A 57671-nucleotide genomic window follows, 5' to 3' on the forward strand; every position below is an offset into this window, starting at 1 on the left:
GCGCGGACGTACCGGCCGCCAGATGGAACTGCTGGAACACGAACCCGATCCGCCGCGCACGCAGCGCCGACAGCCGGGCGTCGGTCAGCGTCCCGGTGTCGTGGCCGTCGACGCGCACGGTGCCGGAGGTGGGCCGGTCCAGGGTGCCCAGCATGTGCAGCATGGTCGACTTGCCCGAGCCCGACGGGCCGACCACGGCGACCAGTTCACCGCGGGCCACGGTCAGCGACACCCCGGCCAGCGCGTGCACCGTGCCCGCGTACGTCTTCACCACGTTCCTCAGTTCGATCATGGAATCCTCGGCGGCCCCGCCCGTCATGACCATCACGGCATCCCCACCGTCATGCCCTCGGTGACCCCGTCCCCGCTGATCTCCACCCGGCCGTCGGCGAACAGCCCGGTCTCCACCGGGACGTACGAGGCCGACGACCCCTTGACCGCCTCGACGGCGAAGCCGCCCTCGGGCAGCGCCACCAGCGCGGCCACCGGCACGGTCAGCACGTTCTCCCGCCGGCCGGCGGTGAAGGTGACGTCCACCGACGCCAGCACATAGGGCGCGGCGGCCTTACGGGCCTGGTCCCCGTCGAGCGCCACCGCCACCTTGCCTACGGTGGTGGTGTCGTCCTCCTCGCCCTCCCCGGCGGAGATCTCCGTGGCGACCTCGGTGATCCGGCCGCCGACCTCCGTCCCGTCCGGCAGTACGACGCTCACCTTCGCGCCCTTCTCCGCCAGCCGCAGATCGGCCGTGTCCAGTTCGACGCTGACGGACTGCGCGGTGGAGGTGTACGTCAGGACCTTCTGGCCGGGGCCGGTCGAGCCGCCCTCCTCGGCCTGCAGGGCGTCCACCCGGACCGCGCCCGGCGCGAAGCGGACCTGGCCGTTGTCCACGACACCGGTCTCCTCCAGGCCGGCGTCCCGCTGCCACGCGCTCACCGCGTCGGCGGTCGCGTCGGTGTACTCGTCGTCGACGGAGAAACCGGTGTAGCCGAGCGCGTCGAGGTTGCGTTCCAACTGCCGCACGTCGTCGCCCTCCAGGCCGGCGCGCAGCGCCCGGTAGGCGGGCGCCGAGCCGTACATGAGGACCACGGGCCGCTCGTCCACGCGGTACAGGGCCTCGCCCCGGGTGACGCGGTCGCCGGTGGTGGGCAGGTCGGTGACGGTGCCGGGGGAGTGCCCGGTCACCGTCGAGGAACTGCCGTAGCCCAGCTCCCCGTCCTCGGTCACCCCGTCGGTCAGGGTCTGCCGGGTCACATCGGCGGTGGCCGGCGGCAGCCGCCGCTGAGCCGAACCGTCGGACCCGCCGTCCCCGAGCCCCACTCCGGCCGCGCCGGCCGCCGCCGCGCCGCCCACCGCCGCCAGCACCCCGAGCGCGGCCACCAGCCACCGGGTGCGGCGGCGCCGGGGCGGTGGCGCCTCCGGCCCGGCGCCGGACGCGGCCGGCGGCCCGGCCTCCAAGACGGCCGCGTCACTCATCGCCGCCTCCCCGCGGGGCGTCGGGGGTGTACTCCTCGCAGGCACCCTCGGCCTTTTCGAAGTCGGGGTCGTCCAGCACCTCCTTGTTGATCCGCAGGCCCTTGCCGGGATCGGGGTCGGGGAAGTCCTCGACGCCGTTCTTCCGCATGCACGCGGCCTGCTCCCGCATCCGCTCCTCGGCCTCGGCGTTGGCGGTCTCGTTGCCCTCCATCGGGTTGAGGTCGCGGCAGGCCTCCATGGCCTTGTCCATGACGTCCTTCTTGACCCGGCCGGTGATCCGCACGCCGCCGCCCTCCCCCGGGTCCTCGACGTCCAGCCCGTGCTCGCGCAGGCACTCGGCGTACTTCACGGCCTTCTCGTCCTCGGCGTTCCGGCTGGCCGCGGCCTCCTCGACGGCCGTGTCGCCGTCGCCCGGGCCGCCGCAGCCGGTCAGGGCCAGCGTCACCACCAGGGGCACCGCCGACCACAGCGCAAACCAGGCGCGTTGCTTCCGTGTCCGCATGACGTCCTCTCCTCACCTCGCGACGACGTACGGCGCCGCGACCTGAGGAAGCGAACCGGACGGGCCGTTTCCGCGGCGTTTCCGCGCCCGGCACAGCCGGAGCTAACGGGGAGGAAACACCGGGTGCGGCACCCTGACCGCAGTGCCGACAGGGGAGGGCGTGGGGGATGCGGGTCCTGGTGGTCGAGGACGAACCGATGCTGGCCGACGCGATCGCCGAGTGGCTGCGCGGGCAGACGCACGCCGTGGACCTCGCCCACGACGGCGCCGCCGCCCTGGAACGCGTCGGTGTCGTCGACTACGACGTGGTCGTCCTGGACCGCGACCTGCCCGTCGTGCACGGCGACGACGTGTGCCGCGAACTGGTCGCCGACGACCGGCCCACCCGGGTGCTGCTGCTCACCGCCGCCGCCGAGGTCACCGACCGGGTGCACGGCCTCGGCCTGGGCGCCGACGACTACCTCACCAAACCCTTCGCGTTCACCGAACTCGCCGCCCGGGTCCTGGCGCTGGGCCGACGCTCCCGGCCCGCCGCCCCGCCGGTGCTGCGCCGGGCCGGCCTGACCCTGGACCCGGCGCGCGGCGAGGTGTTCCGGGACGGCCGCTACGTCCCGCTGTCCAAGAAGGAGTTCGCGGTACTGGCCGAGCTGCTGCGGGCCGACGGCGCGGCCGTCTCCGCCGAACAGCTCCTGGAGAAGGCGTGGGACGAGAACGCCGACCCGTTCACCGGCGCGGTGCGGCTGGCCGTACTGAAACTCCGCCGCAAGCTGGGCGATCCGCCGGTGGTGGAGACGGTGACGGGAGTGGGGTACCGCATCCCGTGACCCCCGACCGCACCCGGCCCCGGCGGCCACCGCTTCGCCGGTCGGGCCGGCCGCCCGTACGGCTGACCCTGCGCGCCCGCCTCACCCTCACCTACGGCGGGCTGTTCCTGCTCGGCGGCATCCTGCTGCTCGGCGTCACCTACGCGCTGCTCGGCCAGCGTCTGGGCGGCACCACCACGAAGCTGCTGTCGCTGACCCCGACCGCCACCCGGTCCTGGACGGCCGCCGCCGCGCCCACCGCCGGTGCCGCACCGGCCCCGGAGAGCTCCGGCGGACCCACCGCCGGTGACCGCGTCCTCGCCGGGGGAGAGAGCACCGGCCCCCCGCCCCGCGGCGTCGACCTGGACATGCTGCTGGCGGACGAGCGCGACCGCTGGCGCGACGAGGCCACCACGTCCCTGCTCACCCAGGGCGGCATCGCGCTCGGCGTGGTCGGCTGCGCGGCGGCCGGCCTCGGCTGGGTGGTGGCCGGCCGGGTGCTGGCCCCGCTGCACCGGGTCACCGACACCGCGCGCCGCATCGCGAGCGCCCCGGCCGCCGACCGCGGCCTGCACGAACGCATCGCGCTCAGCGGCCCCCGGGACGAGGTGAAGGACCTCGCGGACACCTTCGACACGATGGTCGAGCGCCTGGACCGCTCCTTCGACGGGCAGCGCCGCTTCGTCGCCAACGCCTCGCACGAACTGCGCACCCCGCTCACCCTGAACCGGGCCCTGGTGGAGATGGCCATGCACCGGCCGGCCGCCTCCGCGGACGTACGGCGGCTCGGCGCGGACCTGCTGGAGATCAACGCCCGGCACGAGCGGCTGATCAGCGGCCTCCTGCTGCTGGCCGGCTCCGAGAACGAGATCGCCGAACGCCGGCCGGTGGACCTCGCCGACCTGACCGCCCACGTGCTGGCGCAGACCGGGCCCGAGGCCGGCCGGGCGCGGATCACGGTGACCGCCCGGGCCGAGGAGGCGGTCGCCCTCGGCGACGCGCTGCTGCTGGAGCGGCTGGTGCACAACCTGGTCGAGAACGGCATCCGGCACAACACCGGCGCGGACGGCTGGGTGCGGGTGGTCAGCCGGACGCCCGGCGCGGACCGGGTGGAACTGGTGGTCAGCAACACCGGCCCCCGGATCCCGGCGTTCGAGGTGCCGGTGCTCTTCGAACCGTTCCGCCGGCTCGGCACCGACCGGGTGGTCACCGGCCGCGGCGCGGGGCTCGGCCTGTCCATCGTCCGGGCCGTCGCGCACGCCCACGGCGGCGAGGTGACGGCCCGGCCGCGCGAGTGCGGCGGTCTGACGGTACGGGTCACCCTGCCCCGTGCGCCGGACTGGCCGGCGGGCCCCGGCCCCGCCGGGGCGCCGCGCGCGGTTACCGCCCGAACAGGGCCGGATCCGACGCCAGCGCCGCGAGGCGGGCCCGCGGGTCCGGGACCAGCCGGCGCGCCTTGAGGTCCATCAGCCCGCCGACCGCGTCGATCTCCGCGGCCACCGTGCCGTCGGCCTTGCGCACGGTCTGCCGGATTCTGAACGTCTTGCCCTCGCCCCACTCGAACGCGCAGGTCACCTCCACCTCGTCGCCGGCCAGCAGTTCCCGCCGGTAGCGGATGGTGGTCTCCAGGGCGACCGGGCCGACGCCCTGGCCCACCAGGGCGGCCTGGCCGATCCCGGCGGCCCGCAGCAGCGACCAGCGGGCGTGCTCCGCGTAGTTGAGGTAGACGGCCTGATTGAGGTGCCCCTGCACGTCCGTCTCGTACCCGCGGACGGTCACCGGAACGGAGAACGGTTGGTTCACGGCTGCTGCCTCTCGTCGTGGACGGCCTGACCCACCGATCCTGGCACGCTCGTCACACCCGGCGCGGTGACGCCAGCAGGTAACGGGCCCTGGTCCGCGGCTCGGTGTACTCGCCGGCCTGCCAGCCGGCCCGCTCCAGGGTGTCCGCCGCCGCCCGCAGCGCCCCGGCGTCCGGCGCGTGCACCGCGACCGCGTCGGGCTGCGGGGTGGCCCGCACCCGGTAGCCGTCGGTCTCCGGGTCCGCCGGCCGGTGGCCGGCCGCCTCCAGGGCGAGCGCGGCGGCCCGCACCAGATGGGTCCGCTCCCACCCGCAGGGCCGGTCCGCGGCGCCGTCCGGGTTGGTCATCCGGCGCAGCTCCAGCAGGCCCTGCCAGGCACCGCGCACCTCCCGCAGCCGCCCCGGCCCGGCGGGCCCCGCTTCCTCGCCGCCGACCCGCGCGGCGAACACCCCGTCGTCGGCGGCGGGCGCCGCCCGGGCGGCGGCCGGTACCGGACCGGTCCGCTCCGGCGCGGCCTCCCGCAGCCGGTGACCGGCCGGGGTCAGGAAGTGGTCGTGCGGCGGGCGCGGATGCCGGAAGGCGATCCCCTGCCGCACCAGCGCCGCGAGCTGGGCCGGGGTCCCCGTCAGCCGTCCGGTGACCGGGTCGGCGGTGTCCACGAGGCGCCGCTGCGCGGCGGTGGGCGGTCGGGTCACGGCACGCACCTTCCCTTCGGCTCCGGCGAGTTCTTCGGCCGCTCGGGCCCTGCCCCGCAGCGTAATCCGGTTCCGGCCCGGCTTCCGCGCGAGTGCCGGGGGGCCGGGGGTGCCGGGCGGGCGGTCCGGCGGCGGATTCGCGCCAGATTGGCCGGTGACGGTTTCCGGCCGCCACCCGGCCGGGTCCGGCCGGCCGTCCCCGGCCGGCCGCCCGGCGGCGTACGGCCGTCGCGAGCCCCGTACCCGGGTCGTGGCCAGGGAGTCGTCCGCCGGCGCCGGGCGGCCGTCCGCCGCTCCCGCCGCCCGGCCGACGGCTGTCACCGTACCGAACGCGCCCGCGTGCGCGCCGTCGTACTGTCTCCTTCCGAGCGCCGGAGCGGCGTAATGATTCCGGTGCCGCCTTCACGCCCTTCCGTGCTGTGTTCCCTCGGAACGAATGGGGGCACATGGCCCCTGTTGCGGGAGAAGTCGGGTCGGCTGCCCTGCCGGACAGCCGCTGACAAGGGGTGGGGGAGATGATCCGCGTACTGGTGGTGCACGACGAGGAACTGCTGCGGTCGGCATTGGTGCAACTGCTCAGATCCGACGGCACGCTGGAGGTCTCGTCCCTGTCCCCGCGCGCCGGCATACCGGAACCCGACGTGCTGCCGACGGACGTCTGCGTCGTGGACGGCGAGTGTCTGCACGGGCCGCGGGAGGCCGAGGGCGCGTCGCTCCGGGCGCGTTGCGGGGAGCGGCTCGTCGTCCTGGCGACGCCCAGCCGGCCGGGCGTGCTGCGCCGGGCGTTCGACGGCGGCGCGTTCGGGCTGGTCGACAAGAACGCCCCCGCCCAGCGGCTGATCACCGCGGTGCACACGGTGGCCGCGGGGGAGCGCTTCCTCGACACCACGCTCACCGTGGCCCTGCTGGAAGGCGCGGAGATGCCGCTGACCAGCCGGGAGCTGAGTGTGCTGTCGCTGGCCGCGCAGGGCGCGCCGATGGCCGAGATCGCGGCCTGTCTGCACCTGTCCCGGGGGACCATCCGCAACTACATGGCCACGGCCATCCGGAAGGTGGGCGCCCGCAACCGGGTCGACGCCATACGCATTCTCCAGAACGCCGGCTGGGCGTGACGGGCCGGCGTCAGCTCCCGTGCCGCGGGACCGAGTTCCAGTGACCCGTCAGGTCACGGTAGAGCGACGACCGGGACAGCACGTCCGGGTGGCTGCCGCACACCGCGCGCACGCCGTCCAGCACCAGCACCCGGTCGGCCCGGACGGCCGACGACAGCCGGTGCGCCACGACCAGCAGCGCGCCCGGGCGCCGGGCGAGCGCCTCCTCGGCCCGCGCCTCGGCCGCCGGATCGAGATGACAGGTGGCCTCGTCGAGCAGCAGCAGCGGCGCGGGTGACAGGTAGGCCCGCGCCAGCGCGATCGACTGCCGCTCCCCGGCGGACAGTTCGGCCGGACGCACCGGCCCGTCGAGCCCGCCCAGCCGCGCCACCAGGGAGCCCAGGCCGAGGATTCGGACGGCCGCGTCGAGGTCCTCGCGGTTGCGGTTCGCCGCCGGACGCAGATACGCGAGGTTGTCGCCGACGGTGCCGGAGAAGACGTACGCCTCCTGCGGGACCACGGCCCGCAGCGCGGCCAGTTCGGTGGCCGCCCGGCCGGTCACCGTCCGCCCGGCCACCCGTACCTCGCCGCGGTCCGGCGCGAGGGTCCCGGCGATCAGCCGGACCAGTGTCGACTTGCCGATGCCGCTCGGTCCGACGACGGCCAGGTGCTCGCCCGGGGCGACGCGCAGGTCCAGCGAGTCGAGCACCGGTTCGGCCCGGACGCCGTAGGAGAGGGTGACGGACCGCAGTTCGACCGCGGGCGGGCGGGCCCGCCGGACGGCGGCGGGTGCCGCCGGGCCGGTCCGCGCCCTGGCGGGCGGCGGTTCGCGGCTCCCGGTCCGGTCCGGCTCCCCGGGCCCGGTGATGCGGTCCAGGACGACCAGCAGCCGCGCGCCCGCCGCGCCGAGCGCGGTCATCAGGGTGTGCAGGGCGGGCAGCAGGGACTGGACGAGGTAGGTGAACGCGCCCAGCAGCGCGCCCGCCGTCACACCCCGGCCGCGCAGCCACGGTACGGCGACCAGCAGCGTCAGTACCGGCAGGTGGCCCGCCACGCCCAGCGCCGCCGTCCGCACCGCCGCCCAGCCGGCCAGCGCGCGGGCCGCCGCGGCGGCGTCGGCGACCAGGCGGGCACCGTGCCGGGCGGTCACCGGGCCGGTCCCGCAGGCCGTGAGGTCGCGCAGCGCCGTCCGGGTCCGCGCCGCGTGGTCGCCCAGCGCCTCGTCGGCCATGAGGGCGCGCCGCTGCGCCGCCGCCATCGGCCGCAGCGTCGCCAGGAACAGGGCGAGGCCGGCCAGCAGCGGAGGGAGGACCACCACCAGCAGGGCCGGGTGCAGGGACAGCAGGCCGAGCAGCGCCCCGGCGGCGGTGAAAACGAACGAGCGCAGGGTGAGGACCAGGCCGGCGAAACTGTCCCGGGCGATCTCGACCTGATTGGTCAGCCGGGAGACGGCCGCCCGGTCCGTCCCGCCCGGCCCGGCCAGGGCGCCGGTCAGCGACCGGTCGACGGCCCGCCGGACCAGACCGTCGCGCAGCGGCTCGGTCAGCCCGGCCAACTCGGCGAACACGCCCCGGACCACCGGCGCGCCGAACAGTACGGCGACCAGGGCGGCCGCGAGCCACAGCAGCCCCCGGCGGGTGTCCCCGGCGAGAAACCCCTGGTCGACGGAGTGCGCGACCCCGTACCCGACCAGGAACGCCTGCGCCGCCTCCACCAGCGACCACGCCATGAGCCGGACCAGCACGCCCTTGCGGCGCCCGAGGAAACGCCGGGCGGCCGGGCCGATCCGGCGCAGCGAGCCACGTCCGTCGGGTGCGTGGCCCGCCGGGCCGGGGGCGGCCCCTTCCCCGGTCGGCACGCCACTTCCACCCTCCCCGACCCGGGCACTCACGGCCGTACCTCCTCGGGGGCGGTCCGCGGCGCCGGGGTTCCGGCGGCCGCCCCGGCGCCGAAGACCGCCCGGTAGTCGGCCGTGTGCCACAGCTCGCGGTGCGGTGCCACGGCCCGTACCCGGCCGTCCTCCAGCCAGATCACCAGGTCCGCCCGGTCGGCGACCGACGGCCGGTGGGCCACCACCAGCCGGGTGCCCGGCCGCGGGGAGCGGCGCAGCGCCCGGTCCACCTCGTGCTCCGTCGCGGTGTCCAGACTGGACGTCGCGTCGTCCATGATCAGCAGCCGGCCGGCGTGCGCGAACGCCCGGGCCAGCCCGAGCCGCTGGTGCTCGCCGCCGGACAGCGGAGCCGCCGGCAACGGCGTACCGGACCCGCCCGGCAGCCGGCGTACGAAGCCGTCGGCGCCCGCGGCGGCCAGGGCGGCCCGCACCCCCTCGGCCGGGACCCGCCGCGCCCCCGCGGCGACCGCCTCCGCGACCGTGCCCTCGCCCAGCACCGGGCGCTCGAAAGCGAACGCGACCTCGGTGCGCAACGCCTCGCGGCTCAACCGGTCCAACGGGACGCCGTCCAGCAGTACCCGGCCCTCGTCGGGGTCGGTCAGCCGCCCCGCCACGGACACCAGCACCGACTTGCCCGCCCCGCCGCGGCCGACCACCGCGACGGTCGCGCCGCCCGGCACCCGCAGGGCATCGGCGCGCAGCACCTCCCGGCCGTCCCGCACCACCCGAACCCCGCGCAGCTCCAGCGTCCCCGGCCCGTCCGCCGAAAGACCCGCCGTGCCGTAGGCCAGCGCGGGCAGCCGTTCCAGCTCCAGGGTCCGGGCCCGCGCCGCCCGGCCCCGGACGACCGCGCCCAGCAGCGAGGCCGCCCCGCCGACACCGGCCGTCAGCTGCGCGTACCGGCAGGCGGCGAGCAGCCCGCCCACGCTCAGCGCGCCCGCCGCCAGCCGCAGTCCGCCGACGGCGGTGGCGGCCAGGACCAGCGCCGGCACCAGCACCCCGCTGCGGCCCAGCGCCCGTCCGTGCAGCGCCCACATGCGCCGGCCCAGGGCGGCCAGTTCCGGCAACGGGGCGAGAATGCGCGCGCGTTCGCGGGCCGTGGTGCCGGCCGCGGCGATGGTCGCCGCGCCGTCCAGGGACTCCAGCAGCCGGGTGGCGATCTCCGACTGGACCCGCTGGTAGGCGGCGACCGACGCCCCGGTGTCCCGGGCGAACGCGCGCAGCACCAGGGCCAGGGCGGGCAGTCCGGCAAGTACGCACGCCGCCACCCATACGTCGACCAGGGCCAGCGCCGCCAGCGCGCCCACCGGAGTGATCAGCGAGGCCGCCAGGGCCGCCCGGGCCGCGGGGGCGGCGCCCGCGTCGGCGGCGTTGAGGGTCAGCCGGGTCCCGACGTCCCCGGGGGTGAGGTCCCGCGCCCGGTCGGGTACGCAGTGCAGCAGTCCGGTGAAGGCCCGGGAGCGGACGGCGGCCGTCCAGCCGGCCGTGCAGCGGCCGGTGCACAGCGCGGTGAGGCTGTCCAGCAGCAGTTCGCCGAGCAGCAGCCCGGCGCTGAGCGCGAGCCAGCGGCCCGGGTCACCGCCGCGCAGCAGCAGGTCGAGGGTGCGGCCGAGCACGAACGGCTGGGCCACCTCGGCCACCGCCGCCCCCACCGAGCACAGCAGCACCAGCAGTTGTGCCCGGCGCCTGGTCGTCATCACCGCGGGCCCCCTTCCGCCCGGCACCGGAGCGAACCCGGCGCCCCGGGCGAGTGCCCGGGGCGCCGGTGCCGAGCGACCTCGGTCAGTTACAGGTCGTGACGCTGAGGCTGCTGTCGCCGCAGAGCAGCAGGCTGGCGCGGCTGCCGGTCTCGACGTCGCCCATGGCCTCGTCCTTCGGGGTCTCCAGCGACTGCAGTTCGAACAGGTTCATGACAGTTCCTCTCGTACGGCAACGGGTTCCGTTGTTACATCACGACCCCTGATGAGGCCGAGTCTGGGGGCGCCGCCCGCGAGCGGCGGCAGGAACGGCAGCCCGGCGGGCGGGTCGCCGTGCACGGCGGCGACGGCCAGCAGACAGCCGGCCGTGCCGGTGGACAGGTCCATGGACAGCCGCATCATCTGCTCGCCGGGGAAGGCGAGCCGGCCGCGATACGACATGGCGTGCCAGGACAGCGCGTCGAGCTGGCGCCGGACGGCGCCGGGCCCGGTGCCGGGCGTCGTGGCCGTCGTGCGGGCGAGGTACAGCACCATCCCGGCCACCCCCCGGTACAGGCCGGGCTGGGCGTAGAACATGGCCTGCGCCGCGGCCACGATCTCGTCGCGCGCCCGGGCGAACTCCTCGTCGGCGCGGTGCGCCAGGTAGTCGTCGAGCACCATGCCGATGCCCACGCTGCCCGCGCCGAGGTAGGGCATGGTGCGCCAGCCCTCGTCGACCTGGAGCGCGCCGCCCGCGCCCCGGACACAGCGGGCCAGGTCCTGGCGCAGGGCGTCGCGCGCGAGGTCGAGGAGTGCCGAGTCCCCGGTGCGTTCGTAGAGCCGCAGGTAGAGCAGGGCGGGGCCGGTCGCGCCGTGCAGCAGTCCGGCGCGGGGCCGGGCGGTGGAGCCGGCCCGCGCCGCACGGGCCGTCAGGTCGGCGCAGCGCAGGGCGGCGGACCGGGCCGCGGCGTCCCCGGTGGCGGCGGCCAGCGCGTCCAGGGCGAGGCCGATACCGGCGGTGCCGCTGTGCAGGTCCGGGGCCAGGTGGTCGAAGGACTGGTCGAGGAGGAGTTCGGTCAGGTCGAGGGCGCGGTCGCGGTGCCCGAGGTGATCCAGCGTCCAGGCGATCCCGGCGAGTCCGTCGTGGAAACCGAACGGGGTGCCCGAGGGCGGCTGCTTGGTGCGGTCGAGCAGCCACTGCTCCTCGGCCTCGACCCGGTCCGCGCCGCTCACCGCGAGGGCGTACAGCACTCCGGCCGCGCCGTGGCCGAAGGCCAGCCCGCCGCCCGCCGTCGCGAACTGCGCGATGTCGCCGGGGAACAGCCGGTCGGTACGGGACGGTGTCGCCGACGCGTGGATCGCCGCGGCCATCGACTCCCGGCTGCGCGGCCAGTCACCCGGCGCGACGGGAACGAACGGCCCGGCGGTTCGCGGAGCGGACCCGCCGGACGCGCCGGCCGACGCGGCCACCGCCGACGTCCCACCCGCACTGGCCGACGCGGCCACCGCCGTCGCTCCACCCGCACCGGCCGTGATCTCCTCGACCGCCGCGTCCAGCCAGCCCCGGTCCACCGGGAAGTGTTCCGCGATCAGGTCGGCGAGATGCGCCGCCTTGTGCCGGTCCAGGGCGAACAGGCTGGTCAGCGGCAGGAAGAGGGCGAGCCGCAGACAGGCCAGCGCGTACCGGTCCACCGCCACGCCGCGCCGGTCGGCGGGCGCCACGAAGGCCGGGTTGGCGACGGTCTGCCGGCCGGGCTCGTCGACGTGGTGCGCGGCCTCGAAGTCCAGCAGGGCGACGCTGTCGTCGTCCCGGACCATGATGTTGAACAGATGCAGGTCGTTGAAGACCACGCCGCGCGCGTGCACATCGGCGACGGCCCGTTCCACCCGGGCGTGGATGTCCAGCGCCCAGTCGGTGTACTCGGCCAGCCGCCGCTCGCCCGGGTCGGCCTCGATGAGCGGGTGGCGGCGCGCGAAGAACGTGTTGAGCGGCTTGCCGTCCAGGTGTTCCAGGACCAGGAAGTGGTGGTCGCCGATGGTGACGTGGTCCAGCACCTCGGGGGTGCAGTCCAGCCCTGACAACTGCTCCAGCGCCCGCCGTTCGCGGTGCAGCCGGGTCACCGCGTCGGCCCCGTCGGCCGCGAGGCCGGCGTGCGGACGGGCCTCCTTGAGGACGACGCGCTCGCCGCTGCGGGTGTCCCGGCCGAGGTAGACGCCACCGCCGTTGGAGAAGTGCAGCGCCGACTCGATCGTGTAGGGCAGCTCCGCCACGGTCAGCGCGGAGCGGGCGGCCAGGTGCGGCCGCAGGAAGGCGGGCACGGTCACCCACTCCGGTACCCGGAACACGGGCCCGCGCAGGTCGGGCACGAGCACCCCGTCGGGACCGGCCACGGCCGGCCGCAGCTCGCCCTCGGCGTCGTAGCAGTCGCGCCGGGTGAAGCCGCCGTACCGCACGTGCACCGGACCCTCGCCGAGCCGCAGGTCACTGAGGATGTGCGGTCCGGGTTCGGCGGCCAGCAGCTCGGTCAGCTCGCCCGCGAGCCGTTCGAACCGCTCCTCGTCGGCCGGGTACACGGTGATGAACTTGCCGCTGCCGGCCCGGTCCGCGTACTTGGCGTTGCGCTGGTGCAGCAGATAGCGGCTGGGCACGAACTTGAACGCCGTGCCTCCCTCGACGCAGTGCCGCCACACCCGCTCCAGCACCGACTCGGCGTTGTCCAGACAGGCGGAGACATGGATCTTCCAGCCCTGGTCGGGCAGGTCGGCGTCGACCGGGCGCAGCGCCAGCCAGTCGCCGCTCTCGTGGCGCTGCCAGCCCGCCGGGACGGGCGCCGCGGCCAGTGTGTACCGGGTGCGTCCGCTGCCCGGCCGGGGCGCGACGCGGTGCGGTGCGTCGTAGAAGCACGGGTCCGCGTCGCAGTACACGGCGTAGCCCTTGTTCATGTGCCCGCTCCCTCCCACCGTCCGTCGACCGCTCATGACGGTGCCACGGGGCGCGGGGGCCCGAACAGTTGCCGCTGTCACCACTCCGACGTGCGGAACGCACGGGTAACTTCCGGCTAGGGGGCGCTCGGGGGCCCGGGCCGGACGTTCCAGGCGGCGATCACCGGCCGCCCGTGCTCGGTGCCCAGCCGGCACAGCGTGCCGGTGGCGAGCTGGAACAGGGCGCCGTCGGCGGCGGGCAGGCCCAGATGGCGGGCGGTGAGCACGCGCAGGAAGTGGCCGTGCGCCACCAGCACCACGCACCCCTCGGTGTCCGCGAACGCGGCGTCCACCTTGCCCAGCACCCGGTCGGCCCGCGCCCCGACCTGTTCGGGCGTCTCCCCGGGATGCTCCGGCGGTCCGGGCGCGACCCCGTCGGTGAACAGGAACCAGCCCGGCCGGTCCCGCTGGATCTCCGGGGTGGTGATCCCCTCGTAGCCGCCGTAGTCCCACTCGTGCAGGTCGGGGTCGATCCGCACGCCGTGCAGCCCGATCAGCTCGGCCGTCTCCCGGGCCCGCTGGAACGGACTCACGAACGCGGCCCCGATCCGGTGCGAGCGGATCAGCGGCACCAGACTCCGGGCCTGCTCCCGGCCGTGCTCGGTCAGCGGCACGTCCGTCAGCCCGGTGTGCCGCCCGGACCGCGACCACTCGGTCTCGCCGTGCCGTACGAGGAAGAGATCACCCATACCGCAAGGCTACGGCCGGTCTACTGGCGGTACCCGTCCAGGAACCGCCCGATCCGCCCGATCGCCGCCTCCAGGTCCTCCGCGTGCGGCAGGGTCAGGATGCGGAAGTGGTCCGGGTCCGGCCAGTTGAATCCGGTGCCCTGGACGACCTGGATCTTCTCCCGCAGCAGCAGGTCCAGGACGAACTTCTCGTCGTCGTGGATGCGGTGCACCTTGGGATCGATGCGCGGGAAGGCGTACAGCGCGCCCTTCGGCTTCACGCACGACACCCCGGGGATCTCGTTGAGCTTCTCCCAGGCCACGTCCCGCTGCTCGCACAGCCGGCCGCCCGGCGCGGTCAGCTCGTGGATGGACTGCCGGCCGCCGAGCGCGGCCTGGATGGCGTACTGGGCGGGCGCGTTGGCGCACAGCCGCATGGAGGCCAGCATGGTGAGGCCCTCCAGGTAGTCCCGGGCGTGCTGCCTGGGCCCGGTCACCACCAGCCAGCCGGAGCGGAACCCGGCCACCCGGTACGTCTTCGACAGCCCGCAGAAGGTGAGCACCACCAGGTCGGGGGCGAGCGCGGCGGTCGAGTGGTGCACCGCGTCGTCGTACAGGATGCGGTCGTAGACCTCGTCGGCGAGGACCAGCAGACCGTGCCGGCGGGCGAGGTCGAGGATGCCCTCCAGGACCTCCTTGGGATAGACGGCACCGGTGGGGTTGTTGGGGTTGATGATGACGACCGCCTTGGTGCGGTCGGTGATCTTCGACTCCATGTCGGCGAGGTCCGGGTACCAGTCCGCCCGCTCGTCGCAGAGGTAGTGCACCGCCTTGCCGCCGGCGAGGGTGGTCACCGCCGTCCACAGGGGGAAGTCGGGGGCCGGGATCAGCACTTCGTCGCCGTCCTCGACCAGCGCCTGGACGGCCATCGACACCAGTTCGGAGACGCCGTTGCCGAGCCACACGTCGTCGACGCCGACCTCCAGGCCGAGGGTCTGGTAGCGCTGGGCGACGGCCCGGCGGGCGGTCAGGACGCCGCGCGAGTCGGTGTAGCCGTGCGCCTGCGGCAGCATCCGAATCATGTCCTGGAGGATCTCCTCCGGCGCCTCGAAGCCGAACAGCGCCGGGTTGCCGGTGTTCAGGCGCAGCACGCTGTGGCCCGCCTCCTCCAGCGCGTTGGCGTGCTCGATCACCGGGCCGCGGATCTCGTAGCAGACCTCGCTGAGTTTGTTCGACTGCCGGAACTCCATGCGCCGCGTCCCCTCCGCTATCTGGTGTTGCTTGGTTTTACCAAGTACTCGCTTGGAAAGTCCAACATATTGTCTAGACTGCGTCGCATGTCACCTCGCCGAAGCTACGACCAGTACTGTTCCGCCGCCCGCGCGCTCGACGTCGTCGGTGACCGCTGGACCCTGCTGATCGTCCGGGAGCTGCTGGCCGGACCGCGCCGCTACACCGACCTGCACGCGGACCTGCCGGGGGTGAGCACGGACGTCCTCGCCTCCCGGCTGAAGGACATGGAACGCGACGGCCTGACCACCCGCCGCCGGCTGCCCCCGCCCGCGGCGGCCTACGTCTACGAACTCACCGGGCGCGGCCGCGAGTTGCTGCCGGTGCTCCAGGCGCTCGGCGGCTGGGGCGCGGGCGAGATGGCCGAGCGGCGGCCCACCGACGCGCTGCGCGCCCACTGGTTCGCGCTGCCGCTGCTGAGCGCCCTGGACGGCGAGGGCGTGGTCGAGGTCCGGCTGCGCGAAGGCGACTTCCACGACGGCGTCTTCCACCTCTACGCCGGCGCCACGGACGGCCCGGCCTACGGCGAGGGCCCGGCCCCCCGCGAACCCGACGCCCGGCTGGCCCTGGACGCCCGCACCTGCGCCGCCGTCGGCCGGGGCGAGACGAGCATGACGGAGGCGGTCCGGGCCGGCCGTATCGAGGTCACCGGGGACGGCGTACTGGCGAAGGCACTGCGGGCGGCGGCCGGATAGAGGCACCGGGGCCCTTACGCGTGAAGGCCCGCCGGGCAGGCGGGCCTTCACCCTCCAGGTCGCCGGGTCAGGCCCCCGGCGGCACCCCTCGGGGCCGGCCCGAGCCGCGGGTCAGGGCGTAGCCGCCGATGCCCGCCAGCGCGGCCAGCACCGCGCCGACGCCCGTCCACACCCACCGGTCCGACCACCAGCCCGAGGACCAGCCGTCCTCGGGCTCGATCGCGGAGAGCACCGCCGAGTCCGACGACTCCGCCTCGTCGTCCTGGGCGGAGGTGACCGCGATCCCCGGCACCAGCGGCTCGGCCAGCGAGCCGTCCACCGCCGCCGCGCCGCCCATGTCCTTGGAGTCCGCCCGGACCTCCGTCTCGACCGGCAGACCGAGGTCGGAGGTCGGCAGGTCCAGGGCCGTCAGCCGGACGTAGTAGGTGCCCGGCAGCGGGTCGTTCGCCCACGGCTCCGCCCACGCCCGGACCGTGCGCAGCACACAGGCCAGCTCCACCGAGCCGACGCCCGCGGCGGCGGTGCGGGTCTGCGCGCCGTACTGGCAGGACTGCCGGCGGCGCAGCCCGTCGTACACGTCGACCTGCCAGGTCTGGGCGGCGTGCGTGTCCGGCAGTTTCACCGTCGCCGTCACCGTGGGCCGCTGCCCGGCGTCCGCCGGGAACGACCAGTACAGGTAGTCGCCCGCGGAGCCGCTCGCGGTCGCCCGCTGCCCCTGCTCGATCTCCGTCGCCGTACGGAACGACGTACCCGCCAGGGTGGGCGCGTCCGAATCCGTACCGGCCGAGGGGCTCGGCGAGGAGTCCGCCACCGCCGGTCCCGCCGCCACCGCGAGCGCCAGCAGTGCCGCGCCCACCAGTCCTGTGATCCGCATCAGTTGGTCCTCCAGACCGCGACCCGCCAGCGCGACACCCAGCCCCACACCAGTCCGGCGAGGAAGCCCGCCACGACCAGCAGGCCCAGCAGCCACCAGCCCCGGCCGAGACCGAAGGACGCCACGTCGGACGCGTCGCTCGGACCGTCCACGACGTCGACGGTCAGCTCCAGCGGCAGCCCGGGCGTGGTCTTCACACCGGAGGCCGCCGAGAAGGAGTGGGTCACTTCGAGACACACGGTCTCGGTGACGTCCTCCTCCGCTTCGTCCTCCGCGTCCGCCTTGGGATAGCGCAGGCCGGTCGAGATCACGTCCGTGCGCCCGTCACCGGCGGCCTCGCCGCGCACGATCTCCCGGCCGTGCGCGGTGACCGCCCGCAGCAGCACCCCGTACGAGGGGTTCACGGCCCGGTCGGCGGACACGCTCACCGAGGAGCGCAGCTCCTGCCCCGGCTTCAGCTCCACCCGGTACCAGCGCTGCTGGCCGAACTCCTCGCGGTCGGTGTACAGCCCGGACTTCAGCGTCGGCGCCGCCGCGCAGCGCTCCGCGCCCTCGGTGGCCACCGGTGTCACCACCGGGTCGGCCGCCCGGTCCACCAACTGGTTTACCTTGTCGGTGAGTTCCTCGGTGTGCTGCACCGAGGTGTACGTCCCGCCGGTGGCCTCCGCGATGCAGCTGAGCTGCTGGCGCATCTTGGAGTTGGGGACCAGGCCGAGCGTGTCGATGGTCAGCCCGATGCCCTTGGCCGCTATCTCGCGGGCCACCTCGCACGGGTCGAGCGGCGCGCAGGTGTCCTCGCCGTCGCTGATCAGCACGATCCGCTTGGAACCGGTGGACTCCCCGAAGTCGCCGGCCGCCGCCAGCAGCGCGGGACCGATCGGCGTCCAGCCGGTCGGCGTCAGCGTCGCCACCGCCGTCTTGGCCTCCGTGCGGTCCAGCGGACCGACCGGATACAGCTGGGCGGTGTCCTTGCAGCCGGTCTTCTGGTTGTCGCCCGGGTAGTCGGCGCCGAGGGTGCGGATGCCGAGCCGCACCTCCTCGGGTGTCGCGTCGAGGACCTCGTTGAACGCCTTCTTCGCCGCCGCCATCCGGGACCCGCCGTCGATGTCCGCGGTCCGCATGGAGCCGCTGACGTCGAGCACCAGGTCGACCTGCGGGGCGTCCTCGCCGGTGGGTTCGCCGGCCGACGCCGGGGCCGGGAGGGCGAGCCCGGCCGTCAGCGCGGCGAGCAGGGCGCAGACCCCCGCCGCCAGCCGTTTACTTGTGATCATCGGCGGATCCTATTGACCCGGAGTGCCCCGCTCCAAAACGGCCGTTGGCGGACGGGTTCAGCTGCGCAGGGGATTGGGCAGTGCCGCCCACCGGTCCCCGGGCCGCCGCGGTGACAGCCGCATCAGCGTCAGCGCCTTCGCGGGCAGCGGCTCCGCGCACAGCGCCGCCAGGTCCGGCGTGCCCGGCAGGTCCCGGACCGCCGTCTCCAGGGCGTCCCGCAGTGCCGGTCCGCTGCCCGCCACCTGGGCCAGCGCGCCGGCCACCAGCGAGCCGAACAGCTTGCGGCGCAGCACCGTGACGTCGTCGGTGACCATCCGGGCGGGCAGTTCGGGCACCGGGACGCCGTGCCGGGCCAGCCGGGCCGGGCTGACCCGCAGGTCGGCCAGGTCCCGGTAGACCAGCCGCAGCGGTTCACCCGCCGGGGAGAGCACCACCAGCAGGTTCTGGCCGTGCGCCTCCAGCGCCACGCCCAGCTCCAGGGCGCGCAGCCCCACCCGCAGCGCGAGCCGGGCGAGCCGGCCGGTCCAGCCGGGCGACCCGGGCAGCGCGGTGGTCGCCAGCGCGGCCACCGGCAGCACCCGCTCACCGGGCGCCGCGTACCCGTCCGGTGACTCCCGCAGCACGGCGGCCAGATCGGGGGAGTGCGCGGTGGCCGCGCCCAGCGTCCGGGTGATGTGCAACAGCCCCTCGCCGCGCGCCGCGAGCACCTCCCCGAACTCCGACAGGGTCGCCGACGCGGCGATCGAGGCGACCGAGATGTCCCGCACCGAGGAGGTCAGCCGGGCACTCAACGCGGTCTTGACGTGCGGCCCGCCGGGCACGGCGAGGGTACGCAGGGACATCAGCGGATGCGCGTCGAGCCGGCCGGCGCTCTCGACCGCCCCCTTCAGCACATGCGCCGCCTGCCACGGATGCACCGGCAGCAGCAGCCGCCCGCCGTCCCGCAACTGGGCGGGCCAGTGGCCCGACACCAGACAGTCCGCCACCGGCACCGGGATCCGCGCCAGCGGCACCACCGGCCCGTGCTCGGGCCCGTAGGCGAGCTGCTCGGCCACCGAGAAGCCGGGCCGGGACCGGCAGTTGGGGTGGAACGGATGCCCGTCGACCACCCGCTGCTCCCACTCCCAGCCACACTCCGGCCATCCCCGCGAAGGGGCCGGCCGGCCCGCCCGGGACAGCGCCAGCGAGGCGACACTGTGGCCGAGTTCGGCGGCGAACCCCTCGGCACCGGGTACGGCGAGATCGGTCATCAGCCGCGCCGGATCGGCGTACTCCGACTCGTCGCAACGTACGGCGCTGACATAGGCGTCGGTGCGATACGGGTCGGCGTCCGGGCCGGCCAGCCGGCGCCCGTCCCGCAGCCGCAGGACCAGCCCCTCGGCTGCGGGCGCCCGGCCGGTGATCCAGGGCAGTGGCTCATGGACCAGCGCACGCCAGAGCCGGGACAGCACGGCCGCGCGGGCGCCCGGGAGCTCGGCCGTGAACCGGGGGAGGAGGCCGGGACGGACGGCGGCCAGTTCATCGGCGACCTCGGCCTCGGCGCTGGGGGGTCGGTGCACGGTCGGTCTCCTCGGGTACGGGCTGGGGTACGGACAGGGCGTCACGGGGCAGTGGCGAGGGCAGACATACTGATCGTCTCCGCCCATGACAGACCGTAGGGAACGAGTGGAACGCGTGGATGTCCTGCCCCCGCCCGCCGGCGACGACGCCGCGACCCGTGACGACGTCGCGGCGCTCGCCGACGCCCACGCGGCGGTGCCGCTGCTCAACTGCCTGCTGCGCGAGGTGGCCGAGCCGCTGCCCGGCCCCGGTGCCATCGACGGCGGTCGCGCCGGCCACAGGAGGGGCGACCGCCCGGTGTACCGGCTGCCCGGCACCGGCCGGCTGCTGCGGGTGCGCGGTGGCCGGCGCCCCGCCGAGCCGGAGGTGCGCACGGCGGCCGGCTGGCACCGGGTCGACCACACCGAGCTGGTCAAACTCGTCGCCGAGGAACTGCGCCGGCACACCGGCCTGCCCAACCACGAACTGCCCACCGAGATGACCGACAGCCGGGACGCGGTGGCCGCCCTGCTCACCGCCCGGGCCCGCGCCGTCCCGCCCGCCGACCCCTACCTCCGCTCCGAACAGGCCCTGCTCACCGGACACACCCACCACCCCGCGCCCAAGGCCCGCGGCGGCGGCCCGGCCGCGGCCTGGCTGCCCTACGCCCCCGAGGCGCACGCCCGCTTCCCGCTGACCCTGCTCGGCCTGCGCGCGGACACGGTCGTCGAGGAGGGCGACACCAGCGCCCTCGACACCCTCGGCGAGGCCCCGCCCGGCTACCGGCTGCTGCCCGCCCACCCCTGGCAACTCGCCCTGACCGCCGACGCGCTCGCCCCCGCCTTCGCCGACGGCCGCCTGATCCGGCTCGGCGAGAGCGCCGCCCCGGTCTGGCCCACCGCCGCGATCCGCACCCTGTACGCGCCCGAGCACGACCTGTTCCTCAAGTTCAGCCTGGACGTGCGGATCACCAACGACATCCGCCGGCTGTGGCGGCACGACCTGCTGCGGCTGCGCCGCACCGACACGGCGGCCCGCGCGGCGTTCGCGGCCGCCGGCGGCCCCGCCGCCTGGCTCGGCGACACCGGCTACCGCACCGCCGCCTTCGCCTTCGAGGAGCTCGCCGTCCTGGTCCGCGACGGACTCGGCGGCCATCTGCTGCCCGGCGCCACCCCGCTGCTCGCCGCCGGGCTGGCCGAGGGCTTCGCGGACAGCCCGCTCGCCGCCACCGACGACCCGGACGGCTGGTGGGCGGCGTACCTCGGCCAGGTGATCCCCCCGGCCCTCACCGCCTTCCACGACCACGGCGTCGTCCTGGAGGCCCACCTCCAGAACACCCTGGTCGCGGTCGACGCGCACGGAACGCCGGTACAGGCCCTGTTCCGGGACGCCGAGGGCGTGAAACTGCTGCCCGAGGTGGACCGGGAGGCCGGCTGGGAACGGCTGGTGTACACCCTGCTCGTCAACCACCTCACCGAGATCGCCGGGGCCCTGGCCGAACGGCACCCCGGACTCGACCCGTGGCCCGCCGTCCGCCGCGAACTCGCCCGGCACCCGCTCCCCGAGATCCCCGCGCTGCTCACCGCGCCCACCCTGCCCGGCAAGACCAACCTCCTGCTGCGCTGGACCGGCGCGGACGGCGCCGCGGCCCGCTATCTGCCGCTGCCCAACCCGCTGGCCGGATAGCAGCGTTCAGTCGGGATAGGCATGGGTCTGGGCCGCCTTCACCGTCGCCCACACCTCCGCGCCCGGCTGGAGGTCGAGTTCGGCCGCGGCGACCGCGCTGAGATCCGCGGCGAGTGCCAGCTCACCCCCGAGCGCGGCCCGGATCTGGTCCCCGTGCGTCTCCAGACCGGTGACCTCGCAGCGCCACAGGTTGCGGGCGCTGGAACCGGTGGGACGGTCCCGGTGCAGGGTGACCGCGCTCGGCGGGAACGCCACGAAGACCGGCCCGGTGAGGTCCTCGGTGGTGACCACGGACGGCCCGGAGCCGAGCCGGACGGTGTGCCCGTCGGCCTCGCCCCGGTACAGGTTCAGGCCCACCAACTGGGCGATGTAGTCGGTACGCGGCCGGCGGGCGATCTCGGCCGGACCGCCCTCCTGGACGACCCGCCCGTGTTCGACGACGACCAGCCGGTCGGCCAGCACCATCGCGTCCAGCGGGTCATGGGTGACCAGTACGGCGACGGCCTCGAACTCGGCCAGATGACGCCGCAGCTGGGCCCGGACCTCCAGCCGGGTCCGGGCGTCCAGCGCGGCGAGCGGCTCGTCGAGCAGCAGCAGCCGGGGCCGGGTGGCCAGCGCGCGGGCGACGGCGACCCGCTGCGCCTGCCCGCCGGACAGCCGGCGCGGCTTGACCCCGGCGTGCTCCGCGAGCCCGAGCCGCGCCAGCCACTCGGCGGCCCGGGCCCGCGCCTCCGCCTTGCGCACGCCCTGACAGCGCGGCCCGAAGGCCACGTTGTCCAGCGCGGTCAGATGCGGGAAGAGCAGGTAGTCCTGGAAGACGACGCCGACCGGGCGCAGTTCCGGCGGGGTGCGCTCCAGCGCCGCGCCGTCCAGCCGCAGGTGCCCGGCGGTCAGCGGGGCCAGCCCGGCCAGGGCGCGCAGGGCGGTGGTCTTCCCGGCGCCGTTCGGGCCGAGCAGGGCGACCACCTCGCCGGGCGCGACGCTCAGCGCGACGTCCAGCCGGAACGTGCCCCGGTCGACGACGAGACGGGCGTCGAGCCCGGCGGCGTGGGCAGTACCGTACGTCTTCTCGGTCATCCGGCGGTCATCCAACGGTCGCGCAGCCCGGCGAGGACCGCGACGGACACGGCCAGCAGCAGCAGACTGAGGGCGGTGGCCGCCTCGGGGTCGCTCTGGAGGGCCAGATAGACGGCGAGCGGCATGGTCTGGGTGCGGCCGGGGAAGTTGCCCGCGAAGGTGATCGTCGCGCCGAACTCGCCCAGCGCCCGGGCCCAGGCCAGCACCGCGCCGGCCGCGACCCCCGGCGCGATCAGCGGCAGCGTGACCCGGCGGAACGCGGTGAACCGGGAGGCGCCCAGCGTGGTCGCCGCCTCCTCGTAACGCGGGTCGGCGGCGCGCAGCGTGCCCTCGACGCTGATGACGAGGAACGGCATCGCGACGAACGCCTCCGCGATCACCACACCGGTGGTGGTGAACGGCAGGGTGAGCCCGAACCAGTCGTCCAGCCACGCCCCGACGACACCGTTGCGGCCGAGCGCCATCAGCAGCGCCACCCCGCCGACCACCGGCGGCAGCACCAACGGCAGCGTCACCAGGGCCCGCACCAGACCGCGCCCCGGGAACTCCACCCGGGCCAGCAGCCAGGCCAGCGGCACCCCGATCACCATGCTCAGCGCCGTCGCCGCCGTGGCGCACAGCAGCGACAGCCGCAGCGCCTGCCACACCTCGGCGCTGGTCAGCAGCTCGGGCAGGCTCGACCAGGGGGTGCGTACCAGCAGGGCGATCAGCGGCACGATCAGAAACGCCAGCCCGAGCACCGCCGGCACCAGCAGCGGCAGCGGTACGCCCCCCACCTGGGCCCGCACCCGGGGGCGCCGGCCGCGGGCCTCGGTCACGGCTTCAGGAACCCGGCCTCGGTCAGCACCTTCTGCCCGGCGTCGGACCGCACCAGGTCGATGAACGCGTCGGCGGCGGCGGTGTTCTGGGAGTCCTTCAGCCGGGCGATCGGGTAGTCGTTGATGGCCTCGGCGGACTCGGGGAAGTCGACGCCCTCGACCTTGTCACCGGCCGCGTGCACATCCGTCTTGTAGACGACGGCCGCGTCGGCCTCCTTCAACTCCACCTTGGTCAGGGCCGCCTTGACGTCCTGCTCGTAGGAGACGGGCGTGAGCTTGAGATCACTGGCGTCGAGCGCCGTCTGGGCGGCGGCCCCGCACGGCACCTCCTCGGCGCACAGCACGACCTTCAACTTCGAGTCGGTCAGGTCCTTCAGCGAGGCGACCTTGTCGGGGTTGCCCGGCAGGGTGGCGATCTCCAACTGGTTGCGGACGAAGGTGGCGGGCGTCCCCACCGCGTCCCCGGCGTCCGTGACGATCTTCATGGTCTTGGGGCTGGCCGAGGCGAACACGTCGGCCGGGGCGCCCCCGGTGATGCTCGCCGCCAGCGAGTCGCTGCCGCCGAAGCTGAACGTCACCTTGGTACCGGGGTGCTCCTTCTCGAACGTCTTGCCCAGCGTCGTGAAGCTCTCCTGCAACGAGGCCGCGGCGAAGACGGTCACCGTGCCGGACAACTTGTCCGAACCGGCGGACGCGGACGCGGAGGCGGACGCGCCGGAGGCGGCCGAGTCGTCGTCGGACGACGAACAGGCGCTCAGGGTGAGCAGAGCGGCGACGCCCACTCCGGCGGTGAGCAGGGTACGGGTCATCACGGATGCGCTCCCTAGAGGTCCTGAAGATCCTGACGGACGAGGCTGTCCTGATGATAATGCCGCAGATGCGAGGTAAAAGTCTGTGGTGGGTTCGCATCAGCGTGATCTACGGTCCATGGAGTTGGCATGTGCGTTGATACAGAACCTTACGCACGGTCGATATGCACATTGGTCGACTTCACGCGGGCGGTGGCCTCCACACCGACCTCCAGGCCGAGTTCCTCCACGGCCTCGCGGGTCAGCAGCGACACCAGCCGGTGCGGTCCGGCCTGGATCTCGACCTGGGCGGCGACGTCGCCGAGCTTCACGGCGGTGACGATGCCGGGGAACGCGTTGCGCACCGAGGTGTACGAGGTGCCCTCCTCGCCGCCGCCGGCCCTGGCCAGTTCGACGGAGAACGCGGCCAGGTCCCGGCCGTCCACCAGCCGCCGGCCGGCCTCGTCCCGGTGCGTGGCCACCCGGCCCGCGTCCGCCCATCGGCGCGCGGTGTCGGAACTGACGCCGAGCAGCCGCGCCGCCTGGCCGATCGTGTAGGACTGCATGGGCGTCACGATACGAGACCGGAGGCTGTCCTCGATCCGCGCCCAGACCGTCTGCCGGGATTCCGTGCCCCGGCGTCAGCGTCAGTCAGCAGGAAGCCGCGTCGGGTGGCCGCAGCCGACGTACTACAGCGACATGGGCAGGCGGAGGTCGATACGGGAGTACGGGACGACCGTCTGCGCGAGGACGTCGACAGCCGTGGTCGTCCAGGGACCGGCACCGATGCAGGCGCGGTCGGCGAGGACGGGAACGCCCCGGCGTTCGCAGATCCGGATGAGCAGAACACAGGTGCCGAAGCCGGCGGCGACAGGTCTCCTCGGGCCCGGCGGTCGCGACCGCCGGGCCCGAGGACAACGTGGCCGCTTCGTGCGGCTGCCCGGCCTGCCGGCGCGACGGTTAGGCAGGCCGGGCAGGACCCGGGGGAGGTGTTCAGTCGTTCAGGGCGTCGATGAGTGCCTTCGTGACGTCCACCGTGGACGCGGTGCCACCGACGTCGCGGGTGAGGATGCCCGCGCCGGTGGTTGCTTCGATGGCCCTGCGCAGACGGTCCCCCTGCTCCGGAAGACCGAAGTGGTCCAGCATCAGAGCGGCGCTGCCGACGGCGCCGATCGGGTTGGCCAGGCCCTGTCCGGCGATGTCCGGGGCGGAGCCGTGGACCGGTTCGAACATGCTGGGGAACCGGCGTTCGGGGTTGAGGTTGGCGCTGGCGGCGAGCCCGAGGCTGCCGGCCAGGGCGCTGCCGAGGTCGGAGAGGATGTCGGCGTTGAGGTTGGAGGCGACGACGACCGACAGGTCCTCGGGGCGGAGGACGAACTTGGCCGACATGGCGTCGACCAGCACGCTCTCCGTCTCCACGTCTGGGTAGTCGGCGGCGACGCGCTTGAAGACGTCGTCCCACAGAACCATCCCGTACTGCTGGGCGTTGCTCTTGGTGACCGAGGAGACCTTGCGGCGGCTCCTGGTGCGGGCCAGGTCGAAGGCGAAGCGCATGATCCGCTCGCAGCCGACCTCGGTGAACAGGGCCGACTGGACGGCTACTTCGCCGCCCTGGCCACGCCCTGACAGATTGCGCCCGCCGAGTCCGGCGTACTCGCCCTCGCTGTTCTCCCGCACGACGACCCAGTCCAGTTCGGTGGTGTCCGCCTTGCGGAGTGGACTGGTGATCCCGGGCAGGAAGTGGACGGGGCGGACGTTGGCCCACTGGTCGAAGTTCTGGCAGATCTTCAGGCGCAGCCCCCACAGGCTGACGTGGTCGGGGACGGTGGGCCAGCCCACGGCGCCGAAGTAGATGGCGTCGAAGGCCCTGAGCCGCTCCAGGCCGTCGTCGTCGATCATCTTGCCGGTCCTGGTGTAGTAGTCGCAGCCCCAGGGGAACTCTTCCCAGGCGAAGGAGAACGCGTTGCCGGAGTTCTCGGCCAGCGCGTCCAGCACGGTCCGGCCTGCGGCGACTACTTCGGCGCCGACTCCGTCGGCTGGAACGGCGGCGATGCGGAAGGTGCGGGTCTCGGTCACGGGAAGCCTCCGGCTGACGGTGAACTGCCCCGGTAGGCCCCGGGTTCGGGGCGAAGGGGTCCGGTTCCTGGAGTCAACATGGCCGTGCCGCCGAGCGTCCAAGACGTGTCTTCGATACGACCCATAGGAAGCGCTGATCGGTGCGGACCGTGCGGCGGCGCCCGGGTCAGGACGGTCCTGTCCCGGTCCGTCGGCGTGCCAGCGCCCGGGTCAACTCCAGGAAGGCACGGGCGGCCGGCGTCAGGTGTGCGGGCAGGCTGATCATCGCGACATGCAGATGTGCCGTCGGTACGAGTGAGGCGACCACCAGACCGCACCGGCGGGCCAGACGGGTCCAGGCCGCGGGCAGCACCGCCAGGCCCACTCCGGTCAGGACCAGCGGCAGGATGGAGGTGCGGTGGTCGACGACGGCGACGATCTCCGTGTCGGCGCCGTGCGCGGTGATCTCGTCGACGATGGTCCGCATCAGACTGCCCGGCCGGGAAGCGATCAGTTTCCGCCCGGCGAGTTCCGCGGGGTGCAGTACGGCACCGTCCTCGAATGCCGCGTCGGCCGACGCGACGACGACGAAGGGCTGCTCTTCGACAGCGAGGACGTCGATGCCCGGCGCGGTGACGGGCTTGGCGGCTCCCAGCAGCCCGAGTTCGCACACACCACTGCGGACCAGAGCGATGGTCTCCTCGGGTGTGAACGCCGCACGGGTGGCGACCGTGACCGACGGATGCAGCTCGCTGAACCGGTGGATCAGCGTGGTCAGCGGTTCCATGCCCGGTGACGGCATGGCGGCGACCTCGAGCGTGCCGCCTCCCAGACCGGCGAGCGCGCCGGCCTTTTCACGTACGGCGTCCATGTCCCGCAGTACCCGGCGACTTGGTTCGAGGAGCTCTCGGCCGGCGTCGCTGAGGACCACTCCGCGGCCCATGCGGTGGAAGAGAGGGACACCCAGGTCCGCCTCCAGATTGGCCATCGCCTGCGACAGCGACGGCTGCGCCACGTGGAGCACGGCGGCTGCCCTGCTGAAGCCGCCGTGCTCCACGATCGCGAGGAAGTACTGCAGTTGCCGGGCGTCCATACCGTCTCCTGTGCTGCCGCGATAAGCCTGGCCTATTGAAGCGGCAGCACCCGGGGAAAGGCGACCCGGTCGACGGGTCAGGCAGAGTCGACGGGTCAGGCAGAGTGGGGCGACGCCACCGAGGCCGATGTGTCGTGGACAGGCAGCGGGCGGTCCTCGTCCGCCTCGTCCCGCACCGGTTCCGCCGGACTGCCCGCACCGCTTCCGGCTTCCGAAGGACTCTCCCCGTCCCCCTCGTCGCCGGCCAGGACCCGCCGGGCCCGCGCCAGGTCCAGCGTGTTCTCCCAGCGGGCGACGACGAGCGTGGCGACCGCGTTGCCGCAGAAGTTGACCAGGGCCCGGCATTCCGACATGAACTTGTCGATGCCGAAGACGAGCATGATTCCCGCGGCCGGTACATGGCCGACCGTCGACAGCGTGGCCGTCAGCGCGATGAATCCGCCGCCGGCCACGCCGGCCGCGCCCTTGGAGGTCAACAGCATCACGGCCAGCAGACCGAGCTGCTGGCCGGCCGACAGCGGGGTGTCGGTGGCCTGGGCGATGTACAGCGTGGCCAGGGAGAGGTAGATCGCCGCCCCGTCCAGGTTGAAGCTGTAGCCCGTCGGCACCACCAGTCCGGCTGTCGGCCGGTCCACGCCCATGGACTGCAGTTTGCGCATCAGGCCGGGCAGTGCGGGCTCGGCCGTCGACGTGCCCAGGACCAGCAGGAGTTCCTCCTTGAAGTGGCGCAGCAATTGGAAGATGTTGAGCCGGACGTACGCCGCCAGCACACCGCCGAGGACCACGACGACGAACAGGATCGAGGTGACGTAGAAGAGGAGGATCAGCGAACCGAGACTCGTCAGCGTGGAGAGACCGAACTTGCCGATCGCGAACGCCATCGCGCCGAAGGCACCGAGTGGAGCCGCCTTCATCACGAAGGACAGGACCGTGAACACGACCTCGGTGAGACGGTTGACCGATGCGATCAACGGCTCGCCGGCCTTGCCGACCATCTTCAGGGCGATGCCGAAAATGACGGCGAGGAAGATGACCTGGAGGATGTCTCCCTCGACGAACGCTCCGAAGAAACTGTCCGGGACCAGGTTCGTGAGGAACTCCCACCAGTGCTGGTGTTCGCCCTTCTCGACGTACTGACCGGCGTCGCCGGACAGCTCCAGTTCGCCGACGTCGGCGTGGACACCCTCGCCGAGCGGGAAGACGTTGATCGCCACGAGGCCGACCGCCATGGCCACGACGGTGCCCGCCTGGAAGTAGACCAGCGCCTTCACCCCGGTGCGGCCCACCTTCTTCAGGTCGGCCACCCCGGCTATCCCGCCCAGGATGGTGAGGAACACGATGGGGCCGATGAGCATCTTCATCGCCGCGACGAACGTCGTACCGATCGGCTCCATCGATGTACCGAGATCCGGCCACCGCCACCCGAGCACGATGCCGATGACGATCGCCACCAGCACCTGCACGTACAGCTGCCGGTACCACGGCTTGGCCCTGGCCACAGCACCGTCCGCGGTTCCGTCCGGGGTATGCACCATCGCAACCTCCATCCAGGCATGACTGGGCATCACCGGCGCACGACGAGGATTCAGGTGCGGCACGCACAGACGTGACGGTGAGGCCCGTGCGGTACCGGGCCCGACCAGTACCGCCTCGACTACCGGGTCAGTGAAGCGGCTCACACACCAAGAGGTCCACGACCAAAAAGCGATGACCCGGATAGGCCGTGCCTATGGGCGGAGGTGCAGCAGCGGCCCCCTGGCGGGCCGGGGGGAGCCGCGCGTGAACGATCACCGCGGAGGCGCTGTACGCACCCGGCGTGACTGTGTTCTCCCCCGCGGCATCGGCCTGTCGCCCAGCCAGACCTGTCGCCTGGGTCCAAGCGGACCCGGATCGTGCCCGAGCAGGCGCCGGTGATGCCCGACGCCGGCGCCCGACGGTGAGCTGCCGCGCTCCGCCATCGAGCCCGAGACCGTGATCACCGAGATCGTCCGGTCGGCCGCCCCGGCGTGCGAGCGGATCATCCGGGCGCTTCGCGCTTCGCGAGGCCGGCGCCGAACAGCTGGTGACGCCCCGCTGCGGCCACTGCGGGCGCGGTGTCCGCTGACCGGCCTCGGCGACGGCGTGAGCTGCGGAAGCACCCCCCTTGCCGGACGCGCTCGCGCCGGCCGACCCCGACGCCGGGCCCGTCCGCCCTGGGACGCCACAGACCCGACCTCTTCAACCACCGGCCGTTTGCTCTGGAAACGTGGCGGCTCTGGCGACTGCGGATTCGCTATGAACAATGCGCCGATCTCCATCAGGGGCTGCTTGAGATGGCCTGTAGCCTTTCACTCCGGCAAATCACCTATCAGGCCCCAGAGTCAACGAACCGGCCTCAGTAATCGCTGGTAAGTCCGCCAAGGGGCGCCAGATAAGCCTTTCAATCAACTCGCCTCTATAGAAGCGCTGTACTACAGTCAGTCCGTCGGCATAAGTAACCAGGATGGCTTCAGTGCCGCGCGACATTCCTTGCAGGACGCCTTTTCCCGCTCCTAGGGCGAGAATGAAAGGAAGTTCAGTCTCTCTTGCTGGTGCTTGCCGGCGCTTCGCTTACCGCCGACAGGAAAGATAGGGGGCGCACCTTGGTCAACGGAACGCCGTAACCTTGGATACATCTCGGCCGAGCATTTTCACCCTCCACGCTGTTCACCACCAGTGGAAGCCATGGACGTGGTCCGCCCGCTGGGCCACTCCTCACCGGCGATCACCCTCGGTTACTATGCACACTGCATGCCGGCGGCCGGAAGCAAGGGACGCACGGCTGTCGACGCGCTGCAGGGGAGGACGGGAAGCAGCATGCCGATCCGAGCTCCCCAGATTCTCCCCGCGGCCAACGGCGGGCGAGCTCGCTCAACGAGCGGTCCAGGAGGCGGTCGTGGAATGTAAGGTCGAGAGGGCAGGTTGGCTCCGGAAATGCTGAGAAACGTCACCGCCACCCGCTACGTGGAGCCCCTCACCTCCGGCGGCTCCGTCCCCGCCGTCGTCGAGGCCGATGACCTCGGCATGTACGTCGTGAAGTTCACCGGCTCCGCGCAGGGCCGCAAGGCGCTGGTCGCCGAGGTGATCGTCGGGGAGCTGGCGCGGGCGCTCGGGCTGCGCTTTCCCGAGCTGGTGCTGGTGGGCTTCGATCCGGCGATCGCCAGCGACGAACCGCACCAGGAAGTACGGGAGCTGCACCTCGCCAGCGCCGGGGTCAATCTGGGCATGGACTTCCTGCCGGGGGCCGCCGACTTCACCCCCGAGGTGGCGAAGAGCTTCCCGGTCGATTCGCTGGAGGCGGGCCGGATCGTCTGGCTCGACGCGCTCACCGCCAACGTCGACCGCACCGTGCACAGCTCCAACCTGATGGTCTGGCCGACGTCCGGCACGGCCCGGCCGCGCCTGTGGCTGATCGACCACGGCGCCGCCCTCGTCTTCCACCACCGCTGGGACGGCGCCGACCCGGGGAAGGCGTACGACCTGCGCCACCACGCCCTCGGCCACTACGCGCCCGACGTGCGTGCCGCCGACGCCGAGTTGGCGCCCGAGGTGACCGAGGACCTGCTGCGCCGGGTCCTCCAGGAGGTCCCCGACGCGTGGCTGGCCGACTTCGCGACCCCGGACGAGGCCCGCGAGCGGTACGTGACGCATCTCCACGCGCGGGTGCGGGCCTCGGCGCAGTGGCTGCCCACCGGCTTCCCGACCCAGGAGGAACGCGCCGCCGAGGAGGCCCTGAAGGCGGCCCGCACGCAACGGGACCGTCCGGACTGGCTGAAGCGGGTCCCCGACCTGCACGGCAGACCGGCGGCACAACAGGATTGGTCGGTGCATCTGGAATGAGCGGTCGTGTCGAGATCGAGTACTGCACCCAGTGCCGCTGGCTGCCGCGCGCGGCCTGGCTGGCGCAGGAACTGCTGACGACCTTCGAGGCCGAGCTGGACGAGCTGGCCCTCAAGCCAGGCACCGGCGGCGTCTTCGTGGTCCGGGCCGACGACGAGGTGATCTGGGACCGCCGGGAGCACGGCTTTCCGGAGCCGACGGCCGTCAAACGGGCCGTACGCGACCGAGTGGCCCCGGGCAAGACCCTGGGCCACTCGGAGAAGACCGGCTAGCGCTCAGCCCTTGAGCTGCTCGTACGCCGGCAGCGTCAGGAAGTCCGCGTAGTCCGCGTCGAGCGAGACCGTCAGCAGCAGGTCGTGCGCCTGCTGCCAGTTGCCGGCCGTGAACGCCTCCTCGCCGGTCTCCGCGCGGATGGCGGCCAGTTCCTCGGCGGCGACCTTGCGGGCCAGTTCGGCGGTGACCGGCTCGCCGTTGTCGAGGACCACGCCGGCGTTGATCCACTGCCAGATCTGGGAGCGGGAGATCTCGGCGGTGGCCGCGTCCTCCATCAGGTTGAAGATGGCGACCGCGCCGAGGCCGCGCAGCCACGCCTCGATGTAACGGATGCCGACCTGGACCGCGTTGACCAGGCCAGCGTAGGTGGGCTTGGCGTCCAGGGAGTCGATCGCGATGAGGTCGGCCGCCTCGACGTGGACGTCCTCGCGCAGCCGGTCCTTCTGGTTGGGCCGGTCGCCGAGGACCTTGTCGAAGGACTCCATGGCGATCGGCACCAGGTCCGGGTGGGCCACCCAGGAGCCGTCGAAGCCGTCGCCGGCCTCGCGGTCCTTGTCGGCGCGGACCTTCTCGAAGGCCACCTTGTTGACCTCGGCGTCCCGGCGGGACGGAATGAACGCCGCCATGCCGCCGATCGCGTGCGCGCCGCGCTTGTGGCAGGTGCGGACGAGGAGTTCGGTGTATGCCCGCATGAAGGGCGCCGTCATCGTCACCGCGTTGCGGTCCGGCAGCACGAACTTCGCGCCGCCGTCGCGGAAGTTCTTCACGATCGAGAACAGGTAGTCCCAGCGGCCCGCGTTCAGGCCGGAGGCGTGCTCGCGCAGTTCGTAGAGGATCTCCTCCATCTCGTACGCGGCCGTGATCGTCTCGATCAGGACGGTGGCCCGGACGGAGCCCTGCGGGACACCGACGTAGTCCTGGGCGAAGACGAAGACCTCGTTCCAGAGCCGGGCCTCCAGGTGCGACTCCGTCTTCGGGAGGTAGAAGTACGGGCCCTTGCCCTGGTCCAGCAGGCGCTGGGCGTTGTGGAAGAAGTACAGGCCGAAGTCGACCAGGGCGCCGGGCACCGGGCTGCCGTCGAGCCGGAGGTGGCGCTCGTCCAGGTGCCAGCCGCGCGGGCGCATGACGACCGTGGCGAGCTCCGCGTCGGCCTTCAGGGCGTAGGACTTGCCCGACTTCGCGTCCGTGAAGTCAATGTTCCGGGTGTAGGCGTCGATCAGGTTGAGCTGGCCGAGGACGACGTTCTCCCAGGTGGGCGCGGAGGCGTCCTCGAAGTCGGCGAGCCAGACCTTGGCGCCGGAGTTCAGCGCGTTGATGGTCATCTTGCGGTCGGTGGGGCCGGTGATCTCGACCCGGCGGTCGTTCAGCGCGGCCGGGGCCGGGGCCACCTGCCAGGAGTCGTCCGCGCGGATCGCGGCCGTCTCGGGCAGGAAGTCGAGGGTGACGGTGCGGGCGATCTCGGCGCGGCGCTCCGCGCGGCGGGCGAGGAGCTCGTCACGCCGGGGCGTGAACCGCCGGTGCAGCTCGGCCACGAAGGCGAGCGCCGCGTCGGTGAGCACCTCCTCCTGCCGGGGCAGGGGCTCGGCGTCGACGATGGCCAGCGGGGACGGCGCTGGTGCGGACATGAGCTGTCACTTCCTTCACAGGCACTTCTGAGCGTGGGGTGGCGTGAATGGATAGTAGTTTCCTCATGGTGGAAGTTCAATGTTTTGTTGATGTCGAGATACCGCCTGGTTCACCCAGGGCGGTCTCTTCTCACTCAAGGTGGCCGAGGTCCGCCTCGGTGTCGATGTCGTAGGGCTGTGCCACGTCCGCGCACTCGACGAGCGTGAGCTGCCCCGCGTGCTCCTTCAGATAGGCGCGTGCCCCCCGGTCCCCGGTGGCAGTCGCGGTGACACCCGCCCAGTGTGCCGCGCCGAGCAGCACGGGATGCCCGCGTACGCCGTCGTAGGCGGCCGAGACCAGGGACGTCTCGTCCCGGAAGGCGGCGCGGACCCGGGCCATCGCGGCGGCGCCGATACCGGGCTGGTCCACCAGGCAGACCAGCGCGGCCCGTGCCCCCGTACCGGCCAGGGAGTCCAGTCCGGCGCGCAGCGAAGTGCCCATGCCGCGCTCCCAGTCCGGGTTGTCCACCAGGACACACTCGTCTCGTCCGTCCAGTCCGTCCATTCCATCCGGTCCGTCCGGTCCATCCGGTCCATCCCATTCGTCCAGAGCCGCCCGGGCGCGTACGGTGTCCGCCCGCGCCCCCACAACCACGTGCACGCGGGCGCAGCCGCTCGCACGCAGGGCGCGCACCGCGTGCTCGGCCAGCGTCCGGCCGCGGTGTTCCAGCAGTGCCTTGGGGCGTCCGCCCAGTCGTCGCCCGCCGCCCGCCGCCAGCAGCAGGCCGGTGACCTGGTCTCCGTACTCCGTCATGGGTCCTGCATACCGGAGTTCGTGAACGACGCCCCGGGGAGCACCGGGTTTCGGGGCGCTTAATTTCAGCCCCCGCTGTGGCGCGGGCGTACCGGGTGGCGTTTACTGACCCGCGTCCCTGTGCGCCCGACCAGCGCCACCGGGGGCCGGGGGAACGGAACGAGCGAGGGCGCACGACGGGGTGCGAGGGGGAGGGGCCGTGTTGCGTGGCGTGGGGCAGAAACGAGTGGCCGACGGTGACGAGGACGTGCGGGTCAAGGAGTTGCGGACCGCGGTGGCCGGGCTGCGCCGGCGGCTCGCCGCGCTGCCTACGGAGTTCCCCGACCGGGGCGTCGCCGAGGACGAGTTGGCCACGCTCGCCGCGATGGCGGCCGCCGGTGTGCCGGAGGTGCCGCGGCTGCGTCACTCTCTCCTGCTGCTGGCCGGCGCGATCGGCTCGGTCAGCGCCCTGTCGGCGGGCCTGACGGAGGTCCGGCACGCGGTGGAGCTCTTCGGGGAGCCGCCGCGCTCCTGAGGTCTTGTCGGGTCGGCGCGCTCCTGAGGGCCCCTCAGGCCGCCGAGCCGCCGCCCGAGGCGAGCAGGGTCTCGGACAGCTCCGCCGCCACCTGCCGCAGCACCGGCACGATCGTGGCGGTCGCGGCCTCGGTGACGCGGCCGGCCGGGCCGGAGATCGAGATGGCCGCGGCGGTGGGGGAGTCGGGCACCGGGACGGCCAGACAGCGCACGCCGATCTCCTGCTCGTTGTCGTCGATCGCGTACCCCTGCCGCCGCACCTCCTCCAGCGCCGCCAGGAAGCCGTCCGGCGTGGTGATCGTCTTGTCGGTGGCGGCGGGCATCCCGGTGCGGGCCAGCAGCGCCCGCACCTCCTGCGGCGGGAAAGCGGCGAGCAGCGCCTTGCCCACGCCGGTGGAGTGCGGCAGCACCCGGCGGCCCACCTCGGTGAACATCCGCATCGAGTGCTTGGACGGCACCTGCGCCACGTAGACGATCTCGTCCCCGTCGAGCAGCGCCATGTTGGCCGTCTCGCCGGTCTCCTCGACCAGGCGGGCCAGATGCGGCCGCGCCCAGGTGCCCAGCAGCCGGGACGCCGACTCGCCGAGGCGGATCAGCCGGGGGCCGAGCGCGTAGCGGCGGTTGGGCTGTTGACGGACGTAGCCGCAGGCGACCAGCGTGCGCATCAGGCGGTGGATGGTGGGCAGCGGCAGGCCGCTGCTCGCGGACAGCTCGCTCAGGCCGACCTCGCCGCCCGCGTCCGCCATCCGTTCGAGCAGGTCGAAGGCGCGCTCCAGGGACTGGACGCCGCCGCTCGCGGAGGATTTGGCGGAGTCGGTGGTGCTGGCGCTGGACGTCGGCACGGCGCGTTCCTTTCGGGGCGGACGGGAGGGCAGAAGCCTACCCGGCGGCCGGTTGACTCCCTGCTTGTGCATAGCTACGTTCTGTCTGTCGAAATACTAATTCCACTTTGTGGAAACGTCCAGGGGGCGGCCGAGGTCATCGGGTCTCATCAGGTGTCATCAGGTGTCATCGGGTGCCATTGGGTGCCCCTTGACGGCGGGCGGACCCTGGGGAGAAGCTCCTTCAACAGAACGTTGAAGTCCGTTACGTGGTGGTAAACCGTGTACGCCGAGAGGGGTTCGGGTGTCCGAAGCTGAGCTGGTGCTGCGCTCCACGCGGGTCGTCACTCCCGAGGGCACCCGCCCCGCGTCGATCGAGGTGACCGGGGAGACCATCACGGCCGTCCGGCCGTACGACACCCCCGTCCCGCCGGGTGCCCGCCTGGAGGACGTCGGTGACCACGTCGTGCTGCCCGGCCTGGTCGACACCCACGTGCACGTCAACGACCCCGGCCGTACCGAGTGGGAGGGCTTCTGGACCGCCACCCGGGCCGCCGCGGCCGGCGGCATCACCACCCTCGTCGACATGCCGCTCAACTCCCTGCCGCCCACCACCACCGTCGAGCACCTAGACGTCAAGCGCCGGGTGGCCGCCGACAAGGCGCACATCGACGTCGGCTTCTGGGGCGGCGCGCTGCCCGACAACGTGAAGGACCTGCGCCCGCTGCACGAGGCCGGTGTCTTCGGCTTCAAGGCGTTCCTGTCCCCGTCCGGCGTGGACGAGTTCCCGCACCTCGACCAGGGCCAGCTCGCCCGTTCGCTGGCCGAGATCGCCTCCTTCGACGGCCTGCTGATCGTGCACGCCGAGGACCCGCGGCACCTCGCCGCCGCCCCGCAGCAGGGCGGCCCGCACTACCGGCACTTCCTCGCCAGCCGCCCGCGCGACGCCGAGAACACCGCCATCGCGGCCCTCGTCGCCCAGGCGAAACGGTTCGACGCCCGCGTGCACGTCCTGCACCTGTCCTCCGGCGACGCCCTGCCGCTGATCGCCGCGGCCCGCGCCGAGGGCGTCCGCCTCACTGTCGAGACCTGCCCGCACTACCTCACCCTCACCGCCGAGGAAGTCCCGGACGGTGCCAGCGAGTTCAAGTGCTGCCCGCCCATCCGCGAGGCCGCCAACCAGGATCTGCTGTGGCAGGCGCTGGCGGACGGCACCATCGACTGCGTCGTCACCGACCATTCGCCGTCCACCGCCGACCTCAAGACCGACGACTTCGCCACCGCCTGGGGCGGCATCTCCGGCCTCCAGCTCAGCCTGCCGGCCATGTGGACCGCCGCCCGTGCCCGCGGCCACTCGATCGAGGACGTCGTCCGCTGGATGTCCGCGCGGACCGCCGCGCTGGCCGGGCTGACCGGGAAGGGCGCCGTCGCGGCGGGCCGCGACGCCGACTTCGCGGTCCTCGCCCCCGACGAGACGTTCACCGTCGACCCGGCCGCCCTCCAGCACCGCAACCGCGTCACCGCGTACGCCGGCCGGACCCTGTACGGCGTCGTGAAGTCCACCTGGCTGCGCGGACAGCGGGTGCTGCACGAGGGCGCGTTCAGCGAACCGCGGGGGCGGCTCCTCGTCCGCACCCCCTGACCCTCTCCCGACCGTGCCCGACGACCGAAAGGCAGAACTGATCACCGTGACGGCGACCTCGATGTTCACCGGCGACGCGAACCCCTACGGAGGCGGTGACCCGTACGCGGACTACCGCACCGCCGACTTCCCCTTCACCCAGCACGCCAACCTCGCCGACCGGCGGCTCGGCGCCGGTGTCGTCGCGGCCAACGACGAGTTCTTCGCCCAGCGGGAGAACCTGCTGGTGCCCGAGCGGGCCGAGTTCGACCCCGAGCACTTTGGCCACAAGGGCAAGATCATGGACGGCTGGGAGACCCGCCGCCGCCGGGGTGTCTCGGCGGACCACCCCTGGCCCGCCGACGAGGACCACGACTGGGCGCTGGTCCGGCTCGGCGCGCCCGGCGTGATCCGCGGCATCGTCGTCGACACCGCGCACTTCCGCGGCAACTACCCGCAGGCGGTGTCGGTGGAGGGCACCTCGCTGCCGGGCTCCCCGTCCCCGGAGGAACTCCTCGCCGAGGACGTGAAGTGGACGACGCTGGTGCCGCGTACCGAGGTCGGCGGCCACGCGGCCAACGGCTTCGCGGTCGACGTCGAGCAGTGCTTCACCCACCTGCGGGTCAAGCAGCACCCCGACGGGGGCATCGCCCGGCTGCGGGTGCACGGCGAGGTGGTCCCGGACCCGGCGTGGCTCGCCGCGCTCGGCACCTTCGACGTGGTCGCCCTGGAGAACGGCGGCCGGGTGGAGGACGCCTCGGACCGCTTCTACTCGCCGGCCACCAACACCATCCAGCCGGGCCGCTCGCGCAAGATGGACGACGGCTGGGAGACCCGGCGCCGCCGCGACCGGGGCCACGACTGGATCTCGTACCGGCTGGCCGAGCACTCCGGCGTCCGCGCGGTGGAGATCGACACGGCGTACCTGAAGGGCAACTCGGCCGGCTGGGCCTCCGTGTCGGTCAAGGACGGCGTGGACGGCGAGTGGCGCGAGATCCTGCCCCGCACCCGCCTCCAGCCCGACACGAACCACCGCTTCGTCCTCCCCGAGGAGGCCGTGGGCACGCACGCGCGCGTGGACATCCACCCGGACGGCGGCATCTCCCGGCTGCGGCTGTTCGGCGCCCTCACCGCGGACGGCGCGGCCCGGCTGGCCGCCCGCCACCAGGAACTGGGCGGCTGACCCGGGAGACGCGCGGCTGTCTGTCCGGCCCGTCCGGCGGACAGCCGCCGTCTGCCTGTCGCGGCCCTGAGGAGGACCCGGGGCGGCGACCGGCAGGGCCCGACCGGCGGGCGGGCAGCGCTCCACCCACGCCGGATGAGACAGGTCCCACGCGCCGGATGAGACAGGTCCCCGTGCCGCGATGAGTTCCGGGTGCCGGCGGGGTCTGCCCTGATGACAGCGGACCCTCCGTGCCAGACGCGCGGGACGCGCACGAAAGGCAGGCACCCGTCATGGGCAAGCTCGTCCTCACCACCTTCGTCACCCTCGACGGCGTCTACCAGGGGCCCGGCGGCCCCAAGGAGGACACCCGCGACGGCTTCGCCCACGGCGGCTGGACCGTCCCCTACGACGACGAGGACTCCGGCCGCTTCATCCTCGGCCTCTACGACCGGGTCGGCGCCTTCCTGCTGGGCCGCCGTACCTACGACATCTTCGCCGGATACTGGCCGAAGGTCACCGACCCCGCCGACCCGGTCGCCTCGAAGCTGAACAACCTGCCGAGGTACGTCGCCTCCACCACCCTCACCGACCCCGGCTGGACCGGCACCACCGTGCTCGGCGCCGACCTCGCCAAGGAGGTCACCGCCGCAAAGGAACGCACCGACGGCGAGCTCCTGACGCACGGCAGCGGTGTCCTCGCCCGCTCCCTGCTCGCGCTCGGCCTCGTCGACACCGTCCACCTGCTGACCTACCCGGTGGTCCTGGGCGCCGGCCGCCGGCTGTTCGAGGCGGGCTCCGTGCCGACCGCCTTCCGGCACACCGGCGGCCGGGTCACCGCGAAGGGCGTGAGCATCCAGTCGTACGAGCCGGCGGGACGCCCCGAGTACGGCACGTACGAACTGCCGGAGAATGACTGACGCGGCTGTCGGACGCCTGTGCGAAACTGCGCGGGTGTCTGCCTGGATAACTCCGCGCCGCCTGGGCGCACTTGCCGTGCTGTACGCCGTCTTCGTCGGCGGCTGGTATCTCGGCCAGCCGCTCGAAGGGGTCGGCTGCGAGCCCTACGAACCGCCGGTCACGGCCGACGCGCCCGCGTCGTTCGGGGAGCCGGGCGCCGCCGCCGACACCCTGGCCTGGACCGCCGAACAGTTCTTCACCAGCGACATCGTCAGGGCGGAGGCCGTGGGGGCGGACTGCGACGGCGAACCCCGCCCCCGCCTGCTGGCCTGGGCGACCGGCGACTGGCGCTGAGGCGCGGCGCGCCGGGGAATCGGGGAGGGGATCGAGTGGTCCGGGCGAGCCGGATGGTCCGGTCGGGCCGGGCGGGTCGGAAAGCCGTGGGTTAACCGGGTGAAAACTCATCGGGCGGGACGGGGGAAATCTTCTCCTTGTCATTGACATGCCATCATCTACGCGCGTCATCATAGGGGCATGCGATTTCCCCCACACGCCGCCCGCATCGGCGCGGCCGCCGCTGCCCTGACCGCCCTGCTCGTGGGCGGCACCGTCTCCGCGACCACTGCCACCGCCGCCCCCGCGGCGGTCGGCAGCATCTGCTACAGCGACCTGCCGTCCCAGGCGCACGACACCCTCGACCTGATCGAGCAGGGCGGCCCCTACCCGTACTCCCAGGACGGGACCGTCTTCCAGAACCGCGAGGGCATCCTGCCCAGCCAGTCCAGCGGTTACTACCACGAGTACACGGTGATCACCCCCGGCTCGTCCACCCGCGGTGCCCGCCGCATCGTCACCGGTGACGAGTACCAGGAGGACTACTACACCGCCGACCACTACGTCTCCTTCGACCTGGTCGACTACGCCTGCTGATCACCGCGCCCGCAGACCCTCGCCCCGCGGACCCCCCACCCACATTGGCCGCGGGGCGAGACCTTCGGGCCGAGACCTTCGGGCCACAGGCGCCGCCATGTCCTGACAACCGGACTGCGCAACTTCCCGTCAACAACGCGCAGAGCTACGCTCGCCACGTGCCGAAACCAGAAGTCGACCCGCCCGCGACGCCAGACCTCGGCGTGGACCGGACCAGTCCGGTGCCGCTGTACTTCCAGCTGTCGCAGCAACTGGAGGCGGCCATCGAGCAGGGCGTCCTCACGCCGGGCAGCCTGCTGGGCAACGAGATCGAACTGGCCGCCCGGCTCGGCCTGTCCCGGCCCACGGTCCGCCAGGCCATCCAGTCGCTGGTCGACAAGGGCCTCCTGGTACGCCGCCGCGGCGTCGGCACCCAGGTCGTCCACAGCCAGGTCAAGCGCCCCCTGGAGCTGAGCAGCCTCTACGACGACCTGGCGGCGGCAGGACAGCGCCCCGGCACCCAGGTCCTGGTCAACGACGTCGTCCCGGCGACCGCCGAGGTCGCCGCCGCGCTCGGGGTGGCCGAGGGCGACGAGGTGCACCACATCGAGCGGCTGCGCCTGACCCACGGCGAGCCGATGGCGTACCTGTGCAACTACCTGCCGCCCGGCCTCCTCGACCTGGCCACCGGCCCCCTGGAGAGCACCGGCCTGTACCGCCTGATGCGCGGCGCCGGCATCACCCTGCACAGCGCCCGCCAGTCCATCGGCGCCCGCGCCGCCACCGCCGCCGAGGCCGCGCGGCTCGACGAGGCCGAGGGCGCCCCGCTGCTCACCATGCGGCGCGCCACGTACGACGACACCGGCCGCGCGGTCGAGTACGGCACCCACACCTACCGGCCGTCCCGTTACTCGTTCGAGTTCCAGCTCCTGGTGCGGTCCTGAGGTCGGTTCTGAAGTCCGGCATATGCCCCCGGCGTGTCGCGCCCGACACCCATGCCCGACAATAGGGCGTTTGGGTTGGTGGGCGCACTGGCCCTCGCGTAGGACAGAACCACGACAGAACCACGACCGCACGCAGCAAGACAGCACAGAGCAAGAAGGGCACCGCCTCGTGGCACGGTTTCGGACCTGGACAGGCATCGCGCTGGCAGGGGCATTGTCACTCTCCCTCGTCGCATGCAGCAGCACCGGCGGCAAGCGCGCCGAGGACGCCCGCAAGGCCGCCGCGGCCCAGGGGAAGGCGGCGGTGAACACCCCCCGCTGGACCGTCGCGATGATCACCCACTCGGGCGACGGCGACACCTTCTGGGACATCGTCCAGAGCGGCGCCGAGCAGGCCGCCGTCAAGGACAACATCAACTTCCTGTATTCCCACGACGACGAGGCCCAGCAGCAGGCGCAGCTGGTGGACGCAGCCGTGGACAAGAAGGTCGACGGGATCATCGTCACGCTGGCCAAGCCGGACGCGATGAAGGCCGCGGTCGCCCGCGCGGTGAAGGCCGGCATTCCGGTGGTCACCGTCAACTCCGGCTCGGCCGAGTCCAAGGAGTTCGGCGCGCTCACCCACATCGGGCAGGACGAGACGATCGCCGGCGAGGCGGTCGGCGAGGAACTGAACGAACGGGGCCGCAAGAGCGCCGTCTGCGTCCTGCACGAGCAGGGCAACGTCGGCCACGAGCAGCGCTGCGACGGCGTGGCGAAGACCTTCGACGGCAAGCTCCAGCGGCTCTACGTCACCGGCACCAGCATGCCGGACGTGCAGTCCGCCCTCGAGGCCAAGCTCCAGACCGACAAGAGCGTCGACACGGTGGTCACGCTGGGGGCGCCGTACGCGGACACCGCCGTCAAGGCCAAGCAGGGCGCGAACAGCAAGGCCGAGATCGACACCTTCGACCTGAACGCCAAGGTGGCGGCCGGCCTGAAGGACGGCACCCTCGGCTTCGCCGTCGACCAGCAGCCCTACCTCCAGGGCTACGAGGCGGTCGACCTGCTGTGGCTCTACCGGTACAACGCCGACGTCCTCGGCGGCGGGCAGCCGGTGCTCACCGGGCCGCAGATCATCACCAAGGACGACGCCGACGCGCTGGCCGACTACACGGAGCGGGGCACCCGATGAGCGCCGCCGACGCCCCGGTCACTGACGAAAGGATTCTGCGGACCTCTCCGCTGCGGAAGCTCCTCGGCCGTCCCGAGCTGGGCTCGGTCGTCGGCGCGATCGCCGTCTTCGTCTTCTTCGCCCTGGTCGCCGACAGCTTCCTGCACGCCGCCAGCCTCAGCACGGTCCTGTACGCCTCCTCCACCATCGGCATCATGGCCGTACCGGTCGCGCTGCTGATGATCGGCGGCGAGTTCGACCTGTCGGCGGGCGTCATGGTGACCTCCTCCGCCCTGCTGTCGTCGATGTTCAGCTACCAGATGACCGCCAACGTCTGGGTCGGCGTCGGTGTGTCCCTGCTGGTCACCCTCGCCATCGGCGCCTTCAACGGCTTCATGCTCAGCCGCACCAAGCTGCCCAGCTTCATCATCACGCTGGGCACCTACCTGATGCTGATCGGCATGAACCTCGGCTTCACCAAGCTGATCGACGACACCGTCTCCACCAAGTCCATCGCCGACATGGAGGGCTTCGCCGCCGCCAAGGACGTCTTCGCCTCCACGATCACCATCGGCGGCGTCGGCTTCAAGGTGACCATCCTGTGGTGGCTCGCGCTGGTCGCGCTGGCGAGCTGGATCCTGCTGCGCACCCGCGCCGGCAACTGGATCTTCGCGGTCGGCGGCAACCAGGACGCCGCCCGCGCGGTGGGCGTCCCGGTGACGAAGACCAGGATCGGCCTCTACATGGGGGTCGCCCTCGGCGCCTGGATCTCCGGCCAGCACCTGCTCTTCTCGTACGACGTCGTGCAGTCCGGCGAGGGCGTCGGCAACGAGCTGATCTACATCATCGCGGCCGTCATCGGCGGCTGTCTGATCACCGGCGGCTACGGCAGCGCGGTCGGCTCGGCGGTCGGCGCCCTGATCTTCGGCATGACCAGCAAGGGCATCGTCTTCGCCGAGTGGAACCCCGACTGGTTCAAGTTCTTCCTCGGAGCGATGCTGCTCCTCGCGACCCTGCTCAACGCCTGGGTCCGCAAGCGCGCGGAGGCCACCAAGTGACGACTCAGCCCACCGACACCCGTACCGCGCTGGTGGAGCTGTCCGGCGTCAGCAAGCAGTACGGCAATGTCCGGGCCCTGGAAGGGGTGTCCCTGGCGGCGCACGCCGGTGAGATCACCTGTGTGCTCGGCGACAACGGGGCCGGCAAGTCCACCCTCATCAAGATCATCGCGGGCCTCCACCAGCACGACGGCGGCTCCCTCACCCTGGACGGCGAGGAGACCCGGCTCTCCTCGCCGCGCGACGCCCTGGACCGCGGTATCGCCACCGTCTACCAGGACCTGGCCGTCGTCCCGCTGATGCCGGTGTGGCGCAACTTCTTCCTCGGCTCCGAGCCGCGCAAGGGCGTCGCCCCGTTCAAGCGGATGGACGTCGACCTCATGCGCCGCACCACCCGCGCGGAACTGCTCCGCATGGGCATCGACCTGCGCGACGTCGACCAGCCCATCGGCACCCTCTCCGGCGGCGAGCGCCAGTGCGTGGCGATCGCCCGCGCGGTGTACTTCGGCGCCAAGGTGCTGGTCCTGGACGAGCCGACCGCGGCGCTGGGCGTCAAGCAGTCCGGGGTGGTACTGAAGTACGTCGCCGCCGCCCGCGACCAGGGGCTGGCCGTCGTCTTCATCACCCACAACCCGCACCACGCCTACCTGGTGGGCGACCGTTTCGTACTCCTGAAGCGCGGCACCATGGTCGGCAACCACACCCGCGACGAGATCACCCTGGACGAGCTGACCCGGCAGATGGCCGGCGGCAACGAACTGGACGACCTCCGCCACGAGCTGCGACGGCGTTAGCCCCGGTCATAGCCCTCGTCCTAGCGCCGGTCCTAGTCCCGGTCCCGGAGCGGGCCCTCCAGGAGGTCGCGCAGCTGGGACCGGGCGGTGACGCCCAGCTTGGGAAAGCTGCGGTAGAGGTGCGAGCCGACCGTACGCGGGGAGAGGAACAGTTTCTCGCCGATCTCGCGGTTGGTCAGCCCCCGCGCGGCCAGCTCGACGATCTCCCGCTGCTGCGGGGACAGCCCGGCGAGCGCGTCGGCGGCGGCGCTCGTGCCCGTGGCCGGGCCCGCGCCCGTGGCCGCGTCCGTGGTGTCGAGACCGGCGGCGCGTGCCTCGGCCCGGGCCCGCGCGGCCCACGGCTCGGCGCCCAGCCGGCGGAAGACCTCCAGGGCCTCGGCGAGCGGCCCGCGCGCCTCGGCGATCCGCCGGCGCCGCCGCAGCCACTCGGCCAGTTCGAGCAGGGTCTGGGCCCGCTCGAAGGGCCAGTGCGCCAGTACCGGGTCCGCCAGGGCGGCTCGGAAGTGCGGCTCGGCGCCCGCCGGGTCCCCGGGGTCGGCCAGCAGGCCACGGGCCCGGCTGAGCAGCGCCCGCAGCCTGGGCGAGGCGTCGTCGCCCAGGGCGCGCGCGGTCCGCTCCACGACCTGGACGGCCTCCTCGCGCCGGCCGCAGCGCACCGCGGCGGCGGCCAGCTCCGCGACGGCCGGGTAGGACGCGTGGTAGTGCACCGGCGCCCCGTCCGCGTCGAAGACCATGCGGAACTGCTCGTACGCCGTCTCGTACGCCCCCTCCGCGACCGCCGCCGCACCGAGCGCGCGGCGCGCGAAGACGGCGACCGAGCGGCTCTCCAGCGGATCGATCGCGGCGAGCGCCGCACCGGCCCGGGCCCGGGCCGCCGCGACGTCCCCCTGGAAGGCCAGCACGGTGGCCGACACGGCCGCCGCGCAGGCCACGGCGTGGTCCAGACCGGCCGCCCGGCCGACCACGGTGGTACGGGCGCAGGCCGCGAGCGCCTGTTCCCACCTCCCGCGCTCCACATAGGCCCAGGCGATCGCGCCGCCCAGCCCCTCCGGCAGCGCGCCCTGCACCTCCCAGCGGTCGAAGGCCTCGTCGAAGGCACGCACCGCCCGCGGGGTCTCGTCCAGCAGCCAGGCCATGATCCCGACCATGGTGAGCCGCTCCGGCGCGGCTCCCGCCCACGTCGTCAGCGCGGGCAGCAGGGAGACGAGCGCGTCCCGGCCGTCGAAGGGGTCCGCCACGGTACGTATCCAGACGGGCGGGCCCGCGTGCGTGATCCGGGGGTCTGCCGGGAGGCGTCGCAGGATGTCCTGGACGCGTCGGCGGTGGTCGTCCCGCCCGGAGTAGTAGCGGACCACCGCGGCGTCGGCCAGCAGGTCCAGCGCGGCGCCGGGCCGGGTGACGGCCATCGCCTCGGCCGCGTCGGCCAGCCGCGGGAAGACCGCGGAGTGCCGTACGGTCAGGGCTGCCAGCCGGCCGGCCTGCGCGGAGGCGCGGGCCAGCAGCGCGCTGTCGTCGGTACGCGCGCGTGCCGCCGCGGTCAGTTCCTCGACCCAGGGCAGATCCCCGGTGAACACGGCCGCGCCGGCGGCCTCGACCAGGAGCCGGGCACTGTCCGCACGCCGTGGCGCCAGTTCGGCGGCGCGGCGCAGGGCCTCGGCCGCCGCCGCGTGGCCGCCGCGCCGGCGGGCCCGGCCGGCGCTGCGCTCCAGCTCCGCCGAGACGGCCGCGTCCGGGCCCGTCGCCGCGGCGGCGAGGTGCCGGGCGCGCCGGTCCGGTTCGTCGCGGAGCAGCCCGGCCAGCGTGAGATGAGCCTCGCGCCGGGCGCTCGGAGCAGCGGAGTGATACACGGCCGACCGGACCAGCGGATGACGGAACCGCACGTCATCGCCGGTCCGTCGGATCAGCCCGGCCTGCTCGGCGGGCAGCCATGGCTCGTCTTCCGGGGCGGGGAGCTCGGCCGGTGCGGGGTTGGTGGCGGGCTGGGGGAGGGCGGTTGCCGGCAGGGGGCTCTGAGAGGCGGTGGCCGGTGGGAGGGCGGCCTGGGAGGCGGTGGTCGGCAGTCCGGCCGGTGGGAGGGCGGCCGGGGGAAGGCCGGTGATCCGCGGGCCGCCGGTGGCCCGGGAGTCGGCGGTCGGCGACAGCCCGGTCGACGGCAGGGCTGCCGGTAGGAGGGCTGCCGGTAGGAGAGCGGTCGGTAGGAGGGCGGTCGGGGGGAGCGGGGACGCCGGGAGGGATGACGTCGGGTCCGGGGCGTCCAGGGCGGACAGGAGCAGCAGGGCGCGGGTGGTGGCGACCGGCAGGCCGTTCAGCCGGGCGGCGAGCATCCGCGCCGCGCGGTCGGTGAGCGGGAGCGGCCCCGCGAACGGCGGCCCGGCGGCCGTCTCCCGTACGGCGGCGGCCCGCGCGAACTCCACCAGGGCCTGGGGATTGCCGTCGGCCTCGTCGAGAATCCGCGTCCTGGTGCGGCCGGCCGGGCCGTCCGGCCGCCGGTCCAGCAGCCGGCCGGCGGCGGTCCGGTCCAGCGGCCCCAGGGTGAGCGCCGGCACGGTCCCGTCGAACCCCGGCAGCTGCTCACCCGCGCGGACGGCCACCAGCATGGTGACCGGTTCGCCGTCCAGCCGCCGGGCGGCGAAGGCCAGTACCTCCAGGGAGGCACGGTCGAACCAGTGGGCGTCGTCCAGCACGACGAGCACGGGCCGCCGGCCACCCGGCGCCGACAGCAGACCCAGCACGCCGAGCCCGAGCAGCATGGGGTCGGGCGAGCCCGTCCGGCGGCGGGGGGCGGGCGCCGTTGCGGAGGCGGACGTCAGGGGACCGGCCGCACTCGCCCGCACCCCCGTATCCGGCCCCATCCCGAAGGCGGCCCGCACCGCCGCGCGCTGTGCGCCCGGCAGACCGTCCACCTCGTGCCGCACCGGCCGCAGCACCTGGTGCAGCGCGGCGAACGCCAGCCCCGACTCCGACTCGCTGCCCACCGCCCGCAGCACCCGGGCACCGCCGGCCGCCGCCCGCCGCGCCACGTGCTCCAGCAGCGCGCTCCGGCCCATGCCCGGCTCACCGGCGACCACCACCACCGACTCCGCCGACGCCGAAACCGACGTCGACGCCGATGCCAGGTCCACCGCGCGGAACAGCCGCGCCGACTCGGCGTCCCGGCCGACGAGCGGCTCTTCCGCACCCTGCCCGGATCCGGCGGCCCCGTCCGGGCCACCTGGGTGCACGTCCACGGACTCTCCAGACACTGTGGCTCCGCGGCGGGTTCGCCCGCCGCAGCCGTCCAGGCTACAAGCGCCGGTACGGGGCCGGACGCCCGACTGCGGTCACGTGACCGATACCGCAGCGACCGGCCCCCGCCCTACGCTCGCGGCCGAACCCAGCACCCGAACCAGCCCTGGCATCCAGCACCGGCGTCCAGCACCCGAACCCAGCACCCGCACCGAAAGGCACCACCGTGCGCCACCACCCCGCCCCCGCAGTGCCCACCGCCCCCGCAGTGCCCACCGCCCCGGTAGTGACCACCGCGCGGGGCGCCGTCCGCGGCCTGCGCCAGGACGGCACCGTCGCCTTCCGGAACATCCCCTACGCCGCCCCGCCCCGCGGCGCCGCCCGGTTCGCGCCGCCCCGGCCGCACGCCCCCTGGGACGGCGTACGGGACGCCACCGTGCCCGGCCCCAACGCGCCGCAGTCCGAACGCCGGCTCGGCAGCGTGGACATGTCCCCGTACTTCGGCACCGGCTGGGCCAAGGGCGAGGACTACCTCACCGTCAACGTCTGGGCACCCGAGACAGCCGACGGCGGCCTGCCCGTCATGGTGTTCGTGCACGGCGGCGCGTTCGTCGCCGGATCGACGCGGTCCGCGCTGTTCGACGGCACCGCCTTCGCCCGCGACGGCGTGGTCCTCGTCACGCTCAACTACCGGCTCGGCGTCGCCGGCTTCCTCGACCTCCCCGGCGCGCCCGCCAACCGCGGCCTGCTCGACGTACTGGCCGCGCTGCACTGGGTCCAGGAGAACATCGCCGCGTTCGGCGGTGACCCCGGGAACGTCACCCTTTTCGGCCAGTCCGCCGGCGCGACCGTCGTCGCCGGCACCCTGGCCGACCCGGCGGCCGCGGGTCTCTTCCGCCGGGCGATCGTGCAGAGCGGCAGCGGACTGGGCGCGTTCACCCCCGAGCAGGCCGCCCGGGTGACCGGGGCCGCGGCCGAGGCCCTGGGCGTCGCCCCGCACGCCGACGCCTTCGCGGACCTCTCCGACGAACGCCTGGTCGAGGCCGCGTCCCGGCTGGCCGGCATCGACCTGCGGACGGACACCGACCTGGACCCGCTGATCGGCCTCAGCCCGTTCAGCCTGGTCCTCGGCACCCAGCCCGCCGTATCGGTCGCGGCCGGCGCCGGCGCCGGCGTCGACCTGCTCGTCGGCACCAACGCCGAGGAGGGCAACCTCTACCTGGTCCCGTTCGGCCAGTACGCCACCTCGACCGCCGAGGACGTGGCCGACGTGGCGGCGCGCGCCCACCCCGACCCGGCACGGCTCGTCGCGACGTACCGTACGGCCCGGCCCGCGGCGTCCCACGGCGAGCTGCGGTCCGCCGTCATGGGCGACGCGCTGTTCGGCGCGGGCAGCCGGGCCCTCGCCGACGCCCACGCGGCGCACCCCGGATCAGGCACGTACGCCTACGAGTTCGCCTGGCGTTCGCCCGCCCTGGACGGCCTGCTCGGCGCCAGTCACGCGGTCGAGCTGCCCTTCGTCTTCGACGTCGCCCATCTGCCCGTGCTGCACGGCCGCACGGCGCTGCTCGGCCCCGGCCACCCGCCCGCGGACCTCGCCCGCCGCACCCACGACACCTGGATCCGCTTCGCCACGACCGGTGACCCGGGCTGGCCGCGGTACGACTGCGCACACCGCACCACGATGCGCATCGCCACCGAGTGGACGACGACCGACGCCCCCCACGCCGAAGAACACGGGGCCTGGACCACCTCGGCCTGATCCCCGCCCCCGGCGACCGACCCATACCCCCGCGCCCGGCCTCCGCCCCGCCCCGGCGACCGACCAACACCCCCGCCCCGCCCCGGCCCCACCCCCGGCGACCGCCCGGCACGCCCGCCCCCGCCCCCGGGCCCGGCGAGGGCCCGGCACCCCCCTCACCCGCACCGTTCGGCACCCGCCAGGGCGGTACGGCACAATCGCACCCGATGAGCACCTACCGCGACCTCACCGCCCCCATCGGCTCCCGCCGAGCCACCGTGCTGCGCACGGTCGGCACCAGGGAACGCCGCTCCCACCTCACGGCCCCCCGCGTGCCCACCGTGGGCATCGACATCGGCGGCACCAAGGTGATGGCGGGCGTCGTCGACGCGGACGGCACCATCCTGGAGAAGGTCCGCGCGGAGACCCCGGACAAGTCCAAGAGCCCCAAGGTCGTCGAGGACACCATCGTCGAACTGGTCCTGGACCTCTCCGACCGGCACGACGTGCACGCCGTCGGCATCGGCGCGGCCGGCTGGGTCGACGCCGACCGCAACCGGATCCTGTTCGCCCCCCACCTGTCCTGGCGCAACGAGCCGCTGCGCGACCGGCTGGCCGGCCGCCTCGCCGTCCCCGTCCTGGTCGACAACGACGCCAACACGGCCGCCTGGGCCGAGTGGCGTTTCGGCGCCGGCCGCGGCGAGGACCACCTCGTCATGATCACCCTGGGCACCGGCATCGGCGGCGCGATCCTGGAGGAGGGCCAGGTCAAACGCGGCAAGTACGGTGTCGCCGGTGAGTTCGGCCACATGCAGGTCGTCCCCGGCGGCCACCGCTGCCCGTGCGGCAACCGCGGCTGCTGGGAGCAGTACAGCTCCGGGAACGCCCTGGTCAGAGAGGCCCGCGAGCTGGCCGCCGCCGACTCGCCGGTGGCGTACGGGATCATCGAGCACGTCAAGGGCAGCATCGGTGACATCACCGGCCCGATGATCACCGAGCTGGCCCGCGAGGGCGACGCCATGTGCATCGAACTGCTCCAGGACATCGGCCAGTGGCTCGGCGTCGGCATCGCCAACCTGGCCGCCGCCCTCGACCCGTCCTGCTTCGTGATCGGCGGCGGCGTCAGCGCCGCCGACGACCTGCTGATCGGCCCCGCCCGGGACGCGTTCAAACGCCAGCTCACCGGCCGCGGCTACCGGCCCGAGGCCCGGATCGTCCGCGCCCAGCTCGGCCCCGAGGCCGGCATGGTCGGCGCCGCCGACCTGGCCCGCCTGGTCGCCCGCCGCTTCCGCCGCGCCAAGCGCCGCCGCGTCGAGCGCCACGAACGCTACGAGCGCTACGCGCAGACCCGCCGCACCGAACGGGAGGCACTGTGACGGAGACCCTGCCGCACCAGAGCGAGCCCGCGCGCGGGACCGAGTCCGGCACCCCGGGCGAGGACCGGCGGCACAAGATCCGCCGCCGCGCCCTCACCCTGCTCATCATCGTGCTGCTGATCGGCGTGCCGGCCGGCTATCTGCTGATCTCCGCCGAACAGAGCCGCAGCAGCGGCCGGGACAAGGAGGAGAAGTACTCGGCGACCGGCCTGACCGAGGGCTGGCCCTCCAAGCTCCAGCGCCGCCTCTACCAGATCCCGGTCCCGCACCCGGCCGGCAAGGTCGCCTACTACGAGACGAACAACTGGAAGACGAGCCGGCTGTACGTCCAGTTCGAGACCACCGGCGCCGGACTGGACGCCTTCCTCGCGGGCGTCGGCGTCGACCGCGCCGACCTGCGGCGGGACGACATCTCCATCAGCGACCGCGACCAGCGGGTCACCGGCTGGGACTTCGCCGCGGCGGGGACCGGACAGTGGTGGGGCCTGATCCACACCCAGAAGAACCCGGCCCCCACCCAGGACATCGTGGTCAACCTCGCCAACCCGGGCCTGCCGATGGTCTACGTCGTCTCGCGCACCGTCCCCTGACCGGCCCCGGCAGGCGTCCGGAGCCGATTGTCAGACCCCGCCCGTAAAGTCGAAGACAGCTGATCCGGCGAACGGGACGGGAGGTGACAGGACGTATGACGGACATGGTGGGCGCCATGACGGACATGCCGGGCGCTACGACGGACATGCCGGGCCGCCTGACGGACATGTCCACGACGGACGCCGCGGCGTCGGCCGGCGCGGTACGGCTCGCCGCTGTCTTCCTGCCCGCCCCGCTGCCGCGCGAGGGCCGCGTCGCCTTCTGGGACCCGGACGACGACACACCGTCTTCCGGGCCCGCCGGACTGACCGTGGTACGCCCGCACGGCACCCGGGTACGCCGCCGGACCGTCCCCGCGCTGACCCTCCCCGTCGAGGAGGCCCTGCCCCTGCTGGTGCGTGCCCGGCACGATCCGGCCGCCCACCCGGCCACCGCCTGCTGGGGCGCCGCCGCCCTGCACGCGCTGCGGCTCGCCGCGCGGGGCCGGCTGCTGCCCGGCCTGACCGCCGCCGGCCACGACGCCTGGCGGGCCGGCCCGCTGGACCCGGACGACATCGCCCACCTGCGGGCCGTCGCCGCCGCCCTGCCGCCCGAAGGACACGCGGTCCCGCTGGACGGCCCGGGCCCGCTGCGGCTGCCCGAACCGCGCGCCCTGATCCGCTCGTTCCTGGACGCCGTCACCGACACCCTGCCCCGCACCCCGGCCGCGCCGTACGCGCTGGGTCTGCCGTTCGCCGCCCGCCCGGCCCAGCGGCTGCCCGGCGCCCGGGACTGGGCCGCCGAGGTCGCCGCCGGCATGGACGCGGGCGTGCGGATCTCACTCCGTCTGGACCTGTCGCCGTTCGACCTGTTCGACGCCGCGGCACAGACCACCGCCGCCGGACCGGGCGACCCGGACCCCGGGCGGGCGGCGGGTGCCGCGGTGGTCCAGGTGCACAGCCTCGCCGACCCCACCCTGGTGGCCGACGTGGCGGATCTGTGGTCGGGCGCGGCGGACCCCGCCTTCGGTCCGCGCGCCCGGGTCGACGCGGCCCTCGCGGTCCGGCGCGCCGCCCGGATCTGGCCACCGCTGGACCGGCTCACCGAGCAGGACGTACCCGACGTCCTGGCCCTGTCCGAGGAGGAGCTGACCGACCTGCTCGGCGTCGCGGCCACCCGGCTGGCCACCGCCGGGGTCGCCGTGCACTGGCCGCGTGACCTGGCCCAGGACCTGACCGTGTCGGCGGTGGTGCGGCCCGCGCCCGGTTCGGCGACCGACGGCACCGGCTTCTTCGAGAGCGCCGACCTGCTCCGGTTCGGCTGGCAGCTGGCCCTCGGCGGCGATCCGCTCACCGAGGCCGAGATGGACCGGCTGGCCGAGGCCCACCGCCCGGTGGTGCGGCTGCGCGACCGCTGGGTGCTGGTCGACCCGGCCCTGGTCCGCCGCGCCCGCAACCGCGACCTGGGCCTGCTCGACCCGGTCGACGCGCTGTCCGTGGCGCTCACCGGCAGCGCGGAGGTCGACGGCGAGACGGTGGAAGCCGTGCCGGTCGGCGCGCTGGCCGCGCTGCGCGACCGGCTCACCGCCGGCCTCACCCCGGCCGCACCGCCTCCCGGCCTCGCCGCCACTCTCCGCGACTACCAGCTCAGGGGCCTGGCCTGGCTGGACCTGATGACCTCGCTCGGCCTCGGCGGCTGCCTCGCCGACGACATGGGCCTCGGCAAGACGGTCACCCTCATCGCCCTGCACCTCAAGCGGGCCCGCCCCGAGCCCACCCTCGTCGTCTGCCCCGCCTCCCTGCTCGGCAACTGGCAGCGGGAGATCACCCGGTTCGCCCCCGGCGTCCCGGTCCGCCGCTTCCACGGCCCCGACCGCACCCTGGACGGCGTGCACGGACCGGACGGACCGGACGGACCGGCCGGGCAGGCCGGCGGATTCGTGCTCACCACCTACGGCACCATGCGCTCGGCGGCGGCCACCCTGGCCGACCGGCCCTGGGGCATGGTCGTCGCCGACGAGGCCCAGCACGTCAAGAACCCCTACTCCGCGACCGCGAAGGCCCTGCGCACCATCCCGGCCCCGGCCCGCGTCGCCCTCACCGGCACCCCGGTGGAGAACAACCTCTCCGAGCTGTGGGCCCTGCTCGACTGGACCACCCCCGGCCTGCTCGGCCCCCTGAAGTCCTTCCGCGCCCGGCACGCCCGCGCGGTGGAGACCGGCGAGGACGAGGAGGCGGTGGCCCGGCTGGCCCGCCTGGTCCGGCCGTTCCTCCTGCGCCGCCGCAAGTCCGATCCCGGCATCGTCCCCGAACTGCCGCCGAAGACCGAGACGGACCACCCCGTGCCGCTCTCCCGCGAACAGGCGGCGCTGTACGAGGCGGTGGTGCGCGAGTCGATGGCTGTCATCGAGACCGCGCAGGGCATCGCCCGCCGGGGGCTGGTGCTGAAGCTGCTGGGCGCGCTGAAGCAGATCTGCGACCACCCCGCGCTCTACCTCAAGGAGGATCCCAAGGAGGACTACCGGCAGCAGGGCGACGCCGCCGCCCGCTCCGGCAAGCTGGCCCTGCTCGACGAACTGCTCGACACGGTGCTCGCGGAGGACGGCTCGGTGCTGGTCTTCACCCAGTACGTCGGCATGGCCCGGCTCCTCGCCGCCCACCTCGCCGCCCGCGCGGTCCCCGTCGAGATGCTGCACGGCGGCACCCCCGTGCCGGAGCGCGAGCGGATGGTCGACCGCTTCCAGGACGGCGCCACCCCGGTCCTGGTGCTGTCCCTGAAGGCGGCGGGCACCGGTCTCAACCTCACCCGGGCCGGCCATGTCGTCCACTTCGACCGCTGGTGGAACCCGGCCGTCGAGGAACAGGCCACCGACCGCGCCTACCGCATCGGCCAGACCCAGCCGGTCCAGGTGCACCGCCTGGTCACCGAGGGGACGGTGGAGGACCGCATCGCGGAGATGCTCACCGCCAAGCGGGCGCTGGCCGACGCGATCCTCGGCTCCGGCGAGTCGGCGCTGACCGAACTGACCGACCGTGAGCTGTCCGACCTGGTGTCCCTGCGGAGGCCGTCATGACCCCCCGTCCCGCCGACGAGGCCCGCCGCGCCTTGCGCGCGGCCCGGGAACGGGCGGCGGACCCGGCGACCCGCGAGGAACCGCCCACGACAGCCGCTACCCCCGCCCCCGCCCTCACCCCCACTCCCGCCGTTCCGGCCCAGCCGCCCGGCTCCGTCCCCGGCCCCGTTGTCGTCCCCCGCCCCGGCGACGCCGCCCGCGAGGCACTGCGCCGCGCGTCGGCCGAGGACGACGCGGCGGCCAAGGACGACATGGCGACCAAGGACGACATGGCGACCAAGGACGACACGGCGGCCAAGGACTCGGACCCGGTGCGGAGCGCGGCTTCGGCCACCGCTCCCGAAGGTCTCGCGGCGCGGGTCCGCCCCGGGGACGGTGCGCGCGAGGCGCTGCGGGCCGCTCGCCGGGAGACCCGCCGGTCCCAGCCGCCCACGCGCAAACGCGCCGCCGTACGCCGCCCCTCCCACCCGGAGTCCGTCGCGGACGCCCGCGCCCGTGCCGTACGTGACCTGCTGGCGAACGCTTTCCGCCCGCCCCTCGACGACGCCGACGACACCGGTTCCTCCGCCGCCCCGGCCGTCCCGGAGACGTCATCAGCCCCCGTCCCGGAGACGGCACCGGCCGCCGTCCCGGAGCCGACCGCCCGCGACACCCCGGACGGACCCGCACCTCATTCCCCTGCCCCTGCCCCTTCCTCCTCCCCTTCGCCTTCCTCCTCCCGTGCCCCTTCCCCTTCCCGTGCCCGTTCCGGTTCCATGGCCGCCCCCGCCCGGGACGGCGAGCTGCGGCGCACCTTCCCCGCGTTGCCGCCGGGACCGTCGGCGGGCCAGGGCTTCGCCGAGACCTGGTGGGGCAACGCGTGGGTGGCCGCGCTGGAGGAAGGCGCCCTGGACGCCGGACGGCTGGCGCGGGGCCGGGCCTACGCCGAGCGGGGCCACGTCGACGCTGTCACCGTCACACCCGGACTCGTCCTCGCCTACGTCCAGGGCAGCCGCCCCCGGCCGTACCGCGTGCAGGTACGGCTGCGCACGCTGGACGACGCCGACTGGGGACGGTTCCTCGACACCGCCGCCGAACGGCCGGGGCACATCGCCGCCCTCCTTGACAAGGAACTGCCGCACTCGCTGGCCGACTGCGGCGTCCCCCTGCTGCCCGGCCCAGGGGACCTCGACCCGCAGTGCAACTGCCCCGACTCCGGCCACCCCTGCAAGCACGCCGCCGCCCTCTGCTACCAGACGGCACGGCTGTTCGACGCCGATCCGTTCGTGCTGCTCCTGCTGCGCGGCCGGGGCGAGCGGGACTTGCTCGACGCCCTGACCCGGCTGAGCGCCGCCCGCGCGGCCCGCGCCGCCCAGGACCAGGACCCGGCAGGACTGCCGGGGGTCCGCGCCACCGAGGCCCTCGCCCCGCGCGCCCGCCCGCCCCTCCCACCGCCGTTGCCCGCGCCCCCGCACCCCGAACAGCCGCCCGCCTACCCGGCGGCCCCCGGCGGCCCCGACCCCTTCGCCCTGGACCAACTGGCCACCGACGCCGCCGCCCGCGCCCACGCCCTGCTCACCACGGGCCGGGACCCGGTCGACGGGTTCACGCTGTGGCAGGACGCCGTACGGCTGGCCGCCGCCCGCCCCGGTTCCGGCCTGACCGCCGGCAGCCGTGCCCTGTACTCCGCGCTGGCCCGGGCGGCCGGCCGGGACCCGGCCGAGCTGGCGCGCGCGGTGGCCGCCTGGCGGCAGGGCGGCCCGGCGGGTCTCAGCGTCCTGGAGGAACCCTGGGACCCGCCGGCCGGCCGTTTCGACCGGGCCCGCCCCCTGCTGCTCGCCGCCGACCTGCCCGCGTTCCGCCCGTGGCGCAACCGCCTCACCCACCCGCGCGGCCAGGTCCAGCTCCGGCTGGGCCGGACCGGCCTGTGGTACGCCTACGAGTCCGAGCCGGGAGACGACGACTGGTGGCCCCGGGGCACCCCGGACCTGGACCCGGTCGGCGCCCTCACCGGCCTCGGGACGCCCGAGGACCTGACCCCTGACCCCTGACCCTGACCCCTGTCTGCCGGGCTCCTGGGCCCTCGCCTGCCGCAGGGAAGGCCGCCTTCCGCCCGTCTTCGGCCTCCCGCCCACGAGGGCGACGAGTGACTCGTGGGCGGCCGGTCGTCAGCAGGTGCGGCCGACGTAGTGCGCGCCCTGGATCTTGGCCGCCGACCCCAGCCAGGTCCGGCCGGGGGCGACACAGCGTTCGTAGTCGGCCGCGTGCGCGACCTCGACCTTGATGACGACGTGGGAGCCGTCCGAAGTGCAGTGGCGGTAGAAGGCGTCGGCGCTGGTCTCGTAGAACCCGCACGGGTCGGCGGCCGCGGGGGTCGCCGTGACGGCCACCGCGCCCAGGGAGGTGAGCGCGAGGGCCGCGGCGGCGAGCGGGCTGGTCACCAGGTGTCGGATACGCACAAGGGCTCCTTGATCGAAACAGGGACGAGTCGACGTCCGGCGCCGGTTCGCCGAAGCGGCCCGTCGCGGACGTCGTCCCTGAGACTCGCAGCCCGGCGCCGGGCGGTCGGCACGAATGGTGCGCGTTCACCCGGAAGGGGTGCGTACCGTCTGAACCCGGACCAGGCGCCAGCGGTTGTCGGCCGTGCCGTCGTCCGCGTCCTGGACGGCGAAGGCGCCGACCGCGGTGGAACCGTCCTGGACGGCGAGCAGTTTCCCACTGTGCGCGTTGCGGATCAGGTAGGTGCCGTCACCCTGGTCGAGCAGGAGCCAGCGGTGGTCGGCGGTGCCGTTGTCCGTCCACTGCAGGACGGTGGCGCCGTCGGCGGTGGACATGTCGAGCACGCCGAGCACCTTGCCGCTGTGGACGTTGCGCAGGCGGTGGGCGTCGCCGTCGGGGATCAGCTCCCAGTCGTGGTCGGCGGTGCCGGAGTCGGTCCACAGCAGCGCCCGGCCGCCGTCGGCGGTGGACATGTCCTGGATGCCCAGCACCAGGCCGCCGGCCGCGTTGGCCAGCCGCACGGGCGTTCGGTCGCCGGTGTTCCAGTAGACGGTGTAGTTGTGCCCGTGGGCGTCGTGGAACGGGCCGAGGGGCACGGTGGCGCCGTTCGCGGTGGCGGTGAAGGTGAGCGCGGTGGAACTGGTCCGCCGGATCGACGCCGTGTCGAGGGCGGGGAGGGACGTGAGGGCGGTGTCGCCGTAGTTCCCGGACAGGACAACCGGGCCGTGGGTGACGGCGACGGTGTCCGGGTCGTCGTTGGCCGGCCGGACGACGGTGCGCATGGGCAGGCGGACGGTGACGGTGTCGCCGGAGGTCCAGGACCGGGTCAGGGTCGCGTAACTCCCGGGGGCCGTGGTGATGTTCTGCGCGACGCCGTTGACACCGACGGTGGCCCCGGTGGTCCAGCCGGGGATGCGGATGCGCATCGCCCAGGTGCCGCCCACCGCGCCGGTGACGCGCAGGGTCGTGGTGTCGCTCGCCGGGTAGGTGGTGGTCTGGGTGACGGTGATGCCGCGCTGGGTCCAGGTGAGGACCGAGGGGACGAACAGGTTCACGGTCAGGGTGGTGCCGGCGTGGTAGTAGACGGAGTCCACCAGCCGGGTGTGCATCTCCAGGCCGGTGCCCTGGCAGCACCAGAAGGTGGTGTAGTCGGTGCTCCAGGTGCCGCCGCCCCAGGCCGGGCCGACGCCGCGCCGGCCGCCGGGCCTGAGCGGGGTGAAGTAGGTGACGTGTCCGTGCGGGTCGGCCGGGTTCTGCTGGCCGATCATGTGGTTCAGCCAGGCCTGCTCGTAGAAGTCGAACAGCGCGGCCCGGTCCGGGGTGAGCGCGAACAACTCCCTGGTCAGGCTCAGCATGTTGACGGTGTTGCAGCTCTCGCAGGTGTCATTCAACAGGTATCCGGCGATGGCGTTCGGGGCGCGGAAGTGTTCGGCCTGGCTGTTGCCGCCGATGGCGTAGGTGTGCGCGCCGACGCAGTGGTTCCAGGCATTGGTGGCGATGTCCCGGTAGCGGGTGGTGCCGGTGGCCTTGTACTCCCGTATCGCCCCGATCCACTTCGGCACCTGGGTGTTGGCGTGCAGTCCGGCCAGGGCGTCCTGGTTCGCGGCCAGCGGGTCGAACACCGCGGCGTGGTCGAAGCGCTGGGCGACGGTGAGCCAGCGCGGGTCGCCGGTCTGCTGGCAGAGGTCGGTGAGGACCGCGTTCATGCCGCCGAACTCGGTGCCCAGCATGGCCTGTCGCTGCGCCGCGGTCAGCCGGCCGGTGCGGGTGTCGACCCAGCCGGCCAGCGCCAGCAGTACGTCGCGGGCCTGGGTGCTGCCGAGATGGCGCCACACGTCCAGCAGGCCGGTGAGGGTCTTGTGGACCGTGTAGTACGGCACATTGCCGTTGCTCAGCGTCCGGGCCTCCAGGGCGGTGAAGTCGGACTCGGGGTAGCCGCAGAGGTACCCGGCGGTGAATCCGGCGGCACTGTTGTTGGCCTGGCACTTGGCCAGCTCGGCCACCATGTACAGGG

General features: G+C 73.8%; 49 protein-coding genes and 1 pseudogene (1 of these 50 running past the window's edge). 22 read left to right on the forward strand and 28 right to left on the reverse strand.

Features of this window, described 5'->3' with window-relative positions:
- From AB0G32_RS27735 to AB0G32_RS27745, 3 genes are all read right to left on the reverse strand, one after another.
- The coding region (locus tag AB0G32_RS27735; RefSeq protein WP_361169042.1) for an ATP-binding cassette domain-containing protein at positions 1-292 on the reverse strand (292 nt) is incomplete at its 3' end.
- Between the two features lie 32 nt (positions 293-324).
- On the reverse strand, positions 325-1473 hold the full coding sequence (locus AB0G32_RS27740) for a peptidoglycan-binding domain-containing protein (protein ID WP_361168870.1): 1149 nt from the start codon (positions 1471-1473) through the stop codon (positions 325-327).
- Positions 1466-1975, reverse strand: coding sequence for a hypothetical protein (locus tag AB0G32_RS27745; RefSeq protein WP_361168873.1), 510 nt, complete (start codon positions 1973-1975; stop codon positions 1466-1468). The genes AB0G32_RS27740 and AB0G32_RS27745 overlap by 8 nt, the downstream gene beginning before the upstream one ends.
- 167 nt (positions 1976-2142) lie before the next feature.
- Here AB0G32_RS27745 and AB0G32_RS27750 point away from each other — a divergent pair, with 167 nt between their 5' ends.
- Both AB0G32_RS27750 and AB0G32_RS27755 read left to right on the forward strand, forming a co-directional pair.
- Positions 2143-2799 carry a response regulator transcription factor gene (locus AB0G32_RS27750; protein ID WP_361168876.1) on the forward strand — a complete coding sequence of 219 codons (657 nt, stop codon included), beginning with the start codon at positions 2143-2145 and terminating at the stop codon, positions 2797-2799.
- The gene (locus tag AB0G32_RS27755; protein WP_361168879.1) at positions 2796-4238 is read left to right on the forward strand and encodes a HAMP domain-containing sensor histidine kinase; all 1443 of its coding nucleotides are present in this window, start codon (positions 2796-2798) and stop codon (positions 4236-4238) included. Before AB0G32_RS27750 ends, AB0G32_RS27755 begins: the two co-directional genes overlap by 4 nt.
- Here AB0G32_RS27755 and AB0G32_RS27760 read toward each other — a convergent pair.
- Both AB0G32_RS27760 and AB0G32_RS27765 read right to left on the reverse strand, forming a co-directional pair.
- On the reverse strand, positions 4159-4581 hold the full coding sequence (locus tag AB0G32_RS27760) for an acyl-CoA thioesterase (protein ID WP_361168881.1): 423 nt from the start codon (positions 4579-4581) through the stop codon (positions 4159-4161). The genes AB0G32_RS27755 and AB0G32_RS27760 overlap by 80 nt on opposite strands.
- Before the next feature lie 52 nt (positions 4582-4633).
- Positions 4634-5275, reverse strand: a complete 642-nt coding sequence (locus AB0G32_RS27765; protein WP_361168884.1) for a hypothetical protein — start codon at positions 5273-5275, stop codon at positions 4634-4636.
- 515 nt (positions 5276-5790) lie between these two features.
- Between AB0G32_RS27765 and AB0G32_RS27770 the strand changes: the two genes are divergently transcribed.
- On the forward strand, positions 5791-6387 hold the full coding sequence (locus AB0G32_RS27770; protein ID WP_361168887.1) for a response regulator transcription factor: 597 nt from the start codon (positions 5791-5793) through the stop codon (positions 6385-6387).
- Positions 6388-6397: 10 nt separating this feature from the next.
- Here the strand turns inward: AB0G32_RS27770 and AB0G32_RS27775 are convergent, their stop codons facing one another.
- The 6 genes from AB0G32_RS27775 to AB0G32_RS27800 all read right to left on the reverse strand — a co-directional run bounded on the left by AB0G32_RS27775 (position 6398) and on the right by AB0G32_RS27800 (position 14833).
- Positions 6398-8095 carry an ABC transporter ATP-binding protein gene (locus AB0G32_RS27775; RefSeq protein ID WP_361169045.1) on the reverse strand — a complete coding sequence of 566 codons (1698 nt, stop codon included), beginning with the start codon at positions 8093-8095 and terminating at the stop codon, positions 6398-6400.
- A 158-nt stretch (positions 8096-8253) separates the two neighbouring features.
- Positions 8254-9954: an ABC transporter ATP-binding protein gene (locus AB0G32_RS27780; RefSeq protein WP_361168890.1), complete on the reverse strand. Its 1701-nt coding sequence runs from the start codon at positions 9952-9954 to the stop codon at positions 8254-8256.
- Between the two features lie 85 nt (positions 9955-10039).
- Positions 10040-10168 (reverse strand): SapB/AmfS family lanthipeptide, encoded by a 129-nt coding sequence (locus AB0G32_RS27785; protein WP_215167632.1) that lies wholly within the window; start codon positions 10166-10168, stop codon positions 10040-10042.
- Positions 10165-12876: a class III lanthionine synthetase LanKC gene (gene lanKC, locus AB0G32_RS27790; protein ID WP_361168893.1), complete on the reverse strand. Its 2712-nt coding sequence runs from the start codon at positions 12874-12876 to the stop codon at positions 10165-10167. The genes AB0G32_RS27785 and lanKC overlap by 4 nt, the downstream gene beginning before the upstream one ends.
- A 116-nt stretch (positions 12877-12992) precedes the next feature.
- The gene (locus tag AB0G32_RS27795) at positions 12993-13604 is read right to left on the reverse strand and encodes a histidine phosphatase family protein (RefSeq protein ID WP_361168896.1); all 612 of its coding nucleotides are present in this window, start codon (positions 13602-13604) and stop codon (positions 12993-12995) included.
- A gap of 20 nt (positions 13605-13624) precedes the next feature.
- Positions 13625-14833, reverse strand: coding sequence for a pyridoxal phosphate-dependent aminotransferase (locus tag AB0G32_RS27800; RefSeq protein WP_361168899.1), 1209 nt, complete (start codon positions 14831-14833; stop codon positions 13625-13627).
- An 87-nt stretch (positions 14834-14920) separates the two neighbouring features.
- Here AB0G32_RS27800 and AB0G32_RS27805 point away from each other — a divergent pair, with 87 nt between their 5' ends.
- Positions 14921-15568, forward strand: coding sequence for a helix-turn-helix domain-containing protein (locus AB0G32_RS27805; RefSeq protein WP_361168902.1), 648 nt, complete (start codon positions 14921-14923; stop codon positions 15566-15568).
- A 67-nt stretch (positions 15569-15635) separates the two neighbouring features.
- Here the strand turns inward: AB0G32_RS27805 and AB0G32_RS27810 are convergent, their stop codons facing one another.
- From AB0G32_RS27810 to AB0G32_RS27820, 3 genes are read right to left on the reverse strand one after another with little or no spacing between them, the layout of a single operon-like run.
- The gene (locus tag AB0G32_RS27810) at positions 15636-16442 is read right to left on the reverse strand and encodes a hypothetical protein (RefSeq protein ID WP_361168905.1); all 807 of its coding nucleotides are present in this window, start codon (positions 16440-16442) and stop codon (positions 15636-15638) included.
- On the reverse strand, positions 16442-17713 hold the full coding sequence (locus tag AB0G32_RS27815; protein WP_361168908.1) for a VWA domain-containing protein: 1272 nt from the start codon (positions 17711-17713) through the stop codon (positions 16442-16444). Before AB0G32_RS27815 ends, AB0G32_RS27810 begins: the two co-directional genes overlap by 1 nt.
- Before the next feature lie 57 nt (positions 17714-17770).
- Positions 17771-19273 carry an IucA/IucC family protein gene (locus AB0G32_RS27820; RefSeq protein ID WP_361168911.1) on the reverse strand — a complete coding sequence of 501 codons (1503 nt, stop codon included), beginning with the start codon at positions 19271-19273 and terminating at the stop codon, positions 17771-17773.
- 106 nt (positions 19274-19379) lie between these two features.
- Here AB0G32_RS27820 and AB0G32_RS27825 point away from each other — a divergent pair, with 106 nt between their 5' ends.
- Complete coding sequence (locus AB0G32_RS27825) at positions 19380-20939, forward strand: IucA/IucC family protein (protein WP_361169048.1); 1560 nt, start codon at positions 19380-19382, stop codon at positions 20937-20939.
- Positions 20940-20945: 6 nt separating this feature from the next.
- Here AB0G32_RS27825 and AB0G32_RS27830 read toward each other — a convergent pair whose 3' ends face one another.
- From AB0G32_RS27830 to dctA, 8 genes and pseudogenes are all read right to left on the reverse strand, one after another.
- The gene (locus tag AB0G32_RS27830) at positions 20946-22016 is read right to left on the reverse strand and encodes an ABC transporter ATP-binding protein (protein WP_361168914.1); all 1071 of its coding nucleotides are present in this window, start codon (positions 22014-22016) and stop codon (positions 20946-20948) included.
- The gene (locus tag AB0G32_RS27835; protein WP_361168917.1) at positions 22013-22834 is read right to left on the reverse strand and encodes an ABC transporter permease; all 822 of its coding nucleotides are present in this window, start codon (positions 22832-22834) and stop codon (positions 22013-22015) included. Before AB0G32_RS27835 ends, AB0G32_RS27830 begins: the two co-directional genes overlap by 4 nt.
- Positions 22831-23643 carry a molybdate ABC transporter substrate-binding protein gene (gene modA / locus AB0G32_RS27840; RefSeq protein ID WP_361168920.1) on the reverse strand — a complete coding sequence of 271 codons (813 nt, stop codon included), beginning with the start codon at positions 23641-23643 and terminating at the stop codon, positions 22831-22833. Before modA ends, AB0G32_RS27835 begins: the two co-directional genes overlap by 4 nt.
- Before the next feature lie 149 nt (positions 23644-23792).
- Positions 23793-24188 carry a helix-turn-helix transcriptional regulator gene (locus AB0G32_RS27845; protein WP_361168923.1) on the reverse strand — a complete coding sequence of 132 codons (396 nt, stop codon included), beginning with the start codon at positions 24186-24188 and terminating at the stop codon, positions 23793-23795.
- Positions 24189-24377: 189 nt separating this feature from the next.
- A pseudogene (locus tag AB0G32_RS27850) lies at positions 24378-24464 on the reverse strand (IS5/IS1182 family transposase); the annotation flags it as partial.
- A gap of 151 nt (positions 24465-24615) precedes the next feature.
- A complete protein-coding gene (locus AB0G32_RS27855) occupies positions 24616-25698 on the reverse strand; it encodes a tartrate dehydrogenase (RefSeq protein ID WP_361168926.1) in 1083 nt (360 codons plus the stop codon).
- Between the two features lie 166 nt (positions 25699-25864).
- Positions 25865-26770 (reverse strand): LysR family transcriptional regulator, encoded by a 906-nt coding sequence (locus AB0G32_RS27860; protein WP_361168929.1) that lies wholly within the window; start codon positions 26768-26770, stop codon positions 25865-25867.
- Between the two features lie 95 nt (positions 26771-26865).
- Positions 26866-28305 carry a C4-dicarboxylate transporter DctA gene (dctA, locus tag AB0G32_RS27865; protein ID WP_361168932.1) on the reverse strand — a complete coding sequence of 480 codons (1440 nt, stop codon included), beginning with the start codon at positions 28303-28305 and terminating at the stop codon, positions 26866-26868.
- Between the two features lie 1417 nt (positions 28306-29722).
- Between dctA and AB0G32_RS27870 the strand changes: the two genes are divergently transcribed.
- Positions 29723-30628 (forward strand): HipA family kinase, encoded by a 906-nt coding sequence (locus AB0G32_RS27870; RefSeq protein WP_361168935.1) that lies wholly within the window; start codon positions 29723-29725, stop codon positions 30626-30628.
- Positions 30625-30900, forward strand: coding sequence for an Rdx family protein (locus tag AB0G32_RS27875; protein WP_361168938.1), 276 nt, complete (start codon positions 30625-30627; stop codon positions 30898-30900). Before AB0G32_RS27870 ends, AB0G32_RS27875 begins: the two co-directional genes overlap by 4 nt.
- Before the next feature lie 3 nt (positions 30901-30903).
- Here the strand turns inward: AB0G32_RS27875 and aceB are convergent, their stop codons facing one another.
- Together aceB and AB0G32_RS27885 are read right to left on the reverse strand one after the other, a co-directional pair.
- Positions 30904-32526, reverse strand: coding sequence for a malate synthase A (aceB, locus tag AB0G32_RS27880; protein WP_361168941.1), 1623 nt, complete (start codon positions 32524-32526; stop codon positions 30904-30906).
- A 130-nt stretch (positions 32527-32656) separates the two neighbouring features.
- Positions 32657-33319 carry a nucleotidyltransferase family protein gene (locus AB0G32_RS27885; RefSeq protein WP_361168944.1) on the reverse strand — a complete coding sequence of 221 codons (663 nt, stop codon included), beginning with the start codon at positions 33317-33319 and terminating at the stop codon, positions 32657-32659.
- Positions 33320-33518: 199 nt separating this feature from the next.
- On the opposite strand from AB0G32_RS27885, the gene AB0G32_RS27890 reads away from it, so the two are divergent.
- Positions 33519-33833, forward strand: coding sequence for a DUF5955 family protein (locus AB0G32_RS27890; RefSeq protein ID WP_361168947.1), 315 nt, complete (start codon positions 33519-33521; stop codon positions 33831-33833).
- Between the two features lie 34 nt (positions 33834-33867).
- Here the strand turns inward: AB0G32_RS27890 and AB0G32_RS27895 are convergent, their stop codons facing one another.
- The gene (locus AB0G32_RS27895; RefSeq protein WP_361168950.1) at positions 33868-34674 is read right to left on the reverse strand and encodes an IclR family transcriptional regulator; all 807 of its coding nucleotides are present in this window, start codon (positions 34672-34674) and stop codon (positions 33868-33870) included.
- A gap of 283 nt (positions 34675-34957) precedes the next feature.
- Between AB0G32_RS27895 and allB the strand changes: the two genes are divergently transcribed.
- From allB to AB0G32_RS27940, 9 genes are all read left to right on the forward strand, one after another.
- On the forward strand, positions 34958-36295 hold the full coding sequence (gene allB / locus AB0G32_RS27900; protein WP_361168953.1) for an allantoinase AllB: 1338 nt from the start codon (positions 34958-34960) through the stop codon (positions 36293-36295).
- Between the two features lie 46 nt (positions 36296-36341).
- The gene (alc, locus tag AB0G32_RS27905; RefSeq protein ID WP_361169051.1) at positions 36342-37457 is read left to right on the forward strand and encodes an allantoicase; all 1116 of its coding nucleotides are present in this window, start codon (positions 36342-36344) and stop codon (positions 37455-37457) included.
- Between the two features lie 272 nt (positions 37458-37729).
- The gene (locus AB0G32_RS27910; protein WP_361168956.1) at positions 37730-38356 is read left to right on the forward strand and encodes a dihydrofolate reductase family protein; all 627 of its coding nucleotides are present in this window, start codon (positions 37730-37732) and stop codon (positions 38354-38356) included.
- A 34-nt stretch (positions 38357-38390) separates the two neighbouring features.
- Positions 38391-38690 carry a hypothetical protein gene (locus AB0G32_RS27915; RefSeq protein WP_361169063.1) on the forward strand — a complete coding sequence of 100 codons (300 nt, stop codon included), beginning with the start codon at positions 38391-38393 and terminating at the stop codon, positions 38688-38690.
- Positions 38691-38870: 180 nt separating this feature from the next.
- The gene (locus tag AB0G32_RS27920; RefSeq protein WP_361168959.1) at positions 38871-39266 is read left to right on the forward strand and encodes a ribonuclease domain-containing protein; all 396 of its coding nucleotides are present in this window, start codon (positions 38871-38873) and stop codon (positions 39264-39266) included.
- A gap of 158 nt (positions 39267-39424) precedes the next feature.
- Positions 39425-40189, forward strand: coding sequence for a GntR family transcriptional regulator (locus AB0G32_RS27925; protein ID WP_361168962.1), 765 nt, complete (start codon positions 39425-39427; stop codon positions 40187-40189).
- 169 nt (positions 40190-40358) lie between these two features.
- Positions 40359-41363: a sugar ABC transporter substrate-binding protein gene (locus tag AB0G32_RS27930; protein WP_361168965.1), complete on the forward strand. Its 1005-nt coding sequence runs from the start codon at positions 40359-40361 to the stop codon at positions 41361-41363.
- On the forward strand, positions 41360-42400 hold the full coding sequence (locus tag AB0G32_RS27935; RefSeq protein ID WP_361168968.1) for an ABC transporter permease: 1041 nt from the start codon (positions 41360-41362) through the stop codon (positions 42398-42400). The genes AB0G32_RS27930 and AB0G32_RS27935 overlap by 4 nt, the downstream gene beginning before the upstream one ends.
- On the forward strand, positions 42397-43194 hold the full coding sequence (locus AB0G32_RS27940) for an ATP-binding cassette domain-containing protein (RefSeq protein WP_361168971.1): 798 nt from the start codon (positions 42397-42399) through the stop codon (positions 43192-43194). Before AB0G32_RS27935 ends, AB0G32_RS27940 begins: the two co-directional genes overlap by 4 nt.
- Before the next feature lie 32 nt (positions 43195-43226).
- Here AB0G32_RS27940 and AB0G32_RS27945 read toward each other — a convergent pair whose 3' ends face one another.
- Positions 43227-46421, reverse strand: coding sequence for an AAA family ATPase (locus AB0G32_RS27945; protein WP_361168974.1), 3195 nt, complete (start codon positions 46419-46421; stop codon positions 43227-43229).
- 284 nt (positions 46422-46705) lie between these two features.
- Between AB0G32_RS27945 and AB0G32_RS27950 the strand changes: the two genes are divergently transcribed.
- The 5 genes from AB0G32_RS27950 (at position 46706) to AB0G32_RS27970 (ending at position 55209) form a co-directional block, all read left to right on the forward strand.
- Entirely contained in the window at positions 46706-48181 is a 1476-nt protein-coding gene (locus AB0G32_RS27950) for a carboxylesterase family protein (RefSeq protein WP_361168976.1), read from the forward strand.
- Positions 48182-48387: 206 nt separating this feature from the next.
- Entirely contained in the window at positions 48388-49536 is a 1149-nt protein-coding gene (locus tag AB0G32_RS27955; protein WP_361168979.1) for an ROK family glucokinase, read from the forward strand.
- The gene (locus AB0G32_RS27960; protein ID WP_361168982.1) at positions 49533-50126 is read left to right on the forward strand and encodes a sugar kinase; all 594 of its coding nucleotides are present in this window, start codon (positions 49533-49535) and stop codon (positions 50124-50126) included. Before AB0G32_RS27955 ends, AB0G32_RS27960 begins: the two co-directional genes overlap by 4 nt.
- A gap of 146 nt (positions 50127-50272) precedes the next feature.
- Positions 50273-53179: a DEAD/DEAH box helicase gene (locus AB0G32_RS27965; protein ID WP_361169054.1), complete on the forward strand. Its 2907-nt coding sequence runs from the start codon at positions 50273-50275 to the stop codon at positions 53177-53179.
- On the forward strand, positions 53176-55209 hold the full coding sequence (locus AB0G32_RS27970) for an SWIM zinc finger family protein (RefSeq protein ID WP_361168985.1): 2034 nt from the start codon (positions 53176-53178) through the stop codon (positions 55207-55209). Before AB0G32_RS27965 ends, AB0G32_RS27970 begins: the two co-directional genes overlap by 4 nt.
- Before the next feature lie 117 nt (positions 55210-55326).
- Here the strand turns inward: AB0G32_RS27970 and AB0G32_RS27975 are convergent, their stop codons facing one another.
- On the reverse strand, positions 55327-55617 hold the full coding sequence (locus AB0G32_RS27975; RefSeq protein WP_361168988.1) for a DUF6355 family natural product biosynthesis protein: 291 nt from the start codon (positions 55615-55617) through the stop codon (positions 55327-55329).
- Positions 55618-55743: 126 nt separating this feature from the next.
- Positions 55744-57671, reverse strand: the 3' portion of a protein-coding gene (locus AB0G32_RS27980; protein WP_361169057.1) for a beta-L-arabinofuranosidase domain-containing protein. Its footprint extends 274 nt past the window's final position; 1928 of the gene's 2202 nt are visible here — the last part of the coding sequence; its start codon lies off the right edge, out of view; its stop codon occupies positions 55744-55746.

The sequence above is a fragment of the Streptomyces sp. NPDC023723 genome, assembly GCF_040639815.1.
Classification (GTDB): Bacteria; Actinomycetota; Actinomycetes; order Streptomycetales; family Streptomycetaceae; genus Streptomyces.

Bases quoted from the DNA above. Each gene is read 5' to 3' on its own strand.
- dctA (WP_361168932.1), bottom strand. From the start codon at position 28,305: ATGGTGCATACCCCGGACGGAACCGCGGACGGTGCTGTGGCCAGGGCC.
- AB0G32_RS27815 (WP_361168908.1), bottom strand. From the start codon at position 17,713: ATGATCACAAGTAAACGGCTGGCGGCGGGGGTCTGCGCCCTGCTCGCC.
- AB0G32_RS27740 (WP_361168870.1), bottom strand. From the start codon at position 1,473: ATGAGTGACGCGGCCGTCTTGGAGGCCGGGCCGCCGGCCGCGTCCGGC.
- AB0G32_RS27920 (WP_361168959.1), top strand. From the start codon at position 38,871: ATGCGATTTCCCCCACACGCCGCCCGCATCGGCGCGGCCGCCGCTGCC.
- AB0G32_RS27800 (WP_361168899.1), bottom strand. From the start codon at position 14,833: ATGGAGTTCCGGCAGTCGAACAAACTCAGCGAGGTCTGCTACGAGATC.
- AB0G32_RS27910 (WP_361168956.1), top strand. From the start codon at position 37,730: ATGGGCAAGCTCGTCCTCACCACCTTCGTCACCCTCGACGGCGTCTAC.
- AB0G32_RS27810 (WP_361168905.1), bottom strand. From the start codon at position 16,442: ATGCGGATCACAGGACTGGTGGGCGCGGCACTGCTGGCGCTCGCGGTG.
- AB0G32_RS27885 (WP_361168944.1), bottom strand. From the start codon at position 33,319: ATGACGGAGTACGGAGACCAGGTCACCGGCCTGCTGCTGGCGGCGGGC.
- AB0G32_RS27845 (WP_361168923.1), bottom strand. From the start codon at position 24,188: ATGCAGTCCTACACGATCGGCCAGGCGGCGCGGCTGCTCGGCGTCAGT.
- AB0G32_RS27785 (WP_215167632.1), bottom strand. From the start codon at position 10,168: ATGAACCTGTTCGAACTGCAGTCGCTGGAGACCCCGAAGGACGAGGCC.
- AB0G32_RS27970 (WP_361168985.1), top strand. From the start codon at position 53,176: ATGACCCCCCGTCCCGCCGACGAGGCCCGCCGCGCCTTGCGCGCGGCC.
- AB0G32_RS27750 (WP_361168876.1), top strand. From the start codon at position 2,143: ATGCGGGTCCTGGTGGTCGAGGACGAACCGATGCTGGCCGACGCGATC.
- AB0G32_RS27775 (WP_361169045.1), bottom strand. From the start codon at position 8,095: ATGGCGTGGTCGCTGGTGGAGGCGGCGCAGGCGTTCCTGGTCGGGTAC.
- AB0G32_RS27935 (WP_361168968.1), top strand. From the start codon at position 41,360: ATGAGCGCCGCCGACGCCCCGGTCACTGACGAAAGGATTCTGCGGACC.
- AB0G32_RS27745 (WP_361168873.1), bottom strand. From the start codon at position 1,975: ATGCGGACACGGAAGCAACGCGCCTGGTTTGCGCTGTGGTCGGCGGTG.
- AB0G32_RS27870 (WP_361168935.1), top strand. From the start codon at position 29,723: ATGCTGAGAAACGTCACCGCCACCCGCTACGTGGAGCCCCTCACCTCC.
- AB0G32_RS27795 (WP_361168896.1), bottom strand. From the start codon at position 13,604: ATGGGTGATCTCTTCCTCGTACGGCACGGCGAGACCGAGTGGTCGCGG.
- AB0G32_RS27955 (WP_361168979.1), top strand. From the start codon at position 48,388: ATGAGCACCTACCGCGACCTCACCGCCCCCATCGGCTCCCGCCGAGCC.
- AB0G32_RS27830 (WP_361168914.1), bottom strand. From the start codon at position 22,016: ATGACCGAGAAGACGTACGGTACTGCCCACGCCGCCGGGCTCGACGCC.
- aceB (WP_361168941.1), bottom strand. From the start codon at position 32,526: ATGTCCGCACCAGCGCCGTCCCCGCTGGCCATCGTCGACGCCGAGCCC.
- AB0G32_RS27805 (WP_361168902.1), top strand. From the start codon at position 14,921: ATGTCACCTCGCCGAAGCTACGACCAGTACTGTTCCGCCGCCCGCGCG.
- modA (WP_361168920.1), bottom strand. From the start codon at position 23,643: ATGACCCGTACCCTGCTCACCGCCGGAGTGGGCGTCGCCGCTCTGCTC.
- lanKC (WP_361168893.1), bottom strand. From the start codon at position 12,876: ATGAACAAGGGCTACGCCGTGTACTGCGACGCGGACCCGTGCTTCTAC.
- AB0G32_RS27860 (WP_361168929.1), bottom strand. From the start codon at position 26,770: ATGGACGCCCGGCAACTGCAGTACTTCCTCGCGATCGTGGAGCACGGC.
- AB0G32_RS27770 (WP_361168887.1), top strand. From the start codon at position 5,791: ATGATCCGCGTACTGGTGGTGCACGACGAGGAACTGCTGCGGTCGGCA.
- AB0G32_RS27875 (WP_361168938.1), top strand. From the start codon at position 30,625: ATGAGCGGTCGTGTCGAGATCGAGTACTGCACCCAGTGCCGCTGGCTG.
- AB0G32_RS27780 (WP_361168890.1), bottom strand. From the start codon at position 9,954: ATGACGACCAGGCGCCGGGCACAACTGCTGGTGCTGCTGTGCTCGGTG.
- AB0G32_RS27965 (WP_361169054.1), top strand. From the start codon at position 50,273: ATGCCGGGCCGCCTGACGGACATGTCCACGACGGACGCCGCGGCGTCG.